Annotated in this window: 49 protein-coding genes, 3 tRNA genes and 1 pseudogene (1 of these 53 cut by a window edge); 16 read left to right on the top strand and 37 right to left on the bottom strand. The window is 73.5% G+C overall.

Annotated elements, in window-relative coordinates:
- Positions 1-11: 11 nt before the first annotated feature.
- From AB0F71_RS09105 to AB0F71_RS09115, 3 genes are all read left to right on the top strand, one after another.
- A tRNA-Val gene (locus AB0F71_RS09105) sits at positions 12-83 on the top strand.
- A 44-nt stretch (positions 84-127) separates the two neighbouring features.
- Positions 128-199, top strand: a tRNA-Val gene (locus AB0F71_RS09110).
- A 44-nt stretch (positions 200-243) separates the two neighbouring features.
- Positions 244-315, top strand: a tRNA-Val gene (locus AB0F71_RS09115).
- Between the two features lie 287 nt (positions 316-602).
- Here AB0F71_RS09115 and AB0F71_RS09120 read toward each other — a convergent pair.
- A complete protein-coding gene (locus AB0F71_RS09120) occupies positions 603-803 on the bottom strand; it encodes a hypothetical protein (protein ID WP_360230161.1) in 201 nt (66 codons plus the stop codon).
- A 406-nt stretch (positions 804-1,209) separates the two neighbouring features.
- Here AB0F71_RS09120 and AB0F71_RS09125 point away from each other — a divergent pair.
- A pseudogene (locus AB0F71_RS09125) lies at positions 1,210-2,487 on the top strand (serine/threonine-protein kinase); the annotation flags it as partial.
- A 1,155-nt stretch (positions 2,488-3,642) separates the two neighbouring features.
- On the opposite strand, the gene AB0F71_RS09130 reads toward AB0F71_RS09125, so the two are convergent.
- Complete coding sequence (locus tag AB0F71_RS09130) at positions 3,643-4,449, bottom strand: RNA methyltransferase (protein ID WP_360230163.1); 807 nt, start codon at positions 4,447-4,449, stop codon at positions 3,643-3,645.
- Between the two features lie 89 nt (positions 4,450-4,538).
- Here AB0F71_RS09130 and AB0F71_RS09135 point away from each other — a divergent pair, with 89 nt between their 5' ends.
- Complete coding sequence (locus tag AB0F71_RS09135) at positions 4,539-7,280, top strand: SpoIIE family protein phosphatase (RefSeq protein ID WP_360230165.1); 2,742 nt, start codon at positions 4,539-4,541, stop codon at positions 7,278-7,280.
- 54 nt (positions 7,281-7,334) lie between these two features.
- Here AB0F71_RS09135 and cobA read toward each other — a convergent pair whose 3' ends face one another.
- From cobA to AB0F71_RS09215, 16 genes are all read right to left on the bottom strand, one after another.
- Positions 7,335-8,582, bottom strand: coding sequence for a uroporphyrinogen-III C-methyltransferase (cobA, locus tag AB0F71_RS09140; protein WP_360230167.1), 1,248 nt, complete (start codon positions 8,580-8,582; stop codon positions 7,335-7,337).
- 136 nt (positions 8,583-8,718) lie between these two features.
- Positions 8,719-12,738, bottom strand: a complete 4,020-nt coding sequence (gene cobT / locus AB0F71_RS09145) for a nicotinate-nucleotide--dimethylbenzimidazole phosphoribosyltransferase (protein WP_360230169.1) — start codon at positions 12,736-12,738, stop codon at positions 8,719-8,721.
- A gap of 483 nt (positions 12,739-13,221) precedes the next feature.
- Positions 13,222-14,478 carry a precorrin-6y C5,15-methyltransferase (decarboxylating) subunit CbiE gene (gene cbiE, locus AB0F71_RS09150; protein WP_360230171.1) on the bottom strand — a complete coding sequence of 419 codons (1,257 nt, stop codon included), beginning with the start codon at positions 14,476-14,478 and terminating at the stop codon, positions 13,222-13,224.
- A gap of 153 nt (positions 14,479-14,631) precedes the next feature.
- Positions 14,632-15,267, bottom strand: a complete 636-nt coding sequence (locus tag AB0F71_RS09155) for a GNAT family N-acetyltransferase (protein WP_360230173.1) — start codon at positions 15,265-15,267, stop codon at positions 14,632-14,634.
- A gap of 208 nt (positions 15,268-15,475) precedes the next feature.
- Positions 15,476-16,300 carry a MetQ/NlpA family ABC transporter substrate-binding protein gene (locus tag AB0F71_RS09160; protein ID WP_360230175.1) on the bottom strand — a complete coding sequence of 275 codons (825 nt, stop codon included), beginning with the start codon at positions 16,298-16,300 and terminating at the stop codon, positions 15,476-15,478.
- A gap of 58 nt (positions 16,301-16,358) precedes the next feature.
- The gene (locus tag AB0F71_RS09165; protein ID WP_360230375.1) at positions 16,359-17,087 is read right to left on the bottom strand and encodes a methionine ABC transporter permease; all 729 of its coding nucleotides are present in this window, start codon (positions 17,085-17,087) and stop codon (positions 16,359-16,361) included.
- 5 nt (positions 17,088-17,092) lie between these two features.
- On the bottom strand, positions 17,093-18,133 hold the full coding sequence (locus AB0F71_RS09170; RefSeq protein ID WP_360230177.1) for an ATP-binding cassette domain-containing protein: 1,041 nt from the start codon (positions 18,131-18,133) through the stop codon (positions 17,093-17,095).
- 580 nt (positions 18,134-18,713) lie between these two features.
- Entirely contained in the window at positions 18,714-19,232 is a 519-nt protein-coding gene (locus AB0F71_RS09175; protein WP_360230179.1) for a GNAT family N-acetyltransferase, read from the bottom strand.
- A 250-nt stretch (positions 19,233-19,482) separates the two neighbouring features.
- Positions 19,483-19,740: a hypothetical protein gene (locus AB0F71_RS09180; RefSeq protein WP_360230181.1), complete on the bottom strand. Its 258-nt coding sequence runs from the start codon at positions 19,738-19,740 to the stop codon at positions 19,483-19,485.
- A 106-nt stretch (positions 19,741-19,846) separates the two neighbouring features.
- Entirely contained in the window at positions 19,847-21,271 is a 1,425-nt protein-coding gene (gene argH / locus AB0F71_RS09185; RefSeq protein WP_360230183.1) for an argininosuccinate lyase, read from the bottom strand.
- A gap of 116 nt (positions 21,272-21,387) precedes the next feature.
- Positions 21,388-21,936 carry an arginine repressor gene (locus tag AB0F71_RS09190; protein WP_360230185.1) on the bottom strand — a complete coding sequence of 183 codons (549 nt, stop codon included), beginning with the start codon at positions 21,934-21,936 and terminating at the stop codon, positions 21,388-21,390.
- Positions 21,937-21,959: 23 nt separating this feature from the next.
- Positions 21,960-23,165 carry an acetylornithine transaminase gene (locus tag AB0F71_RS09195; protein ID WP_360230187.1) on the bottom strand — a complete coding sequence of 402 codons (1,206 nt, stop codon included), beginning with the start codon at positions 23,163-23,165 and terminating at the stop codon, positions 21,960-21,962.
- Positions 23,162-24,037 (bottom strand): acetylglutamate kinase, encoded by an 876-nt coding sequence (gene argB / locus AB0F71_RS09200; RefSeq protein WP_360230377.1) that lies wholly within the window; start codon positions 24,035-24,037, stop codon positions 23,162-23,164. Before argB ends, AB0F71_RS09195 begins: the two co-directional genes overlap by 4 nt.
- A gap of 134 nt (positions 24,038-24,171) precedes the next feature.
- Positions 24,172-25,320 (bottom strand): bifunctional glutamate N-acetyltransferase/amino-acid acetyltransferase ArgJ, encoded by a 1,149-nt coding sequence (argJ, locus tag AB0F71_RS09205; protein ID WP_360230379.1) that lies wholly within the window; start codon positions 25,318-25,320, stop codon positions 24,172-24,174.
- Between the two features lie 59 nt (positions 25,321-25,379).
- On the bottom strand, positions 25,380-26,408 hold the full coding sequence (gene argC, locus AB0F71_RS09210; RefSeq protein WP_360230189.1) for an N-acetyl-gamma-glutamyl-phosphate reductase: 1,029 nt from the start codon (positions 26,406-26,408) through the stop codon (positions 25,380-25,382).
- Positions 26,409-26,564: 156 nt separating this feature from the next.
- Entirely contained in the window at positions 26,565-27,776 is a 1,212-nt protein-coding gene (locus tag AB0F71_RS09215) for a methyltransferase (protein ID WP_360230191.1), read from the bottom strand.
- 83 nt (positions 27,777-27,859) lie between these two features.
- Between AB0F71_RS09215 and AB0F71_RS09220 the strand changes: the two genes are divergently transcribed.
- Positions 27,860-28,264, top strand: a complete 405-nt coding sequence (locus AB0F71_RS09220) for a VOC family protein (RefSeq protein WP_360230193.1) — start codon at positions 27,860-27,862, stop codon at positions 28,262-28,264.
- A 66-nt stretch (positions 28,265-28,330) separates the two neighbouring features.
- The gene (locus AB0F71_RS09225; RefSeq protein ID WP_360230195.1) at positions 28,331-28,708 is read left to right on the top strand and encodes a S4 domain-containing protein; all 378 of its coding nucleotides are present in this window, start codon (positions 28,331-28,333) and stop codon (positions 28,706-28,708) included.
- Between the two features lie 21 nt (positions 28,709-28,729).
- Here the strand turns inward: AB0F71_RS09225 and AB0F71_RS09230 are convergent, their stop codons facing one another.
- Both AB0F71_RS09230 and AB0F71_RS09235 read right to left on the bottom strand, forming a co-directional pair.
- Positions 28,730-29,239 carry an FBP domain-containing protein gene (locus tag AB0F71_RS09230; RefSeq protein ID WP_360230197.1) on the bottom strand — a complete coding sequence of 170 codons (510 nt, stop codon included), beginning with the start codon at positions 29,237-29,239 and terminating at the stop codon, positions 28,730-28,732.
- A gap of 298 nt (positions 29,240-29,537) precedes the next feature.
- Complete coding sequence (locus AB0F71_RS09235) at positions 29,538-30,428, bottom strand: SAM-dependent methyltransferase (RefSeq protein WP_360230199.1); 891 nt, start codon at positions 30,426-30,428, stop codon at positions 29,538-29,540.
- 219 nt (positions 30,429-30,647) lie between these two features.
- Here AB0F71_RS09235 and AB0F71_RS09240 point away from each other — a divergent pair, with 219 nt between their 5' ends.
- A complete protein-coding gene (locus AB0F71_RS09240; protein ID WP_360230201.1) occupies positions 30,648-31,568 on the top strand; it encodes a polysaccharide deacetylase family protein in 921 nt (306 codons plus the stop codon).
- 33 nt (positions 31,569-31,601) lie between these two features.
- Here the strand turns inward: AB0F71_RS09240 and AB0F71_RS09245 are convergent, their stop codons facing one another.
- A complete protein-coding gene (locus tag AB0F71_RS09245; RefSeq protein WP_360230203.1) occupies positions 31,602-32,420 on the bottom strand; it encodes an SDR family NAD(P)-dependent oxidoreductase in 819 nt (272 codons plus the stop codon).
- Between the two features lie 284 nt (positions 32,421-32,704).
- Here AB0F71_RS09245 and AB0F71_RS09250 point away from each other — a divergent pair, with 284 nt between their 5' ends.
- Positions 32,705-33,574, top strand: coding sequence for a 3-hydroxybutyryl-CoA dehydrogenase (locus tag AB0F71_RS09250; RefSeq protein ID WP_360230205.1), 870 nt, complete (start codon positions 32,705-32,707; stop codon positions 33,572-33,574).
- A gap of 96 nt (positions 33,575-33,670) precedes the next feature.
- Here the strand turns inward: AB0F71_RS09250 and AB0F71_RS09255 are convergent, their stop codons facing one another.
- The 11 genes from AB0F71_RS09255 to infC all read right to left on the bottom strand — a co-directional run bounded on the left by AB0F71_RS09255 (position 33,671) and on the right by infC (position 44,720).
- A complete protein-coding gene (locus tag AB0F71_RS09255; protein WP_360230207.1) occupies positions 33,671-34,513 on the bottom strand; it encodes a chitosanase in 843 nt (280 codons plus the stop codon).
- A gap of 119 nt (positions 34,514-34,632) precedes the next feature.
- Complete coding sequence (locus AB0F71_RS09260) at positions 34,633-35,598, bottom strand: ABC transporter permease subunit (protein WP_360230209.1); 966 nt, start codon at positions 35,596-35,598, stop codon at positions 34,633-34,635.
- Entirely contained in the window at positions 35,595-36,521 is a 927-nt protein-coding gene (locus AB0F71_RS09265; RefSeq protein WP_360230211.1) for an ABC transporter ATP-binding protein, read from the bottom strand. The genes AB0F71_RS09260 and AB0F71_RS09265 overlap by 4 nt, the downstream gene beginning before the upstream one ends.
- Entirely contained in the window at positions 36,518-36,955 is a 438-nt protein-coding gene (locus tag AB0F71_RS09270; RefSeq protein ID WP_360230213.1) for a GntR family transcriptional regulator, read from the bottom strand. The genes AB0F71_RS09265 and AB0F71_RS09270 overlap by 4 nt, the downstream gene beginning before the upstream one ends.
- A gap of 110 nt (positions 36,956-37,065) precedes the next feature.
- Positions 37,066-39,567 carry a phenylalanine--tRNA ligase subunit beta gene (gene pheT, locus AB0F71_RS09275; protein ID WP_360230215.1) on the bottom strand — a complete coding sequence of 834 codons (2,502 nt, stop codon included), beginning with the start codon at positions 39,565-39,567 and terminating at the stop codon, positions 37,066-37,068.
- Complete coding sequence (gene pheS / locus AB0F71_RS09280) at positions 39,567-40,688, bottom strand: phenylalanine--tRNA ligase subunit alpha (RefSeq protein WP_360230217.1); 1,122 nt, start codon at positions 40,686-40,688, stop codon at positions 39,567-39,569. Before pheS ends, pheT begins: the two co-directional genes overlap by 1 nt.
- A 244-nt stretch (positions 40,689-40,932) precedes the next feature.
- Complete coding sequence (locus AB0F71_RS09285) at positions 40,933-42,036, bottom strand: ATP-binding protein (RefSeq protein ID WP_360230219.1); 1,104 nt, start codon at positions 42,034-42,036, stop codon at positions 40,933-40,935.
- Positions 42,037-42,152: 116 nt separating this feature from the next.
- Entirely contained in the window at positions 42,153-43,019 is an 867-nt protein-coding gene (locus tag AB0F71_RS09290; protein WP_360230221.1) for an RNA methyltransferase, read from the bottom strand.
- Between the two features lie 115 nt (positions 43,020-43,134).
- A complete protein-coding gene (rplT, locus tag AB0F71_RS09295) occupies positions 43,135-43,530 on the bottom strand; it encodes a 50S ribosomal protein L20 (protein WP_030055649.1) in 396 nt (131 codons plus the stop codon).
- A 107-nt stretch (positions 43,531-43,637) separates the two neighbouring features.
- Positions 43,638-43,832: a 50S ribosomal protein L35 gene (gene rpmI, locus AB0F71_RS09300; protein ID WP_030055648.1), complete on the bottom strand. Its 195-nt coding sequence runs from the start codon at positions 43,830-43,832 to the stop codon at positions 43,638-43,640.
- Between the two features lie 141 nt (positions 43,833-43,973).
- Positions 43,974-44,720, bottom strand: coding sequence for a translation initiation factor IF-3 (infC, locus tag AB0F71_RS09305; RefSeq protein ID WP_360230381.1), 747 nt, complete (start codon positions 44,718-44,720; stop codon positions 43,974-43,976).
- 520 nt (positions 44,721-45,240) lie between these two features.
- Here infC and AB0F71_RS09310 point away from each other — a divergent pair.
- Positions 45,241-45,618, top strand: coding sequence for a DUF1844 domain-containing protein (locus tag AB0F71_RS09310; protein ID WP_360230223.1), 378 nt, complete (start codon positions 45,241-45,243; stop codon positions 45,616-45,618).
- 60 nt (positions 45,619-45,678) lie between these two features.
- Here AB0F71_RS09310 and AB0F71_RS09315 read toward each other — a convergent pair whose 3' ends face one another.
- Positions 45,679-46,452, bottom strand: coding sequence for an SseB family protein (locus AB0F71_RS09315; protein ID WP_360230224.1), 774 nt, complete (start codon positions 46,450-46,452; stop codon positions 45,679-45,681).
- Positions 46,453-46,566: 114 nt separating this feature from the next.
- On the opposite strand from AB0F71_RS09315, the gene AB0F71_RS09320 reads away from it, so the two are divergent.
- The 3 genes from AB0F71_RS09320 (at position 46,567) to AB0F71_RS09330 (ending at position 49,403) form a co-directional block, all read left to right on the top strand.
- A complete protein-coding gene (locus tag AB0F71_RS09320; protein ID WP_360230226.1) occupies positions 46,567-47,778 on the top strand; it encodes an alanine racemase in 1,212 nt (403 codons plus the stop codon).
- A 58-nt stretch (positions 47,779-47,836) separates the two neighbouring features.
- Entirely contained in the window at positions 47,837-48,238 is a 402-nt protein-coding gene (locus tag AB0F71_RS09325; RefSeq protein WP_360230228.1) for a hypothetical protein, read from the top strand.
- 241 nt (positions 48,239-48,479) lie between these two features.
- Positions 48,480-49,403, top strand: a complete 924-nt coding sequence (locus tag AB0F71_RS09330; protein ID WP_360230230.1) for a lytic polysaccharide monooxygenase — start codon at positions 48,480-48,482, stop codon at positions 49,401-49,403.
- A gap of 149 nt (positions 49,404-49,552) precedes the next feature.
- Here the strand turns inward: AB0F71_RS09330 and AB0F71_RS09335 are convergent, their stop codons facing one another.
- From AB0F71_RS09335 to AB0F71_RS09350, 4 genes are all read right to left on the bottom strand, one after another.
- Entirely contained in the window at positions 49,553-50,749 is a 1,197-nt protein-coding gene (locus AB0F71_RS09335; RefSeq protein ID WP_360230232.1) for a DUF2510 domain-containing protein, read from the bottom strand.
- A 109-nt stretch (positions 50,750-50,858) separates the two neighbouring features.
- Positions 50,859-51,647: a 3-oxoacyl-ACP reductase gene (locus AB0F71_RS09340; protein WP_360230234.1), complete on the bottom strand. Its 789-nt coding sequence runs from the start codon at positions 51,645-51,647 to the stop codon at positions 50,859-50,861.
- Positions 51,644-51,826 carry an aldehyde dehydrogenase family protein gene (locus tag AB0F71_RS09345; RefSeq protein ID WP_360230236.1) on the bottom strand — a complete coding sequence of 61 codons (183 nt, stop codon included), beginning with the start codon at positions 51,824-51,826 and terminating at the stop codon, positions 51,644-51,646. Before AB0F71_RS09345 ends, AB0F71_RS09340 begins: the two co-directional genes overlap by 4 nt.
- Positions 51,827-51,829: 3 nt before the next feature.
- Complete coding sequence (locus tag AB0F71_RS09350; protein WP_360230238.1) at positions 51,830-53,230, bottom strand: glutamine synthetase family protein; 1,401 nt, start codon at positions 53,228-53,230, stop codon at positions 51,830-51,832.
- A gap of 158 nt (positions 53,231-53,388) precedes the next feature.
- Between AB0F71_RS09350 and AB0F71_RS09355 the strand changes: the two genes are divergently transcribed.
- The 3 genes from AB0F71_RS09355 to AB0F71_RS09365 form a co-directional block, all read left to right on the top strand.
- Positions 53,389-54,117, top strand: coding sequence for a gamma-glutamyl-gamma-aminobutyrate hydrolase family protein (locus tag AB0F71_RS09355; protein ID WP_360230240.1), 729 nt, complete (start codon positions 53,389-53,391; stop codon positions 54,115-54,117).
- 257 nt (positions 54,118-54,374) lie between these two features.
- Positions 54,375-55,484: a cation diffusion facilitator family transporter gene (locus AB0F71_RS09360; RefSeq protein WP_360230242.1), complete on the top strand. Its 1,110-nt coding sequence runs from the start codon at positions 54,375-54,377 to the stop codon at positions 55,482-55,484.
- 57 nt (positions 55,485-55,541) lie between these two features.
- Positions 55,542-56,427, top strand: partial view of a 5'-3' exonuclease gene (locus AB0F71_RS09365; RefSeq protein WP_360230383.1) — the 5' portion only. It continues 17 nt past the right edge of the window; the window shows 886 of its 903 coding nt (coding positions 1-886); it begins with the start codon at positions 55,542-55,544; its stop codon lies beyond the right edge, outside the window.

Here is a 56,427-nt window from a genome sequence, read left to right on the forward strand (position 1 = left end):
CGCCTCACCAGGCGCGATTAGCTCAGCGGGAGAGCACTACCTTGACACGGTAGGGGTCACTGGTTCAATCCCAGTATCGCGCACAGTAACGGGCCCTTCGAGGCTCGCTGCACAACCGCCTCACCAGGCGCGATTAGCTCAGCGGGAGAGCACTACCTTGACACGGTAGGGGTCACTGGTTCAATCCCAGTATCGCGCACAGTAACGGGCCCATCGGGGCCCGCTGCACAACCGCCACACCAGGCGCGATTAGCTCAGCGGGAGAGCACTACCTTGACACGGTAGGGGTCACTGGTTCAATCCCAGTATCGCGCACAGTAACGGCCGAGGCCGCGATCCGTCAGGGTCGCGGCCTCGGCCTATTGTGTTCGGGGAAGCGGGCGGAGAAGTGCGGCGTACGGCGGAGAAGCGCCGCGTACGGTCGCCCTCACCGACGTCCGTACGCGGCGTCTCCGCCTGCCGGGGTGCTCTGCGGACCGCTCTCGCCCGTCCGCGTGTCATCGCGGCCCGCGGCCTCCCCGGCGGCACTGCTCCCCGTCCCCAGGGGAACAGTGCCCGTTCTGGTGTTTTTCCTGATGGCCTTGCCGGCGGCGCCGTCTCCCTCAGCGGCCGATCAGATCGGCCAGGGCCTCGGCCTGGTTCGCCATCTGCTCCCACCCGCCGAACAGCATCACCAGCAGCACGGCGCACGGCAGGGCCATGGCCAGCGCGACGGCGGGGTGCCGGGTGGGTCGCTCGGCGGACTGGGGCTGGATGAAGGGCGGTCGACGCCGGCGGGTGGTTCCCGTCTGCTGCGATGCCATGGCCCTGCTCCTGATCCGGTCGAGTTGGCGCGGTGGACGGCTTACCTCGGGGGACGAGTTTCCCGTCCACCGCTGGACACAACGCTATTGGCCGGGGGGCCTTCCGGGCGTCATGCCGTCGTACTGTTCCTCGGGCATCCCGGAGGATGACGCTCAGACTCAAGGCGTACTACCGGAGGGGGAGGAAGGTCTCACACGGTCCCCGGGGGAACCCTGAGGGGCAACCCCGAGAAACGATTCGGCACCCCTGTGACCTGCTGCTCAGCTCAAGATCGGACAATCGCACGGTGGCTCGAGGTGTTGCGTATCAGCACACCGCAGCGGGCAGTCCGTAAGCTGTGCCGGACAGGAACTGACGATGCCCCAACCGACGGGGCCTCACCCACAGGCTGACGGGGAACGAGACATGGCGATGATGCGGCTGAGGCGTGAGGACCCCCGCATCGTCGGGCCGTACCGCCTGCACCGGCGACTGGGAGCCGGCGGCATGGGCGTGGTCTACCTCGGCTCCGACCGCCGCGGCCAGCGCGTCGCGCTCAAGCTCATCCGCGCCGAACTCGCCGAGGACCAGGAGTTCCGCACCCGCTTCGCCCGCGAGATCGCCGCCGCCTCCAGGATCCGGGGCGGCTGCACCGCCCGGGTGGTCGGCTCCGACATCGAGGCCGACCGCCCCTGGCTGGCCACCGCCTACGTCCCCGGCCCCTCCCTCTACAAGCGGGTCGGGGACGAAGGGCCGCTGAGCTGGCCCGAAGCCGCCCGGATCGGCGCCGCCCTGGCCGACGGGCTGGTCAAGGTGCACGAGGCCGGGGTCGTCCACCGCGACCTCAAGCCCTCCAACATCCTGCTCTCCCCGCGCGGCCCGCGGATCATCGACTTCGGCATCGCCTGGTCACGCGGCGCCAGCACCCTCACCCATGTCGGCACCGCCGTCGGCTCCCCCGGCTTCCTCGCCCCCGAACAGGTCCGCGGCGTCGCCGTCACCCCGGCCACCGACGTGTTCGCCTTCGGCGCCACCCTCGCGTACGCGCTCACCGGGGACACCCCGTTCGGCTCCGGGGCGTCCTCCGAGGTGATGCTCTACCGGGTCGTCCACGAGGAACCCGACCTGTCGGCCGTCCCCCCGCAGCTCGCCCCGCTCATCCGGGCCTGCCTCGCCAAGGAACCCGCCGAGCGGCCCGGCGCGGCCGCCCTGCACGAGCGGCTCAGCGAACTGGCGGCCCGCGGCACGGCCGCCGCCGCCGGCGGACGCGGGGTCAGACGGGGAACGGCGGCCGCCGCACCCGCCGGTGCGGCGGCGGCGCCGCAGGCCCCTCAGACTCCCCAACAGGAGAACGGGCGGCAGGGCGTACCGGGCCCCGGGCGCTCACCCGAACCCGCGGCACCGGCCGCGCGGGCCCGGGCCGGTGCCGGCCGACCGGGCGGGCAGGCGCCCGCAGGCTCCGCGCGGCGCCCGCACGGCGGCCCGCTCCCCCGGCCCGAGGCCACGCCCGTCACCCGCCGGCTGCGGGACCGCTCGCAGACCCCGCCGCCCGCCCGACCCCGCCCCCGGGACCGGCAGCACACCCCCGCACCCGGCGGACGGCCCGGCACGGCACGGCAGCGGTTGCTGCGGCAGCGGCTGGTCGTCTTCGTCACCGTGACGATCGGCGTCGCGCTGGCCATCGCGGCGGCGCAGGGTTGCGAGAACCGGAGCAACCAGGGGGCGCGACCGGTGGTCGGGCAGAGCGCGACGGCCGGTGGCAGCGGTGGCGCCGGTGGCGGCGAGCTGGCCGTGCCCGGGACTTCCGTGGACGTCGCGCCGCAGGCCTCGCCGACCCCGCTCCCGGCCGCCGCGCGCGGCACCGCGGACAGTGCGTTGGCGCCCGCGCAGGGGCCCGGGCCCGTGGTGGACTGGCCAAACCGCAGCTACCCCGACGGGGCGGGCGGGCCCGCCGTCACCTTGAAGGACGGGCGCTCGGTCGGCGGCGGGCCGCAGGTCGCGCTGAGCGCCGTCCTGCCCGCCCGGTACAAGGGTCAGCCGGCCGCGGTCGTGGTGCTACGGCGGGTGGAGGGCTCGGCACCGGTCGACCTCGTCCAGCTCTACACCTTCGCCGGGGACTCCCCCGTGGCCACCACCTCCCGCACCTCCACCGCCGACCCGCAGGCCACCGCCACCTGGCGCCTGGACGGCAGCGCCGTCGTCCGCGAGGAGCGCGTGGCCGCCACCGGCGCGATCATCTCCACCCGCTACACCGCGCGGGCCGACGGCACCCTCGACGAGTCCTGGCCCGGCGCCGGCGCCTCCGGCGGCACCGGCCTCACCACCCCTCCCCCGGCCGCCGCCCCGGCCCCACCCACCGCCCCGACGGGCTGAGCGGGCTTGCAGGCACCAGAAGTCGGCCCGGCCGACTTCTGGTGCCTCGCCCTGTGCCAGGGGCATGAGGTGAACGGCGCGACGCAGGCGGCGGGCGCATAGGAGGTCGGCCCGGCCGACTTCCGGCGCGGTGCCAGGCTTCGCAGAGCGGCTTCCGGCACAGCAGCGGCAACATCGGGCCTGGGAAAGTGGGCAGAAGGGGAGGCCGCACAGGAAGTCGGGCTCGCCGACTTCTGGTGACAGCCAGAGGTGGTGGCGGAGCCACCGGGCGGGCGCCGGGGCCGGGCTTTGGAGCGGGACCGAGCTTGGGCAGGTGGAAGGCCCTGGCGCCGCACAGGAAGTCGGGCTGGCCGACTTCTGGTGCCCGGTGAGGGTTGGTGGGCAGCCCGGGGCGGTGGTGGAGTCATCGGGCGGGCGCTGGGGCCGGCTATGGATCGCACAGGAAGTCGGGCGGGCCGACTTTTGGTGGTGGGGGCTCCGTGCGGGTCAGGGGGTGGTGACGGCGTAGAAGGCCACGGCGGCGGCGGCGCCGACGTTGAGGGAGTCGATGCCGTGGGCCATCGGGATGCGGACCGGGTGGTGGGCGGCGGCGATGGCCCGGGGGGTGAGGCCGTCGCCTTCGGCTCCGAGGAGGAGGGCGGTCCTGGGGAGGGTGTGGGGGGCGAGGGTGGCGAGGTCGACGGCGGTGTCGGCGGGGGTGAGGGCCAGCAGGGTGAAGCCGGCCTCGCGGACGGTGTCGAGGGCAGCCGGCCAGGGGTCGAGGCGGGCGTACGGAACCGCGAAGACGGCGCCCATGGAGACCTTGACCGCGCGGCGGTACAGCGGGTCGGCGCAGTCGGGTGAGAGCAGGACGGCGTCCATGCCGAGGGCGGCGGCGCTGCGGAAGATGGCGCCGAGGTTGGTGTGGTCGACCAGGCCTTCGAGGACGGCGACCCGGCGGGCCCCGGTGAGCAGGTCGGCGGCGTCCGGGAGGGGCTTGCGCTCCATCGAGGCCAGGGCGCCGCGGTGGACGTGGTAGCCGGTGACGGCTTCGGCCAGGCCGGGTTCGACGACGTGGACCGGGGCGTCGGCCTCGGCGATGACGTCGGCCATCACGTCGAGCCACTTGGCGGTCAGCAGCATCGACCGCATCCGGTAGCCGGCCGCGAGGGCGCGGCGGATGACCTTCTCCCCCTCGGCGATGAACAGGCCCTCGGCGGGTTCGCGGCGACGGCGCAGTTCGACGTCGGTCAGGCCGGTGTAGTCGGCGAGGCGCGGGTCGGCCGGGTCGGTGATGGTGCTGGGTTCGGACACCCTGTGATCTTGCCAAGCCGGGGCGGGGAAGGCCAAACGGGGGAGGTGACGGGGTGGTCGCGGGCTACTCGGAGTGCAAATATGACGGTATGGCCCGAAATCCGGGCCGATCCTGGGCTCCGTCGGCCTCTGGTGCCACCGGCGACGCCGGCTCCCCCGGTGGGCGCCCACACGGTCGGCTAGAGCTGCCGCACGCGAAGCGGTCGAGACCGGCCCGGCACTGGTCGGTGGCCGGGCAGGTGTTCGCGCTGCAGATCCTGATCGTGCTGCTGCTGGTGGCGGGGGCCGCGGTGGCACTGGTGGTGCAGTCGCACAACGACGCCGACCACGAGGCGAGCAACCGGTCGGTGGCGGTCGCCCAGGCCTTCGCCAACTCACCGGGCATGGTGGACGCGCTGCGTTCCCCCGATCCGACCGCGATCCTCCAGCCGAAGGCGCAGTCCGCGCGGATCTCCTCGGGCGTGGACTTCATCGTGGTGCTGAACAACCAGGGCATCCGCTACACCCACCCCAATCCGGCCCGGATCGGCCAGAAGTTCATCGGCACGTACCAGCCGGCGCTGCACGGCCAGGTGGTGACCCAGCACCTCACCGGCACGCTGGGGCCGCTGGTGCAGGCGGTCGTCCCGGTGTACGCGCCGGACGGTTCGGTGGTCGGGCTGGTCTCGGCGGGGGTCACCCTGAGCCACGTGTCCACCGCGAGCGAGCGCCAGCTGCCGCTGGTGCTGGGCGCCGCGGCGGGCGCGATAGGGCTGGCCACCCTGGGGACGGCGTTGATCAGCCGGCGGCTGCGACGGCAGACGCACGGGCTGGGCCCGGTCGAGATGACCCGGATGTACGAGCACCACGCGGCGGTGCTGCACGCGGTGCGCGAGGGCGTGATGATCGTCGGCGGGGACGGGCGGCTGCTGCTCTGCAACGACGAGGCACGCCGGCTGCTGGACCTGCCGCCGGACGCCGAGGGCCGTCCGGTGACCGAGCTGGGCCTGGAGCCCGCGCCGCTGGAGCTGCTGACCGCCGACCGGCCGGTGAGCGACGAGGTGGTGCTGGCCGGGGAGCGGCTGCTCGCGGTGAACGTACGGCTGACCGACCGGGACGGCGGCCCGCCCGGCTGCGTCGCCACGCTGCGCGACTCCACCGAGCTGATGGCGCTGACCGGCCGGGCCGAGGGCGCGCAGCGGCGGCTTCGGCTGCTGTACGACGCCGGGGTGACGGTGGGCAGTTCGCTGGACGTGACCCGGACCGCGGAGGAGCTGGCGCAGGTCGCGGTGCCGCGGTTCGCGGACTTCGTCACGGTGGACCTGGCCGAGCAGGTCCTGGCGGGCGAGGAGCCGCCGCGGGTCGGCTCGCTGGGCCGGATGCGCCGTACCGCGCTCGCCGGGATCAGGGACGACGCCCCGTTCCACCCGGTGGGGACGGTCCTGGAGGTGGTGCCGGCCACCCCGCTGGCCGCGGCGCTGGACAGCGGCACGCCCGGGCTGGAGCCGCGGCTGGCCGAGGCGCGGGGCTGGCGGGAGCAGGACCCGGAGCGCTCGGCGCGGGCGCTGGCGTACGGGGTGCACTCGCTGGTGCGGGTGCCGCTGCGGGCACGCGGGGTGCTGCTGGGGGTGGCCCGGTTCTGGCGGGCGGACCGCGCCGAGCCGTTCGAGCCGGAGGACCTGACGCTGGCCGAGGAGCTGGTGGCGCACGCGGCGGTGTGCATCGACAACGCCCGCCGGTACACCCGGGAGCACGCGATGGCGGTGACCCTGCAGCACAGCCTGCTGCCGCGGAGCCTGCCGGCGCAGAACGCGCTGGACGTGGCGCACCGCTACCTGCCGGCCCAGGCCGGGGTGGGCGGGGACTGGTTCGACGTGATCCCGCTGCCGGGCGCCCGGGTGGCGCTGGTGGTCGGCGACGTGGTCGGGCACGGGCTGCACGCGGCGGCGACGATGGGGCGGCTGCGCACGGCGATCCACAACTTCTCCACGCTGGACCTGCCGCCGGACGAGCTGCTGGGCCACCTGGACGAACTGGTGAACCGGATCGACCAGGAGGAGGCGGGCGGTTCCGGTAGCGCCGGCCTGACCGGGGCGACCTGCCTGTACGCGATCTACGACCCGGTGTCGCGGCGCTGCACGGTGGCCGCCGCCGGGCACCCGCCGCCGGCCGTGGTGGACCCCCAGGGCCGGGTGACGTATCCGGAGCTGCCGACCGGGCCGCCGCTGGGGCTGGCGGTACTGCCGTTCGAGACCGTCGAGCTGGAGCTGGCCGAGGGCAGTCGGCTGGTGCTGTACACGGACGGGCTGGTGGAGGACCGCGAGCGGGACATCGGCGAGGGCCTGGAGCTGCTGCGGACGACGCTGAGCGGGCCGCCGCGGACGCCCGAGCAGACCTGTGCGGACGTGCTCGGGGCGATGCTGCCGGCGAACCCGCAGGACGACATCGCGCTGCTGGTGGCGGAGACCAAGGTGCTGTCGCCGGACCGGGTCGCCCAGTGGGACGTGCCCGCCGACCCGGCGGCGGTGCGGGTGGTCCGGGCGCAGGTGGCCCGGCGGCTGGCGGACTGGGGGCTGGACGAGGCGGCGTTCGTCACCGAGCTGATCCTGAGCGAGCTGGTGACCAACGCGATCCGGTACGGCTCCGGGCCGATCCGGGTGCGGCTGCTCCTCGACCGCTCGCTGATCTGCGAGGTGTCGGACGGCAGCAGCACCTCGCCGCACCTGCGGTACGCGGCGACCGAGGACGAGGGCGGGCGCGGGCTGTTCCTGGTCGCGCAGTTCGCGGACCGGTGGGGGACGCGCTACACGGCGACCGGGAAGGTCATCTGGACGGAGCAGCCGTTGGAGTAGGAAGTCGGACCGGCCGACTTCCCACTCCGTGGGACTTCCCGTTCCGTGGGCTCGCTACCGCTGGAAGGCGGCGGCCAGGACGTTGACCACGTCGCCGACCACGATGACCGCCGGGGGCTTGACGCCCTCGGCCTCGACCACGACGGCGACCGTGGCCAGGGTGGCGTCCACCCGGCGCTGGGCGGCGGTGGTGCCCTCCTGGACGATCGCGACCGGGGTGTCGGCCGGGCGGCCGTGCTCGACCAGCTTGGCGGCGATCGCGCCGATCTTGTCCACGGCCATCAGCAGCACCAGGGTGCCGGTCATCCCGGCGACGGCCGTCCAGTTGGTGACCGACCGGGGATCGTCCGGGCCGACGTGGCCGGAGACCACGGTGAACTCCTGGGTCAGGCCGCGGTGGGTGACCGGGATGCCGGCCGACTCCGGGACGCTGATCGAGCTGGAGATGCCGGGCACCACGGTGACCGGGATGCCCGCCTCGGCGCAGGCCAGCAGCTCCTCGCCGCCGCGGCCGAAGACGTACGGGTCGCCGCCCTTGAGGCGGACCACGAACTTCCCGGCCTTGGCGTGGTCGATCAGCGCCTGGTTGATCGCCTCCTGGGCCATCTGGCGCCCGTAGGGGATCTTGGCGGCGTCGATCACCTCGACGTGCTCGGGCAGCTCGGCGAGCAGTTCGCGCGGGGCGAGGCGGTCGGCGACCACCACGTCGGCGTCGGCGAGCAGTCGGCGGCCGCGCACGGTGATCAGGTCAGGGTCGCCCGGGCCGCCGCCGACCAGGGCGACCCCGGCGCCGCGGGTGCGGTACGAGCGGGCGGCCAGCGAGCCGTCCCGCAGGCCGCCGACGACGGCGTCGCGCAGGGCGGCGGAGTGGCGCGGGTCGCCGGTGAGCACCGCGACGGTGGCGCCGCCGTCACGGCCGCTGGCCGGGGTCCAGGCGGAGGCGGCGGAGGCGTCGTCGCTGCGGGAGCAGAACACCCGCTCGCGCTCGGCCTCGGCGCTGACCGCCGTGTTGACCGCCGGGTCGTCGGTGGCCACCAGGACGTACCAGGCACCGGCCAGGTCGCCGTCCGCGTACGGGCGGGCGTGCCAGGTCAGCTCACCCGCGTCGGCCATGGCCTGGACGGCCGGGGTGGTGGCCGGGGATATCAGGTGCAGGTCGGCGCCGGAGGCGATCAGCGCGGGCAGCCGCCGCTGCGCGACCTGTCCGCCGCCGACCACGACGACGCGACGGCCGGCCAGCAGCAGGCCCACCGGGTAGGGGGTCCGGCCCTCGGTGCTGGGGTGCGGGGTGGGCGCGCTCATCGGCGGTGCTCCTGATCGGGATGAGGGTGTGGGGCGGTACGGAGGGACGAGGGTGTGGGGCGGTACGGAGATACGCCGCTCCGCGGGCCGGCGCGCCCTCGGGCCGGTCCGCGGAGCGGTGAGGTGAAGCGGCGCGTCAGGCCTTCTCGGTGACTCCGGCGGAGTCGAAGGTGGCTACATCGTGCATCGCGCGGGCCGCACTCTGCACCAGCGGCAGCGCCAGCAGGGCACCGGTGCCCTCGCCGAGCCGCAGGTCCAGGTCGATCAGCGGACGCAGACCGAGCTTCGCCAGCGCGGCCTGGTGGCCGGGCTCGGCGGAGCGGTGGCCGGCGATGCAGGCGGCCAGCACCTCGGGGGCGATGGCCTTGGCGACCAGCGCGGCCGAACCGGCGATCACGCCGTCCAGCACCACCGGGGTGCGCAGCGAGGCGGCGCCCAGCAGGAAGCCGGCGATGGCCGCGTGCTCCAGGCCGCCGACGGCGGCGAGGACGCCGATCGGGTCGTTCGGGTCGGGCTGGTGGAGGGCCAGCGCGGCGCGGATGACCTCGATCTTGCGGGCGTGGGTCTCGTCGTCGATGCCGGTGCCGCGGCCGGTGACCTCGGCCGGGTCGAGGCCGGTGAACACCGAGATCAGGGCGGCCGAGGCGGTGGTGTTGGCGATGCCCATGTCACCGGTGACCAGCGCCTTGTTGCCCGCCGCGACCAGGTCGCGGGCGGTCTCGATGCCGACCTCGATGGCCTGGAGGGCCTCCTCGCGGGTCATCGCCGGGCCCTGGGTCATGTCGTCGGTGCCGGGCTTGACCTTGCGCGGCAGCAGGCCGGTGGCCCGGCCCTGCTGGACGGCCTGCGGCAGCTCGGCGGCGACGCCGACGTCCACCACGCAGACCTCGGTGCCGATCTGCTTGGCGAAGGAGTTGATCACCGCTCCCCCGGCCAGGAAGTTGCCGACCATCTGGGCGGTCACCTCCTGCGGCCACGGGCTGACGCCCTGGGCGTGCACGCCGTGGTCGCCCGCGAAGATCGCCACGCAGGCGGGCTCCGGGATCGGCGGCGGGCACTTGCGGGAGAGGCCGCACAGCTGGGCGGAGATGATCTCCAGCATGCCGAGCGAGCCGGCCGGCTTGGTCATCCGCTTCTGGCGGTCCCAGGCCTCGCCGAGTGCCTTGGCGTCCAGCGGGCGGATTCCGCGCAGGGTGTCGGCGAGCAGGTTCTGCGGCTCCTCGCCGGGCAGCGCGCGGTTGCCGTACTGCTCCTCGTGGACCACCCAGGCGAGCGGGCGCTTCTTGGCCCAGCCCTGCTGCTCCAGCTCCGGCTCGTCCGGGAACTCGTCGACGAAGCCGACGCACAGGTAGGCGACGACCTCCAGGTGCTCGGGCAGGCCGAGCTCGCGGACCAGCTCCTCGTCGTCGAAGAAGCTCACCCAGCCGACGCCCAGGCCCTCGGCGCGGGCGGCCAGCCAGAGGTTCTCCACGGCCAGCGCGGCCGAGTACGGGGCCATCTGCGGCTGGGTGTGCCGGCCCAGGGTGTGCCGGCCGCCGCGGGTGCGGTCGGCGGTGACCACGATGTTCACCGGGGTGTCGAGGATCGCCTCGATCTTGATCTCCCGGAACTGCTTGGCCCGGCCCTTCGGCAGCGAGTCCGCGTACGCCTCGCGCTGGCGCTCGGCCAGGGCGTGCATCTTCCTGCGGGTCTTCGCCGAGCGGATGACCACGAAGTCCCAGGGCTGGGAGTAGCCGACGCTGGGCGCGGTGTGGGCCGCCTCCAGGACGCGGATCAGCACCTCGTGCGGGATCGGGTCGGGGCGGAAGCCGTTGCGGATGTCGCGGCGCTCGCGGATCACCTGGTGGACGGCGTCGCGGCCGGCCTCGTCGTAGCCGGGGGCGGCGGGGCCGCGGGGCTCGGCGGGTTCGGCGGGCTGCTCGGCCTCGACGGCCGCCTCGGGCTGCTGGTCGGCGGGCTGTTCGGCCTGCGGCTGCTCGGTGGCGGCCGGGGCCTCGGGCTGCGGCTGCTCGGCGGCGGGGGCCTCCTCCTGGACGGCCTCCGCTCCGGCGGCGACGGCGACGGGCTCGGCCTGCGGCTGGTCGGCCCCGGGCTGCTCGGGCTGCTCGACCTGCTCCGGCTGCGGCTGCGGCTGCGGCTGCTCCGCGGCCGGGGCCTCGGCGGGCTGCTCGACGACCTCGGCGGTCTCGACGACCTCGGCGACCGGCTGTTCGGCGGCCTCGGCAGCCTCGGCGACCGGCTCGGTGGCGGGCTGCTGCTCGGCCCCGGGGGCGACGGCCTCGACGGGCTGCGCGGCCTCCGCCTCGGCGGGCTGCTCTGCGGCAACCTGCTCAGCGGCCGGCTGCTGCTCGGCCTGCTCCGGCTGCCCGGGGACCGGCTCGGCCGGGGTCTCCGCGGCCGGCTCGGCCGGGACGGCCTCCGGCTGCGGCTGCGGCTGCTGCGGCTGTTCCGCCTGCTCCGGGTGCTGCGGCTGCTCGGCGACCGGCTCGGCACCGGCGGCCTCGACAGCGACGGCCTCGGACTCGGCGACGGCGGCCTCGGCCTGGACCGGCTCGGCGGCGGGCTCCTGCTCGGCGGCCTCGGCGACGACCTGCCCGGAGGGCATCTCGCCGGTGCCGGCCGCAGTCTCGGCCACCGGTTCCGCGACAACCGCCTGCGCGGCCTCGGCGGGCTGTCCGGCCTCCTGGACCGCCTCGACGGCCTCGGCCTGGACGGCGACGGCCTCAGCCTGGACCGGCTCGGCGGCCGCTATGGGGACGGGCTGCTCCTGGGCCGCCTCGACGGCCACCGGGGCCTGCTGGGCCGCCTCGACCTTGGGCAGGCCGTGCGGGGTCGGCGCGGCGAGGAAGGCGGAGATCCGGCGCGGCTGACCGGCCGGAGCGGCCGCCTCGGACGGCTCGACGGGCGCGGCGGCCTCGCCGGTACCCTCGACGCCTTCGACGGCCACGACCTCGACGGCGGCACCCTCGACCGCGGCGGTCGCCACGGCGGGGTTCTCCACGGCGGGGTTCTCCACGGCGGCGGTCTCCACGACGGGGGCGTCGACGACCACGGCCTCGACCGCGGGGCTCTCCACCACGACCGCCTCGGCGGCCGGCTGACCGACCGTCTCGGCCGCGACCGGCTCGACCTGCTCGACCGCCGCGACCGGCTCGACCACGACGGCCGGGCCCTGCTGGGCGGCCTCGGCGGCCGGCTGGGCCGGCACGCCCTCGGCCAGCGGCGCGGCCGGGACGGCGTCCGGGGTCCCGACGACCTCGATCACCTCGATGGCGCCGATCGCCTCGACCGCCATCAGGCCCTCGACCGGCGGCGAGCCCAGCGGCACCTGCTGGTAGCCCTGGGCCTGGGCGACCTGGTGAACCTCCGGCCCGCCCTCGACCGTGGAGGGAACCGGCGGCACCGGCGCGGCGGGCGCCACCGGGGCTGCCTGCGGCACGACACCCGGAGCAGGCGCGACGGGCTCGCCCATCGGCGGCCGGCCGACGACCGGGATGCCGTGCGCGGGCGTGCCGCCCTGCGACGGGCCGCGGTCGGCCAGCGAACGGACCGGCACCTGGCCGGTCATCAGCGAGGGGTCCGGGATCGGCGGGCCGGCGTGCAGCGGGCGGCGCGGCGGCTGAGCCTGCGTCATCGGCTGCTGCGGGTACGGCTGCGCCTGGGCGGCCTGCGACGGCTGCTGCTGGAACTGCTCGCCGCCGAGCACCGGCGGGTCGACCGGCGGCCAGGAGGGCTCGACCGGGGTGCCGTCCGGCTGCGCGAACGGGGCCTGCTCGGCTCCCCAGGAGCCCTGCGGGCCGGGCATCAGCAGGACGTCGTCCTCGTCGTCCAGCCCGTCCGGCTGGTCGACGAAGTGGAAGGACGGGCGCTGGACGCCCTGGTCGACGGCCCAGCCGTCGCCCGGGGCGGCCGGGGCCGGCACGCCGGGGGTGGTGAAGTTCGGCTGGCCCTGCGGCGGGATCACGCCCGCGCCGGGGGGCATCGCGCCCGGCAGGCCGCCGAGCGGCGCCGCCGGGTTGGGGATCACGCCGCCGTCGGTCGCGACGCCCTGCAGAGGTGCAACGCCCGCGACGCCCTCCGGTGCGCCGAGCGGGTCGGGCCCGGCGTGCAGGTGCTCCGGCAGTCCCTCGCCCGGGACGTGGCCGCCATCGGTCATTGTCAAAGCTCCTTCCAGGCCGCTGCCGCGCCCCTTGGCGACGCGATCCACCGACCGCAGCGCCCATCCGCACGGGCCGGGCCTGCACCGACCCGCCCCTCAACCACACGTGGCCGCCGCGCCGTGGCGCTGCGGCCCAAGTCCTTCCGGCGCGCTGCGGCACCCCGGCCCGGGCACCGCCGGTGAAGGCGGTGCACCATCTGAATCAACGACAACCCGGAGCAACCGGCACGACCGCACCGGACCCTACGGCATTCTCCAGGTCCGGCACGCGGCCCGTCGAATTGCCCACACTCCGAGCGGAACCGGATTGCACCGCGTCAAAAAGGTGACAAACCGACCGAATCGGGTGGGTCGTAGGCGGCTGGAGCCGTCTGTGAGCCACACTACCGGCCCGGCGCGGTGACCTCTCGAATCGGTGTCCGGATGCGACCTGGATCACCGCGCGGTGCGTCCGGCGGCCCCGGCCCGCACCCGAGGCCTTCACACGATCTGCTCACCCCAGAGCAGCAGTGCGCCGCCCTCGCCCGCCCCGAGCGCCAGTGCGCCGCCCTCCTCACCGGCCCGCAGCGGGGTCGACTGCAGCAGCGCGCCGTCCGCCCGGTAGCCGGCCCCGACGATGGCCCGGTGGACCTCCTCGGCCTCGGCGAAGGTCCGGGCCACCGCCACGAACCGCTCCGGCCTGCGGGCCAGCACCGCCCGCACCACGTCCAGGTCGGCGGACTCCACCACCGCCGCGTCGGGCTCCGGCAGTCCGCCCAGCACCTCGGGCCCCTGCCCGTACACCGTCTCCACCTCGACCCCGTACCGGCGGGCGTTGACGGCGAGCCGGGCGCAGGCCGAGCGGGAGGCCTCGACCGCGACCACGGCGGCGCCGAACCGGGCCGCCTCCACCGCGAGGGCGCCGCTGCCCGCGCCGACCGACCAGACCAGGTCGCCGGGACGTGCACCCAGACGGGCCAGCACCAGGGCGCGCACGTGCGCGGGAAGTGCCTCCGACGCGCCCGGCTCGCCCTCCGTGCGCCCGGCGCCCGCGTAGGCGTCGCCGGGGAGCGCCCAGCCGCGTTCCGCGCCGGGGTAGCCCAGGGGGCGCCCGGCCAGCCAGCCGGCCGCCTCGCCGACCGCGCCGGCCTGGGCGGCGCCGCCGATCACCAGCACCACGTTGGGGTCCCGCCAGACGTGGTCGGCGATCCGGTCGGAGGTGAGGACGGTGACGTCCTCCTCCGGGGTGCCGAGGGCCTCGCAGACCACGAAGGTCCGGTGCACCCCGCGCAGCATCAGGGCGAGTTCGCCCGGACCGGCGCCCGGGGCGGTGAGCACGGCGACCTTGGGGTGGGCGCGGCAGATGTTGGCGGCGCGGCGCAGCCGACCGCCGTGGGCGCTGACCACCTGGGCGTCCTCCCAGGGCATCCCGGCCCGGGCGAAGGCGGTGGCGACTGAGGAGACGGCGGGCAGGACCTCGAGTTCGAGGCCGAACTCGGGGCGGCGCAGGGTGCGCACCACGCCGAAGAAGCCCGGGTCGCCCTCGGCGACCACGACGGCGGCGCCGCGGTGCTCGGCGATCGTCCGGGCGGCCTGCTGGATGTTGCCGAGGGCGATCCGCTCGGCCTCCTCCGGCACCGGGAGGGCGTCCAGTTGGTAGGAGGCTCCGGCGACCAGGGTCGCCGCGGCGAGGGCCGCGCCGGCGGCCTCGGTCAGCGGCGTGCCGTCCCACCCGATGACCGTGATCCGGTCAGCCATCTGCGGCCGTTCTCCCTCGACTCGTTGCGCGACTCGGCGCGCCGGCTGTGCGGCGCCGGTGGAGAGGCTACCGGGTACGGTCCCCCTGAGGTCGACAACTCGCACACCTGTCCGCGCCACGGGGGGTGACCAGCGGGGGAGGGCGCCGGCGGATCAGTCGCGCAGCACGTAGCGGTGGTCGCCGTGCCAGCCGTCGCGGTGCAGTTCGGGCGACTCCAGGTCCTCCGGGAGGAGGCTCCACAGGATCAGGTCGCTGCGGCTCTCCGCGACGACCTCCCCGGACTCGCCGCGGACTATCCAGGCGCTGCGCAGCACGCCCTCGCTGATGCCGCCGATCTTCTGGGCGACCTGCTGGGCGGCGGTGTTCCCGGCGGCGGTGCGCAGTTCCAGGCGCAGGAAGCCGCGGTCCTCGAACAGCCACTGGGCGACGCCGAGGACGGCCTCCGGGGCGTAGCCCTCGCCGCGGGCCCAGGCGGCGGTGACGTAGGAGATCTCGGTGCTGCGCAGCCGCCAGTCGGTGTTGCGCAGTTCGACCTGGCCGACCAGGCGCTGGGTGAGGTGCTCGGTGACGGCGAAGACGATGCCGCGGCCGTGGGCGCGGTGGGCGGGGGCGAGGGTGCGGGCGAGCTCGGTCGCGTACTCCTCGGTGAAGGGGTGCGGGAGATCGGTCCAGGCGAGCACGAGGTCGTCGGCCATCATGGTGGCCAGCCCCGGGGCGTCGTCCTCCGCAAGGGGCCGCAGCAGCAGCCGCTCGGTGCTGATGGCGGTCTCGGGGAAGCTCGCTGCCATGCCGTCTCTCCTCGCCGGGTCGTGAACACAACACCGTACGCCTCCGTCGCGCCCCGGTTGGCATGCGGTGCGCCGCGCGCACGACGGTACGTCAGAACCCGGTCTGCCGTGGTGTCCCTGGTGCATACTGCCCGACCGGGCCCCTGCCGAGGTGCGGCGGGGGCCCGGTCGGGCGTCACAATGTATGACCGTACGACGATCAGGTCGTTCAGAAGGCCGGGATGACCGAACCCTGGAACGTGTCGTTGATGTACTTCTTCACCTCGTCGGAGTGCAGCAGCTCGGCCAGCTTCTTCACCCGCGGGTCGTTCTCCTTGCCCTTCTTGACGGCGATGATGTTGGCGTACGGGTTGCCGTCGGCCTTCTCCAGCACCAGCGCGTCGGTGGCCGGCTTGAGGCCCGAGTCGAGCGCGTAGTTGCCGTTGATCACGGCGGCGTCGAGGTCGGCGATGGAGCGGGGCAGCTGGGCCGCCTCCAGCTCCTTCCACTTGAAGTTCTTCGGGTTGGCCGTCACGTCCGCCGGGGTGGCGGCGGTGCCGGCGCCGTCCTTGAGGGTGATCAGCTTGTTGTCGGCGAGCAGCTTGAGCGCGCGGCCCTCGTTGGTGGCGTCGTTCGGCAGGCCGATGGTGGCGCCGGACGGCAGGTCGCCGATCGCCTTGACCTTCTTGGAGTAGACGCCGAGCGGCTCCAGGTGGACCGGCTCGACCGGGACGATGTCCGTGCCGTTCTTCTTGTTGAAGTCGTCCAGGTACGGGACGTGCTGGAAGTAGTTGACGTCGGCCGAACCGTCCTGCACCGCCGTGTTGGGGGTCACGTAGTCGGTGACCTCCTTGATGTCGAGCTTGAGGCCCGCCTTGGCCGCGAGGTTGTCCTGGACGAACTTGAGGATCTGCGCGTGCGGGGTCGGGCTGGCCACGACCTTCAGCGGCGCGTTCGGGTCCGAGGAGGAGGAGCCCGAGCTGCCGCAGGCGGCCAGCGACAGGGCGAGGCCGGCGGTGGCGAGGACGCTGGTGAACTTCAGAACGTTGCGCACGAAAAGTGCCTTTCTGCGTGATGCGGGGAGCCGCGTCCGGAGGTCGGACGAGGGAGGTCTAGGAGGCGACGAGGTCCTCGTCGGGGGTGGTGGCCCGCGGGCGGAGCAGGCGGGTGCGTCCGCCGCCGCGGCCCCGGTCGCCGAGCCGGCGCACGGCGAGGTCGCCGGCCAGCTGGATCACCGTGACGATGATCGCGATCTCGGCCACGATGATCCACATGAAGGTGGTCTCGAAGCGCAGGTAGCCGTAGCGGTAGGCGAGGTCGCCGAGGCCGCCGCCGCCGACCGTGCCGGCCATCGCGGAGTAGCCGATCAGCGCGATCACCGTGGTGGTGACGGAGGCCACGATGCCGGGCAGCGCCTCGGGGACGAGCGTCTTGCGCACCAGCGTCCAGGTGCTGCCGCCCATCGCCTGCACCGCCTCGATCAGGCCGCGGTCGACCTCTCGGACGTTGGTCTCCACCAGCCGGGCGAAGAAGGGGATCGCACCGACCGTCAGCGGCACGGTCGCCGCCTGCCAGCCGAGGGAGTTGCCGGTCAGCCACCGGGTGAAGGAGATCAGCGCGATCATCAGGATGATGAACGGCAGCGAGCGGGCCAGGTTCACGACGGCGCCGAGCACCTTGTTCACCGGCTGGTTCTGCAGCGCCCCGCCCTTGGAGGTGAGCACCAGCAGCACCCCGAGCGGCAGGCCGAGCACGACCGTGCAGAGGGTCGCGACACCGACCATCTGGAAGGTCTCCTGGGTGGCGGGCCACATCAGGTCCTGCATCTGGTCCCAGCTCAGGCCGCTCATGCCACCGCTCCGTTCGCCGTGCCGTTGCCGTCCGAATCGAGCAGGGCCACCTGCAGGCCCTGCTCGCGCAGGTAGCCGATCGGCACCACGTTGTCCTGGTGGCCGCCGGGCAGCTCGACCCGCATCCGGCCGACCATCCGGCCCGCGATCGTCTCCACGGCGGCGCCGAGGATGTTGATGTCGATCTGGTAGGTGCGGGCCAGCTGGGAGACGAACGGCTGCGCCGGGGCGTCGCCCTGGAAGGTGATCTCCAGCACGGTCGTACCGGGGTGGCCGGTGCCGAACTCGCTGAGCGGGAACAGCTCGCGGGCCAGCTCGGAGCCGGACTGCGCCAGCAGGTCGGTCAGCTCGCCGGACTCCACCACCCGGCCGCCGCGCATCAGCGCGGCGGAGTCGCAGACGGACTTGATGACGTCCATCTCGTGGGTGATCAGCAGGACCGTCAGGCCCAGCTGCTGGTTGAGGTCGCGCAGCAGCTTGAGGATCGAGCGGGTGGTCTCCGGGTCGAGGGCCGAGGTGGCCTCGTCGGAGAGCAGCACCTTGGGGTCGCCGGCCAGGGCGCGGGCGATGCCCACCCGCTGCTTCTGGCCGCCGGAGAGCTGGTTGGGGTAGCTGCGGGCCTTGTCGCCGAGGCCGACCAGGTCGAGCAGTTCGGCGGCCTTGCGGCGGCGCTGGGTGCGGTCCAGGCCGATGATCTCCAGCGGGAGCTCGACGTTCTGCTGAACCGTGCGGGAGGAGAGCAGGTTGAAGTGCTGGAAGACCATGCCGATCCGGCGGCGCGCCTCGCGCAGGTCCTTGCCGGCCCGGTTCTCCCCGCCGGACAGCGCCGTCAGGTCGACCCCGTCCACGGTGACCGTGCCGGAGGTCGGGCGCTCCAGCATGTTCACGCAGCGGATGAGGGTGGACTTGCCGGCACCGCTGGTGCCGACGACTCCGTAGACCTCGCCCGGGCGGACGTGCAGGTCGACACCGGCGAGGGCGGTCACCTCGCGGCCTCGGGAACGGTAGACCTTCGTCAGGTCCGTGGTGGTGATCACAGGTGCTTCCGTGGGTCGGGGGCGGGCGGCGGTGTCCACCGGCCGACCGGGTCGCGGTCGGCGGTGTCCTGCGACGCCCCGCCAGGGGGATCCGGACCGGCCACCCCTTGATCGTGGCCGCAGAACGACCGGGCCGCGCGACGGCGTGGCCCTAACGAGTCATCGACGGCCGCGGGTGGGCGGGCACGCCGGAGGGGAGGGTTCCGGAGAGGAGGGCGCGCTCGCACGGGCGGGAGCGACGCCGGATTCTCGCTTCGGGGCGCGAGGAGGAGGCACCCTCGGCGGGGTGCCCGGGGGCGGTGGCCCTCAGCAGTGACACATTCGACGGCACATGGCACGCTCACCTGCCGGCAGCGTGCCGGTGGGGGTCCAGTTCGTCGTCGCAGTCATGTGAGCCAGTAAAACAGATCAGTCGTACAGCGCCCAATTGTTCGACAGGACTGTCCGCATTGCGGACACGCACCGTGCGGAGCTGGGGAGATACGACCCGACGCCGCCACCGGGGCGTCCGGATGGTGGCGGCGTCGAGGGTGCTGGTGGCGGGCGGGGCTCGAGCGGGTGAGGCTCGAGCGGGCGGGGCTCAGGCGGTCGCGGCCAGCGAGGTCCCGGTCAGCGGGGTCGCGGCGGACTTCTCCAGGTGCACGAAGCTCAGCCGGCTGGTCACCTGCTCGACGGCGGTCTGCCGGTAGCCCTGGCGGGCATAGAGCCGCAGGTTGCCGAGGCTCCGGTGGCCGGTGAACAGCCGGTAGGCCGTCACCGGGCGGGCGTCCTCGGCCATCCGGCGCTCCAGCGCGTCCAGCAGCCGGCCGCCCAGGCCGTGCCGTTGCATCCGGGGGTGGACCACCAGACGCCCTATCCGGCCGATGCCCTCGGCGTCGACGTGGCCGCGGACGACGCCCACCACCTCGTCGCCCAGCCGGGCGACCAGGACGTGCTGCTCGGTCAGTTCGGCGCGCAGACTCTCCAGGCTCTGGGTCAGGGGCTCGATCGCCCAGTCGCCGTACAGCTCCGCCTCGGGCTGGTAGCCCAGGTACTGGAGCTTGAGGATCTGCTCCGCGTCCTCGGCCGCAGCGGCCGAGATGATCACGCTCATGCCCATGTGGAGGGGCCTCCCCAGTCGTCGTGCCCGGCGCGCAGAGGGTGGCGCGCTCACGCTCAGTATCCGAGCGTATGCGCCACCGTCAAGAGTGACGTTCGCCAGCGTGCTACCCGGGTGTCAGGTTCTCTCAACCTTCGGCGGGGCAGACGTGGCAAGGGTCACGCCGCGGGCGGGGGTGGAGCGGGCGGCCGGTGACGGGCGGTGAGCGGACGGGGCGGGCCTGCGGCGCCCGGGTGAGGCGGGCCTCCGGTCAGGGGTAGCGCTCGGCGTGCAGCAGCAGCCGCAGGCAGGCCAGGCAGCGGGAGCGGGTGGGACCGATCGAGCCGCGCGGCATGCCGAGGCGCTCGGAGAGCTCCCGGTAGGTGGGGGGCGGATCCTCGGCGAGGGCGGCGATCAGCTCCGGACAGCGGCCGGGCAGGGCGGCGACGGTCTCGCGGACCGCGCGGCGGCGCTGTTCGGCGAGGTAGACGTCCTCGGCGGAGGGGGCGGCCGGAAGGGGGGTGCACACACCGTGCATGACGGGCCCGGGCGGGGCCGGTTACGCCCGGACCGGGGCGCGTACGCGGGAGGGGCGCGCCGGTCGGCCGCCGCGCCCCTCGCCCACTGCTCCAGGGTCAGCCCTGGACCCACTCCTGCTGCCGCGCCAGGTCCGCCTTCACCTCGGCGAGCTGGACCGCGACGGCCGAGGGGGCGGTGCCGCCGCGCCCGTCGCGGGCGGCGATGGCGCCGTGCACGCTGAGCACCGTACGGACCTCGGGGGTCAGGTGCTCGGAGATCGAGGCGAACTGCTCGTCGGTCAGGTCGGACAGTTCGATGCCCTGGGCCTCGCAGACCTTGACGCAGGCTCCGGCCACCTCGTGCGCGACCCGGAACGGCACGCCCTGCTTGACCAGCCACTCGGCGATGTCGGTGGCGAGCGAGAAGCCGGCCGGGGCCAGCTCCTCCAGCCGCTCCCGGTGCACGGTGAGGGTGGCCATCATCCCGGTGAACGCGGGCAGCAGCACCTCCAGGGTGTCGCAGGAGTCGAAGACCGGCTCCTTGTCCTCCTGGAGGTCCCGGTTGTAGGCGAGCGGCAGCGCCTTGAGGGTGGCGAGCAGGCCGGTGAGGTTGCCGATCAGGCGGCCGGACTTGCCGCGGGCGAGCTCGGCGATGTCCGGGTTCTTCTTCTGCGGCATGATCGAGGAGCCGGTGGAGAAGGCGTCGTGCAGGGTGATGAAGCCGAACTCCTTGGTGTTCCAGATGATCACCTCCTCCGCGATCCGGGAGAGGTTGATCCCGATCATCGCGGTGACGAAGGCGAACTCGGCGACGAAGTCGCGCGAGGCGGTGCCGTCGATGGAGTTGCCGACCGAGCCGCCCTCGAAGCCGAGGTCGGCTGCGACGGCCTGCGGGTCGAGGCCGAGCGAGGAGCCGGCCAGCGCACCGGAGCCGTACGGGGAGACGGCGGTGCGGGCGTCCCACTGGCGCAGCCGCTCGGCGTCCCGGCCGAGGGCCTGCACGTGCGCGAGGACGTGGTGGGCGAAGAGCACCGGCTGGGCGTGCTGGAGGTGGGTGCGGCCGGGCATCGCGGTGTCCGGGTGCGCCTCGGCCAGGCCGACCAGGGCGCCCTGGAGGTCGAGCAGCAGGCCGCCGATGATCCTGGCGTGGTCGCGCAGGTACATCCGGAACAGGGTGGCGATCTGGTCGTTGCGCGAGCGCCCGGCCCGCAGCTTGCCGCCGAGGTCGGCGCCGAGGCGCTCCAGCAGGCCCCGCTCCAGGGCGGTGTGCACGTCCTCGTCGGCGACGGTGCCGACGAAGGTCCCGGCCTCGACGTCGGCGAGCAGCCGGTCGAGCCCGGCCAGCATGCCGGCCAGCTCCTCGTCGGAGAGCAGGCCCGCCTGGTGCAGCACCCGGGCGTGGGCCTTGGAGCCGGCGATGTCGTAGGGGGCGAGCCGCCAGTCGAAGTGGACCGAGGCGGAGAGCCTGGCCAGCGCCTCGGACGGGCCGTCGGCGAAGCGCGCGCCCCAGAGGCGGACGTCGGAGGACTGCTGGGCGGTCATCGCGGTGGCTCCTTCACACATGTGCGGTGGGTGGCATAAGTATGCATCACTCCGTATGAAACACAAAACCCCGGTCGAAGGGGGATCCTTCGACCGGGGTTCCGGGTGCCGCGGCCCTACTGCGCCTTGGCCTGGGCGAGTTGCATGAGGTGGTCGGCCAGTGCCTGGCCGCCCGCCGGGTCCCGGCTGATCAGCAGCACGGTGTCGTCGCCCGCGATGGTGCCGATGATCTCGAAGACCTCGGCCTGGTCGATCGCCGAGGCGAGGAACTGCGCGGCACCCGGCGGGGTGCGCAGCACGACCAGGTTGCCGGAGGCCGTCGCGGAGACCATCAGCTCGCCGGCCAGCCGGGCCATCCGGCCCTCGCTGGCCGACTCCCCCATCGGTGCGCGCGGGGTGCGGTCGCCGCCCTCGGCGGGGACGGCGTAGATCAGCGCGCCGTCCCGGTTGCGGATCTTGACCGCGCCCAGCTCGTCCAGGTCCCGGGAGAGGGTGGCCTGGGTGACCACGAGTCCGTCGTCGGCGAGCAGCTTGGCGAGCTGGCTCTGCGAACGCACGGGCTGGCGGGTGAGCAGGTCCACGATCCGCCGGTGGCGCGCGGTGCGGGTCTGCGGGACCTGCGACGTCGGGCCGGCGGCGGCGGAACCGGAGCGGGAATCGGTCATGTGATTATTCTCCCGGACGATGGTCAACTCGCATCGGCCGGGGCGCTCTCGCGCACCGTCCGGAGGATCTCCGGCAGGGCCGCGAGGAAGGCGTCCGCGTCCTGCTCGCTCAGCACCAGCGGCGGAGCCAGCCGTACGGCGTCCGGGACGGCCGCGTTGACCAGGAAGCCCGCCTGCTGGGCGACCGCCTGGACCTGGGCCGAGAGCGGCCTGGTCAGCACGATGCCGAGCAGCAGTCCGGCCCCGCGCACGTGCGAGACCAGCGGGTCGCCGAGCGCCTCGACGCCGTGCCGCAGCCGGTCGCCGATCTTGCGGACGTGCTCCAGCAGGCCCTCGGACTCGATGGTGTCCAGCACCGCGAGCCCGGCCGCGGCGGCCACCGGGTTGCCGCCGAAGGTGGTGCCGTGCTGGCCCGGGGTGAGCAGGTCGGCGGCCGGGCCGAAGGCCAGCACCGCGCCCATCGGCAGGCCGCCGCCGAGCGCCTTGGCCAGGGTGACCACGTCCGGCTCGACGCCCTCGAAGGCCTGGTGGGCGTACCAGTGGCCGGTCCGGCCGATGCCGGTCTGGATCTCGTCCAGGACCAGCAGGGTGCCGGTGGCCCGGGTGATCTCGCGGGCCGCCCTCAGGTAGCCCTCGGGCAGCGGGATCGCGCCGTTCTCGCCCTGGATCGGCTCCAGGAAGACGGCGGCGGTCCCGGTGGTGACGGCCGCGCGCAGCGCCTCGACGTCGCCGAACGGGACGTGGGTGACGTCACCGGGCAGCGGGCGGAACGGTGCCTGCTTGGCGGGCTGGCCGGTGAGCGCGAGGGCGCCCATGGTCCGGCCGTGGAAGCCGCCCTGGAGGGCGACCAGGTGGGTGCGGCCGGTCCGCCGGCTGATCTTGAAGGCGGCCTCGTTGGCCTCGGCGCCGGAGTTGCAGAAGAACACCCGGCCGCCCTGCCGGCCGTCCAGCGCCAGCAGCCGCTCGGCGAGGGCGATGGTCGGCTCGGCCATGAACAGGTTGGAGACGTGGCCGAGGGTGGCGATCTGCCGGCTGACCGCCTCGACCACGGCCGGGTGGGCGGTGCCGAGGGCGTTGACGGCGATGCCGCCGAGCAGGTCGGTGTACTCCTTGCCGTCGGCGTCCCAGAGCTTGACGCCCTCGCCGCGCACCAGCGGGATCCGGGGGGTGCCGTAGTTGTCGGTGAAGGCGTGCTGCCACCGGTCGGCGAGCTGCTCGTTGTGCGTCATGCCAGTCCCCCGGTCACGGTCGGCTCGTCGTCCGGCACGACCATCGTGCCGATGCCCTCGTCGGTGAAGATCTCCAGCAGCAGGCTGTGCTGCACCCGGCCGTCCAGGACGCGGGCGGTACCGACGCCGGAGCGGACAGCGCGCAGGCAGCCCTCCATCTTGGGGAGCATGCCGCTGGCCAGGCCCGGCAGCAGCTCCTCCAGTTCGCTCGCGTTGAGCTGGCTGATCACGTCGTCGGAGTTCGGCCAGTCCTTGTACAGGCCCTCGACGTCGGTCAGCACCACCAGCATCTCGGCGCCGAGCGCGACCGCCAGGGCGGAGGCGGCGGTGTCGGCGTTGATGTTGTAGACGTGGCCGTCGGCGCCGCGGGCGATCGAGGAGATGACCGGGATCCGGCCGTCGGCGATCAGCGCCTTCACCGCGCCGGCCTCGATGTTGACGATGTCGCCGACCAGGCCGATGTCGACCTGCTCGCCGTCCACCACGGCGTAGCGCTTGACCGCCGTCATGGTGTGGGCGTCCTCGCCGGTCATGCCGACGGCGAACGGGCCGTGCTCGTTGAGCAGGCCGACCAGCTCGCGCTGCACCTGGCCGGCCAGCACCATCCGGACCACGTCCATGGTCTCGGGGGTGGTGACGCGCAGGCCGTTGGTGAAGCTGGACTCCAGGCCCAGCTTGTCCAGTTGGGCGCTGATCTGCGGGCCGCCGCCGTGCACCACGACCGGGTGCAGTCCGGCGTAGCGGAGGAAGACGACGTCCTGGGCGAAGGCCGCCTTGAGGCTCTCGTCGACCATGGCGTTGCCGCCGAACTTGATCACGATGGTCTTGCCGTGGAAGCGCTCCAGCCAGGGCAGCGCCTCGATCAGCGTCATGGCCTTGGGCAACGCGGTGTTGTTGCGGGCCTGTTCGCCCTTGGGTGCGATCTGCACGGGTTTCCCTCGTCGATGGGGGTCCCCCGGCCGCAGGCTGGGGGAGGATGTCGCGGATCAGCTGCGGGTGCCGCGGCTCAGCTGGAGTAGGCGCTGTTCTCGTGGACGTAGTCGGCGGTGAGGTCGTTGGTCCACAGCGAGGCGCTCGCCGTACCGGCGTTGAGGTTCGCGGTGATGACCACGTCGCGGCCCTTCATGTCCACCAGCTCGCGGTCCTCGCCGACGCCGCCGTCCTGGCAGACCCAGACGCCGTTGATGGCCACGTCCAGCCGGTCCGGCTCGAAGGTGGCGGAGGTGGTGCCGATCGCGGACAGCACCCGGCCCCAGTTGGGGTCCTCACCGTGGATGGCGCACTTGAGCAGGTTGTTGCGGCTGATCGTCCGGGCGACCTCGACGGCCTCGTCCTCGGTGGCCGCGCCGGTGACGTCGATCCGGATGTCCTTGCTGGCGCCCTCGGCGTCGCCGATCAGCTGGCGGGCCAGGTCGGCGCTGACGGTGCGGACGGCCTCGGCGAACTCGGCCGCGTCCGGGGCGGTGCCGGAGGCGCCGGAGGCCAGCAGCAGCACGGTGTCGTTGGTCGACATGCAGCCGTCGGAGTCGATCCGGTCGAAGGTGGTGCGGGTGGCGCCGCGCAGGGCGGCGTCCAGGGCGGCGCTGTCCAGGTCGGCGTCGGTGGTGAGCACGACCAGCATGGTGGCCAGGCTCGGGGCGAGCATGCCCGCGCCCTTGGCCATGCCGCCGACCGTCCAGCCCGCCGGGCTGGTGAACTGCGCGGTCTTGTGCACGGTGTCGGTGGTCTTGATGGCGATCGCGGCGGACTCGCCGCCGGTCTCGCTGAGCTCCTGGGCGGCCAGGGTGACGCCGGGCAGCAGCACGTCCATCGGCAGCCGGACGCCGATCAGGCCGGTGGAGGCGACGGCGACCTCGCCGGCGCTGAGGTCCAGCTCGGCGGCGACCTTCTCGGCGGTGGCGTGGGTGTCCTGGAAGCCGGCCGGGCCGGTGCAGGCGTTGGCGCCACCGGAGTTGAGGACGACGGCGGAGACCCGGCCGCCCTTGAGGACCTGCTGGGACCAGAGCACGGGCGCAGCCTTGACCCGGTTGGCGGTGAAGACGCCGGCCGCGGCGAACGAGGGGCCGTCGTTGACCACCAGGGCGAGGTCCGGGGTGCCGGAGGCCTTGATGCCCGCGGTCACGCCGGCGGCCCGGAAGCCCTTGGCGGCGGTCACGCCGGAGTTGGGGGCGGTCACGCCGGAGTTGGCGGTGGTCACGCCGGGGTCAGGGGTGGTCACGGTGCGACTCCGTTCAGCGGAAGGCCCAGCTCCTCGGGCAGGCCGAGGGCGATGTTCATGCTCTGCACCGCGCCGCCGGCGGTGCCCTTGACCAGGTTGTCGATCGCGCTGATCGCGATGATCCGCCCGGCGGTGGCGTCCAGGGCGACCTGGACCAGGGCGGTGTTGGCGCCGTAGACGCTGCTGGTCTGCGGCCACTGCCCCTCGGGCAGCAGGTGGACGAAGGGCTCGTCGGCGAAGGCCTCGGCGTACGCGGCGCGCAGCTCCTCGGCGCTCACGCCCGGCTTGGCCTTGGCGGAGCAGGTGGCGAGGATGCCGCGCGGCATCGGGACGAGGGTGGGGGTGAAGGAGACGGTCAGCGGCTCGCCGGCCAGCGGGGTGAGGTTCTGCACCATCTCCGGGGTGTGCCGGTGCACGCCGCCGACCCCGTACGGGCTGACGCTGCCCATCACCTCGCTGCCCAGCAGGTGGGTCTTGGCGGCCTTGCCCGCGCCGGAGGTGCCGGAGGCGGCGACCACCACGGCCTCCGGCTCGGCGAGGCGGGCCGCGTAGGCGGGGAACAGCGCCAGGGAGACGGCCGTCGGGTAGCAGCCGGGCACGGCGATCCGGTTGCTGCCCTTCAACGCGTCGCGGTGGCCGGGGAGTTCGGGCAGGCCGTAGGGCCAGGTGCCGGCGTGGGCGGAGCCGTAGAACTGCTCCCAGTCGGCGGCGGCCTTGAGCCGGAAGTCGGCGCCGCAGTCGACCACCAGGACGTTCTGGCCGAGGGCTTCGGCGACGGCGGCGGACTGGCCGTGCGGCAGCGCCAGGAACACCACGTCGTGGTCGGCCAGCACCTCGGGGGTGGTGGGTTCGAGCACGCGGTCGGCCAGCGGGATCAGGTGCGGCTGCAGCGCGCCCAGCCTGGTGCCCGCGTTCGAGCCGCCGGTCAGCGCCCCGATCTCCACCTCCGGGTGGCCGAGCAGCAGGCGCAGCACCTCACCGCCCGCGTATCCGCTCGCGCCGGCGACGGCGACTCGCAAAGCCATGGCGTTCCTCCTTGGTCGTGGCATGAATATACGCGGGAGGGAAAATCCATGCAAGGCTGAGCCCACGGGCCCTGGGCTGGGCACGCGGGCCCGGGGCTGGGCACGCCGGTGCGACCGGTCCGGGCGCCGTCGGGCCGCGCCGCCGAGGGCCGCCGGTCAGCGCTTCACGGCCCGCAGCACCACGAACTTCGGGTTCCCGGCCACGACTTCGCAGTTGCCGAACAGTTTGCGCAGCTTGACGTGGTAGCCGAGGTGGCGGTTGCCGACCACCCACAGCTCGCCGCCCGGCCGCAGCGCCCGCCGGGCGCCGGTGAACATCCGCCAGGCGGTGGCGTCAGTGGTGGCCTGGTGGGAGTGGAACGGCGGGTTGTTGAGCACCAGGTCCACCGAGCCGGGGGCGAACACCGCCGGGTCGAGCGCGTCGGCGGTGCGGAACTCGGCCGGGGCGTCCGGGCCCAGGTTGGTGTGGAAGGTCTCCTCGGCGGAGGCCACCGCCTGGTGGGACTCGTCCACGAACACCAGCTCCGCGCCCGGCCCGGCCAGCGCGGCCGCGGTGCCGACCACGCCGTTGCCGCAGCCGAGGTCCACCACCCGGTCGCCGGGGGCGGGGGTGGGCAGGTGGGCCAGGAGGAACCGGGTGCCGATGTCGAGCCGTTCGGCACAGAAGGTGCCCGCGTGGTTGACCACGGTGCGCCCGGCGGCGGGGCCGATGTCCGAGGGCAGCGCGTAGCGGTGCGGCCAGGGGCTGGGGCCGGGGTCGAGTGCCGGGTCGGGGGTGCAGAAGATCAGCCGGGCCTTGCGGACGGCCAGCGAGGTGCGGGTCGGGCCGAGCACCTTCTCGAACAGCTGCAGGGTGGAGGTGTGGATCTCGGTGACCATCCCGGTGCCGATCACCACCGTGCCGGGGTGGAGGGCCGGGGCGAGCCGGTGCAGCTGGTCCTCCAGCAGCGCCAGGCTCTTGGGAACCCGCACCAGCAGGACGTCGATGCGCTCCGGCGGGGTGTCCCGGGTGGTGCGCAGCCGGTCCTCGTCGACGGCGGCGCCGGCCCGGGCGAGGTTCTCCCGGGTGGCCTGCCGGCCGAGGTGGGAGTCGCTGATCTGGACCGGCTCGTACGGCGCCAGCGCGGTGGTCAGCGCGCCCCAGCGGTCGCCGAGGACGGCGATCCGGCGGCCGGCCAGCTCGGTGGCGGCGCCGCCGGCGCTGTCGGCCTCGCCGGCGAGGTGGCGCAGCAGGTACTCGTCGGCGGCGTCCCAGGCCCGCAGCCGCTCGCGGGGGTCCACGGGGAAGCGGGTCAGGTCGAGGGTGCCCCAGGGGGTCGTGAAGGCGGTGGCCGAGGGTGACGAAGCGGGCGTGGTCTGCGGATTCATCGTGTTCTCAGGCTATCCGAAGGTCCGCCGGGGAACGGTTTCGGGCAGATACTGGAAGTGCCCGACCGAGAGGGGTGAGGGCGATGGACTGGAAGCTCGAAGTCGTGGTGGTCCCGGTGTCGGACGTGGACCGCGCGAAGCTCTTCTACGAGGAGCAGGCCGGCTTCACCGTGGACCACGACACCCGGCTGCGCGACGGGGTCCGGGTGGTCCAGCTGACTCCCCCGGGCTCACGCTGCTCGATCGTGGTCGGCGACGGGGTGATCGAGTCGGCGCCCGGCTCGGTGAAGGGCCTCCAACTGGTGGTGCCGGACATCGAGAAGGCCCACGCGGAGCTCACCGCGCGGGGCGTGGTGGTCAGCCCCGTCCAGCACTTCGTGGCGGGAGCCCGGGTGGACGGGCACGGCGAGGCCTGGAACAACTTCGTGTTCTTCAACGACCCGGACGGCAACGGCTGGGCCGTCCAGGAAGTCCCGCTCGCTGCCTGAGCCGTGTCCCGTGGATCAGGCCGCGGGCCGGGCGGGGTCGGCCCGCGGCCTGGGTAGGCTCGCAGGATGGCTGAGGAACAGGGAAGCGTGCGGGTGGACGTCTGGATCTGGTCGGTCCGGCTGGCCAAGACGCGTGCGCTGGCGGCGGCGGCCTGCAAGGCCGGGCACGTCCGGGTGAACGGCGAGCGGGTCAAGCCCGCGCAGAGCCTCCGGCCCGGGGACGAGGTCCGGGTCCGCGAGGACGGGTACGAGCGGGTCGTCGTGGTGACGAAGCTGATCCGCAAGCGGGTCGGCGCCCCGGTCGCGGCGGAGTGCCTGGTCGACAACAGTCCGCCGCGGCCGCCGCGCGAGTTCGTGGCCCCGGTCTTCGAACGGGACCGCGGCGCGGGGCGCCCGACCAAGCGGGAGCGCCGCGACCTGGACCAGCTGCGCGGGGGGCGGTAGCGGGCCGCGCGAGGAGGGGCCCTACCCGGCGGCGGTGTCGGTGAGCACCTTGGCGAGGAAGGCGTCGAGGTTGCCCACCGTACGGGCGATCTGCTGCTCCAGCGGCAGGGATTCGTCCGGCCTGGTCACCGCGGCGGACTTCTTCAACCCGCGGACGTAGAGCGAGCAGGCGAGATCGGCGCAGATGTACGTGCCGACGGTGTTGCCCTCGCGCCCGGAGGCGCCGGCCCGGCGGGCGGCCAGCAGCGCGACCCCCGACCCGGCGTGCGCGGTGATGCACAGCGAGCAGACGTTGGTCTTGGTCAGGCTGCGCCGGACCATCGGCGAACGCATCGTCACCCCGACCAGCCCACCGGCGTGCGGCGCGACCAGGTACGCCCGGTCGGGCGCGCCCTGGTCCCGCCAGCCGAGGAAGTCCAAGTCCGCCCACGGCAGTTCGGCCAGGCCCCGGGGCAGGTTGAGCCGACGGGCCTCGCCCTTGGAGCAGTTGACGAAGGACGCGCGGATCTCGGGGTCGGTGAGGGGTTCCATGCCGCGGAACCTAACACCGCCCGCCGCGCGCTGTCGCGTCATTTCCTCCCGGTACGCACCGGATGCGCGGCCTGCAGGGCGAGCCGCCGCGGAGCGTCGTCGCCGATCCGGGTGAGCAGGTCGTCCAGGGCGAGGAAGGCCTCCCAGCGCGCGCGTCCGGTGGCGGCGGCGAGCGGGTGGGTGAGGGGCTGTCAGTGCTCGGACCTAGTGTGCTCGGTGTGGGGGCGGCCGGTCCCGGCGCAGGAGGGAGGCGCCGGGGCCGGCCGTCGTCACCGCTCCACGGCCGGGCCGAGCCGGGTCACGGCTTGAGGGCGACGCCGGCGTAGGCGGAGACGTCCTGCCAGCCCTCGGGCAGTTCGGCGGTGCGCAGGTGGCCCGCGGTGGGGCGCCAGAGCGGGAGCTGGACGAGGCCGGGGCCGACGAACTCGAAGTCCCCGAAGAAGGGTTCGACGTCGGCCCGGGGCCGCAGGACCAGCGGCGCGCTGGCGCTCCGGTAGATCCGGGTGCCCTCGGCGGCGCTCTCGCGGGAGGCGAAGTCGGGGCTGCCGTGGGAGAGGATCAGGGCGCTGCCGGGGGCGAGCACCTCGCGCAGGGTGCTGACGATCTGCTGGGCGCCCTCCTCGTCGCGGATGAAGTGCAGGACGGCGACGAGCATCAGCGCGACGGGCTGGGACAGGTCGATGGCGGCGCCCAGCGCGGGGTGGCGCAGGATCGACTCCGGGTCGCGCAGGTCGGCCTCGATGACGGAGGTGTGCCCGACCGGGTGCCCGGCCAGCAGGGCGCGGGCGTGGGTGGCGACGATCGGGTCGTTGTCGACGTAGACCACCCGGGCGTCCGGGGCGACCCGCTGGGCGACCTCACTGGTGGAGCCGACGGTCGGGATGCCGGTGCCGATGTCGATGAACTGGCGGATCCCCCGTCCCGCCGCGAACTCGACGGCCCGGCCCAGGAACTGGCGGTTGGTGCGGGCCAGCAGCGGCAGCGCCGGGTAGGCGGCGATGGCGGCCTGGGCGGCCTTGCGGTCGGCCTCGAAGTTGTCCTTGCCGCCCAGGTAGTAGTCGTACATCCGGGCGGTGTGCGGGATGCCGGTGTCGAGCTCGCTCGGCGGCTGCCAGTCGTCCGCTCTGGCCCACTCCCAGCCGGTGCGGGTGTCCTGGTCGACGGCCGCGGTGTCCTCGTGGTGCATCATGTTCCGCCCCCAATGCGCAATGCCGGAATGTGCCTACTGCCCCGTAACACGCGGTGCGCCGAGATCGTATCCAACGACACGCCGTGGAAACAGCGGGAGTTCAGGTTTACGCAACACCCGGACAACGGAGTGTGTGCACGTCAAAGGCGGTGCGGCGGACGACGTGGGACGGCGCTGCCGGATCGCCGGGAGGGTCCGTCCTCTCTATGCTGGCTGCCGATGACTGCCGACCGCCGCACCGTACTGCGCACCGCCGCCAAGCTGGCCGCCCTGTCCGCCGCCGGCGGACTCCTCACCTCCTGCGGCAGCGGCACGCCCCGCCGGGCCGAGACCGGGACGCTCGCCGCGCACCCCGGCAGTGTCGACCCGCAGCACACCACCGACCCGGCCTGGAACGGCGGCGAGGGGCCCGCCTCCCCCGCCCCGACCACCCCGGGCGAGCCGCAGCCCGGCGGCGGACCGACCCCGGCCGCCGCCCAGGCCTCGACACCGGCCTCCGCGCCGCCGACCCCGCCGGTGCTGACACCGCTGGCGGCCGGCACCCCGTACGAGGTGGTGCACGGGCCGCGCACCGGCAAGAACGTGGCGCTCACCTTCCACGGCAGCGGCGACCCGCTGCTCGCCACCGCCCTGCTGGAGGCCGCCGAGCAGCGCGGCGTCAAGCTGACCGTGATGGCGGTCGGCAGCTGGCTGGACCAGCAGCCGCAGATGGCCCGGCGGATCCTGGACGGCGGCCACGAACTGGGCAACCACACCCAGAACCACCTCAACATCTCCGCGATGTCGCCGGACCAGGCCCGCGCCGAGATCGCCCAGTGCGCCGACCGGCTGACGAAGCTGACCGGCTCGATGGGCCGCTGGTTCCGCCCCTCCGCCGCGCAGTACGCCACCTCGATGGTGCGCGACCAGGCCAAGGCCGTCGGCTACGAGCACGTGCTGTCCTTCGACGTCGACCCGCGGGACTACAACGATCCGACCGCCGCCGAGCTCCAGCGCCGGGTGCTGGGCTCGGTGCGCGGCGGCTCGGTGGTGGCCCTGCACATGGGGCACCAGTGCACCATCGACGCGCTGCCGGCGATCCTGGACGGGCTGGCCAAGGCGGGGCTCAAGCCGGTCACCGCCAGCCAGCTGTGTGCGTGAACGGCCCCGCCGAAAGCCCCCCGCCGAAGCCGGTCAGACCATCGGGTCGTCGTCCTTGTACGGGCGCAGCCGCAGCGTCCGGGCGTCCGCCGCGCGGATCGCGTCGGCCCGGTCGACCAGCTCCGCCAGGTCGTCCCGCCCGGCGTGGATGAACCGCCCGTGCAACGCGTCGAAGCGGCCCCGGGCGGCGTCCACGGTGACGGCGACCATGTACGGGATCGAGCCCCAGGCCTTCATGTCCCGGAACATCGGCATCCCCGCGGTCATGTCGGTGGCCACCGCGCCGGGGCTGATGTCCAGCACCACGACGCCGTGCTCGGCCAGCGTGTCCGCGATGTTGTCGGAGAGCTGGAGCAGCGCGCCCTTGGAGGTCGCGTACGCGGTGTAGTGGCCGTCCGGGCGCAGCGCGAAGCCGGAGTTGAGGTTGATCACCCGGCCGGCCCGGCGGGCGACCATGCCGGGCAGGACGCAGCGCAGCAGGTTGTAGGGGCCGCGCAGATTGGTCTCGACCACCTGCCACCACTGGTTGGGGTCGGTCTCCCAGAGCGGCACCTCGGCGCGGTCGACCAGGCCGGCGTTGTTGACCAGCAGGTCGATCGGGCCGAGGTCGCGTTCGACCAGCCGGACGGCCTCCCGGACCGAGCCGGGGCGGCAGACGTCGGCGGTGACGGCGACGCCCCTGGAGCCGCGCTTGACGCACTCCTTGAGGGTCTCGGTCAGCGTCCCGTGGGTGCGGCCGACCAGGCCGACGGCCATGCCCTCGGCGGCCAGGCCGACGGCGATCTCGCGGCCGATTCCCCGGCCGCCGCCGGTGACCAGGGCGACCTGTCCTGTGAGCGATCCCGTCGACACCGTGTGCTCCCTTCCCGTCCCCGGCCCCCGTCTGCGGCATTCTGTCCGGCGGCGGGCGGCGGCGGGCCCGGGCGCACCCGCAGGCGGTGCGGCCTCACCCGATCGGGGGGCCGTCCGCACTGGCACTGCGCCGGGGAGGGGGTGACCTACCGGCGAGTACGGAGTAGTAACGTCGTCGGGGCGGTGACCGGTGCACCCATTCCGGTACACCGACCCGCTGACCAGCGAGCTCGCTGGGCCACCAGTTCGCTGGGCGACCCCCAGCACCACCGAAGGGCAACTGAGTGAGTGACATCGCGCGCGTCGGAGTAGTCGGCTGCGGTCTCATGGGGTCGGGCATCGCCGAGGTCTTCGCCCGGGCCGGACTGGACGTCCTGGTGTCGGAGGCCAGCGGTGAGGCGCTGGAGTTCGGCCGCACCCGGCTGACCAACTCCCTGGACACGGCGGTCAAGCGCGGCAAGCTGAGCCCCGAGCAGCGGGACGAGGCGCTGTCCCGGCTGTCCTTCACCACCGACCTGTCCGACTTCGCCGACCGCGACCTGGTGGTCGAGGCGGTCGCCGAGCGCGAGGACATCAAGGTCAAGATCTTCCAGACCCTGGACCAGGTCATCGAGCGCCGGGACGCGATCCTGGCCTCCAACACCTCCTCGATCCCGATCGTGAAGCTGGCCGCCGCCACCTCCCGCCCGGAGCAGGTCATCGGCCTGCACTTCTTCAACCCGGCGCCGGTGCAGAAGCTGGTCGAGGTCATCCCGACCCTGACCACCTCGGCGACCACCACCGAGCGGGTGGAGGCCTTCGCCTCCCAGGTGCTCGCCAAGGAGCCGATCCGGGCCCGCGACCGGGCCGGCTTCGTGGTCAACGCGCTGCTCGTGCCGTACCTGCTGTCCGCGGTGCGGATGTTCGAGTCGGGCGTGGCCACCGCCTCCGACATCGACAAGGGCATGGAGGCCGGCTGCGCCCACCCGATGGGCCCGCTGCGGCTGTGCGACCTGATCGGCCTGGACACCATCGTCTCGATCGCCGAGTCGATGTACGACGAGTACAAGGAGCCGCTGTACGCCGCTCCCCCGCTGCTGTCCCGGATGGTCGACGCCGGCCTGCTGGGCCGCAAGTCCGGCCGCGGCTTCTACGACTACACCGCGAGCGCCTGAGCCCGGACGCGAGGGGCGCGCCCGCACCGGTCTCCGGTGCGGGCGCGCCCCTTTCCAGCTGTCCGACGGACCGCGCCGGCGGCGTCGGCCCGGGCGTCAGCTGTTGATGCTGTAGCTGTCGCCGTAGACCTTCCACTTGAGCGGCGGGTTGAGGTCGAAGTTCTTGGCGTTGAGGAAGACCGACTGCTCGGTGTCGACCCGGCTGGTGTCGGAGTGCGCGGCCTCCTTCTTCATGACCACCTTGCGGGCGTCCAGGAAGGCCTTGAGGTAGGTGGCCTCGTCGCCGCCCTGGGCGGGCGTCTTCGCCTTCTTCATCGCGGCCGCGCGGATGCCGCCGAAGCTGTCGGAGCTGTTGCCGGGGCCGTGCATCACGATGGCGTCGTAGTAGGCGAACTGACCGAGCGCGCGCAGGCCGTCGGCCTTGGCCTGGTTGACCGCGGGGTTGAAGTACACCCGGTCGCGCTCGTCGTTCTGGGCCTGCTGGAAGGTCTGGTCCTTGGCCGCGGCGGCCCAGTCCCGGACGAAGGCGTCGCCGAGGCCGGAGTGCGAGTCGCTGCCGTTGACCTTCTTCAACGCGGGCAGGTACTTGGCGAGGACGTTGCCGGGCTTGAGGTCGGTGTAGTGCTGGACCAGCTCGAGCATGTCGCCGGTGCCGGAACAGAAGCCGATGATGCCGGCGGTGTAGCCGCGGCCGTCACCGATGTCCTCGATGTACTTGTACTGGGCCTTCCAGTCCAGCGAGGAGTTCTCCGCGCTGGACACCAGCTGCATCGCGATGTCCTTCTTGTGCGGGTCGTCGAGGCCGACGCCCTTGAGCTGGGCGGAGCTCGCGGCCGCGGGGGCGGCCTGGGCGGCCGCGGCGGCCGCGACGGTGAGGGGCGCGGCCACCAGGGCGGCGGCGAGGGCTATGTGGAGGACGCGACGGGACTGAGGACGCATGGGACGCTCCGATTCCTCGTTCGGTTAGGAAAGCTTCCTAACGAGAAGGAAACGCCCAGAACCGCCGCCCCCGCAAGGGTTTTGACGAAAACACTTCAACCAATCCGGAGCCGTGCAGGTCAGACCGCCCGCCGGCGCACCCACCAGACCGCCGCCGCGCACAGCGCCACCGCGAGCAGGACCGTCCAGCCGAACTCGATCCACTGGAACGGCCAGAACCGGTCCGCCGGTTGGTACACCTGGTGCGCGGTGTAGCCGCCGTCGCGCAGCAGGGACTGCCACTGGGCGCCCGAGTCCCCGAGCTTGTAGAAGTCGTCCGCGGAGATCCGGTGCCCGGCCGGGTCGGAGAACCACGTGTTCAGCACCCAGCGATCGTCCAGCGCCAGGGAGTTCAGCGTGTGCATGGGCTCCTCCAGGGGAGCCAGGTAGTGGGAGCGCACGGCGTCGGCGAGGAACAGCAGCGCGACCGAGGCCGCCAGGCCGAGACCCACCGCGACCACCGTGCGACGCAGCACCGCGCCGGCCAGCGCCGCGGCCCCGAAAGCCACCAGCACCCGCCCCACCATCACCGGCGGCGCGTGCCCGAAGACCTCCGGACCGAACCCCCCGCTCATGAGCATCAGCGGCTCGCTCCACCAGCGCAGCAGCAGTCCGAACAGCGCCGACACGGCGGTCAGCACGGCGCCGACCACGAGCAGGCCGCCCACCGTCCAGCGGCTCCGCCCGGCCCCCTGGGTCCAGGCGAAGCGGACCGTGCCGTGCTCGAACTCCCTTGCCAGCAGCGGGCCGCCGAGGAAGGCTCCGAAGGCGCCGCCCAGGACGTAGAACACGGTGTCGAGCTCCAGCATGCCGTTGCCGTACTGCCGCCGGAACTGCTTGAACCTGGCCGTGCAGGCGTCGGTCGTCGGATCGCAGGAGGCCGCGCCGCTACGGTCCAGACCGTTGTGGACGTACCAGCCGTGCAACAGCAGGGCGAGGGAGATCACGCCCATCACCGTCAGCAGCGTCAGCAGCGCCGGCCGGTGGCGCAGCCCGGCGGCCCGCAGCACGGCGGAGCGGGGCGGGGCGAGGGTGGTCGAGCTCACGACAGTACCTTCTGGATCGTACGGACGGCCCCGCGCGGGCCGGGCAGGGCGGAGGCGGTCGGCTCACGCAGGTAGGAGAGCACCAACTCCTCCAGGCCGACGCGCTGTTGGCGCCAGCCGGCGGAGACCGGCGCGTCCACGCCGCCGGTGCGCACCAGCAGGTGGGACTGGACGCCGGCCCGGCGGTCGCGGACCACCGGCAGCCGCTCGGCGACGGCGTCGGCCTCCGCGGTGGGGCCGGTGAGCATCCGGTGGCCGCCGAGCAGGTCGTCCACCTCCCCGGACACCTGGACCCGGCCGCCGGCCAGCACCACCAGGTAGTCGCAGCTCTGCTCCAGCTCGTTGACGGCGTGCGAGGAGAACAGCACCGAGAGGCCGTCCTCGGCCACCGCGGTCAGCAGCACGGCCATGAAGTCGTGCCGGGCGAGCGGGTCGAGCGCGGCCAAGGGCTCGTCCAGGAGCAGGAGTTCGGGCCGCTTGGCAAGCGCGAGGGCGAGCGAGACCTGGGCCTGCTGGCCGCCGGAGAGCCGGCCGTACCTGCGGTCCATCGGGATGCCGAGGCCGTCCAGGTGGGCGCGCGCCCGGGCCTCGTCCCAGCGGCGGTTGAGGTGGCGGCCCATCGTGAGCAGGTCGCGCACGGGCAGACCGGGGTAGAGCGCGGCGTTCTGGGCGACGAAGCCGATCCGGTCCAGGGCCCGGGGCGAGCCGGGGAGTTGGTCGCCGAGGACGGTCATCGCGCCCTCGCTCGGCAGGGTCAGCCCGGCCGCCAGGCTGAGCAGGGTGGTCTTGCCGGCGCCGTTCGGGCCGACCAGGGCGACCACGTGCCCGGCCGGGACGGCCAGGTGGCAGTCCCGCAGCGCCCAGGAGCGGCGGTAGCGCTTGCCGATCCCGCCGCAGTCGATCACAGTGTCCGCGGCACTCACGCCACCACCCCGTCCCGGCCCTCGCGCAGGTCGCGCAGCGCGTCCTCGAACACCGCGACCATCCCCCCTTCGTCCAGCCCGGCGGTCCGCGCCGAGCGCATCCAGTCCAGCAACCCCTGGCGCAGCGCGGCCCGTTCGCGCAGCGGCACCACTCCGGCCGGCAGCCCGCGCACGAAGGTGCCCTGGCCGCGCCGGCCGACCGCCAGGCCGCGGTGCTCCAGCTCCCGGTAGGCCTTGAGCACCGTGTTCGGGTTGATCGCCAGCCCGGCGACCACCTCGCGCACCCGGGGCAGCCGGTCCCCCTCGGTCAACCAGCCCATCCGCAGCGCCTGTTCGACCTGCTGCACGAGCTGCAGGTAGGTCGGGACGCCGGAGGCCGGGTCCAGGCGGAACTCGATCGGGGAGGGCTGGTCAGCACCTTTATCTAGTTCCATAGGTAAAGAGATAAAGGAGGGGATGACAGACCGTCAACCCAAGGAAAGGCAAAGGGCCCCGTCCGGACCGAAACGGTCCGAACGGGGCCCTTCGACAGGCCCTGGCGGGATCAGGCGCCGCGCAGCACCGCACCGGTGCGGCTGACGGCCTCGGCGACGGCCGCCTCGCGGGCGGCGGTGGCCTCGTCGGCGGTCAGGGTGCGGTCGGCCGCACGGAAGCGCAGCGCGTAGGCCAGCGACTTCTTGCCCTCGCCGACCTGCTCGCCGGTGAACACGTCGAACAGCCGGATGGCCTCCAGCAGTTCGCCCGCGCCCGAGCGCAGCGCGGCCTCGACCTCGGCGGCCGGGACGGCGGTGTCGACGATCAGCGCGACGTCCTGGGTGGCCACCGGGAAGCCGGAGACCGCCGGGCCGTCGACCTTCACCGGGCCGTCGGCCGTCAGCAGGTCGATGTCGAGCTCCATCGCCGCCGTCCGGGCCGGCAGGCCGAGCGCCTTGACCACCCGCGGGTGCAGCTCACCGGCGTGGCCGACCAGCCGGTCGGTCCCGGCGACGACCAGTGCCGCGCAGCGACCGGGGTGCCAGGGCGCGTGCTGGTCCTGGACGACGTTCAGCTCGACGCCGGCCGCGCGGGCCACCGTACGGGCCGCCTCGATCGCGTCCGCCCAGGAGGCCTGCTCGCCCTTGCCCCACCAGCCGGACGGCAGCCGCTCGCCCGCGAGGGCGACGGCGACCCGGCGCGGCTGGTCCGGCAGCGCGGCGTCCAGCGCGGCCAGCTCCTCGTCGCTCGGCCGGCGGTCGACGGCCGGGCGCGGGGCCACGCTCAGCTCGTCCTTGGGCCGGAACACCGTGCCGGTCTCGAAGATCGCCAGGTCGGTGTTGCCCCGGCCGATGTTGCGCCGCAGCGCGCCGAGCAGGCCCGGCAGCAGCGTGGTGCGCAGCGCCGGCTCCTCGTCGTTGAGCGGGTTGACCAGCTTGACCGTACGGCGACGGCGGTCGTCCGGCTCCAGGCCGAGCGCCTCGAAGGCGGCCTCGCCGAGGAACGGGTAGTTGTTGACCTCGACGTAGCCGGCCCCGGCCAGCGCCACGCCGATCCGGCGGTGGACGCGCTGGGCCTCGGTCAGGCCCTTGCCCGGCGGGACGTTCGGCATCCGGGCGGGGACGTTGTCGTAGCCCTCCAGCCGGATGACCTCCTCCGCGAGGTCGTACGGGTCGGTGAGGTCGGGCCGCCAGGTCGGCGGGGTGACCTCCAGGACGTCGGCGCCCGCGACCGAGCAGCCGATCTCCTGGAGGCGCCGGGTGACGGTCTCGCGGCCGTACACCGTCCCGGCGACCCGGTCCGGCAGGTCGGCGGCGATGGTGATGGTGCGCACCGGGTGCGGGGCCGCGATGTCGGTGACCCCGGCCTCGGCGGTGCCACCGGCGATCAGCACCAGCAGGTCGACGGCGCGCTGCGCGGCGGCGCGGGCGGCCTCCGGGTCGACGCCGCGCTCGAAGCGCTTGGACGCCTCGGAGGGCAGCTTGTGCCGCTTGGCGGTGCGGGCGATGGAGACCGGGTCGAAGTGCGCGGCCTCGATGATCACCTCGGTGGTGCCCGGACCGGCGGCCGGGTCGAGGATCTCGGTGGAGGCGCCGCCCATGACCCCGGCCAGGCCGATCGGGCCGCTGGTGTCGCAGATCAGCAGGTCCTCGGCGGCGAGCTTGCGCTCGACCCCGTCGAGGGTGGTGAGGGTCTCGCCCTCCTCCGCCCGGCGGACCGTGATCGGGCCGCTCACCCGCTGCTTGTCGTAGGCGTGCAGCGGCTGGCCGACCTCCAGCATCACGTAGTTGGTGATGTCGACGGTCAGCGAGATCGGGCGGATGCCCGCCTTCTGGAGGCGGCGCTGCAGCCAGATCGGGGACTTGGCGGTCGGGTCGACGCCGACGACCGTACGGGCCACGAAGCGGTCGCAGCCGGCCGGGTCGCTGACCTTGACCAGGTAGCCGAAGGAGTTGGCCGGCGGCACGTCGAGCAGCGCCGGGTCGGCCAGCGGCAGCCCGTACGCGGCGGCGGCCTCCCGGGCCACGCCGCGCATCGACAGGCAGTAGCCGCGGTCCGGGGTGACGGCGATGTCCAGCACCTCGTCGACCAGCTGGAGCAGCTCGATGGCGTCCGTGCCGGGCTCGTACTCCGGCGGGAGCACGATGATGCCGTTGTGGTCGTCGCCCATGCCCAGCTCGCGGGCGGAGCAGATCATGCCGGCCGAGGTGTGGCCGTAGGTCTTGCGGGCCGCGATCGGGAACGGGCCGGGCAGCACGGCGCCCGGGAGCACCACGACGACCTTGTCGCCGACGGCGAAGTTGGTCGCGCCGCAGACGATCTCCTGCGGCGCTCCGGTGCCGTTGGCGTCGCCGACGTTGACGAAGCAGTGCCGGATCGGCTTCTTGAAGCCGGACAGCTCCTCGATGGAGAGCACCTCGCCGACCACCAGCGGGCCCTTGAGGTCGGCGCCGACCTGCTCGACGGTCTCGACCTCCAGGCCGGCCCGGACCAGGCGCTCGGCCACGTCACGGCCGGTCTCACCGGCCGGAAGGTCGACGTACTCGCGCAGCCAGGAAAGCGGGACGCGCATCAGATCTCCATCCCGAACGGGAGGGTGAAGCGCACGTCACCCTCGACCATGTCGCGCATGTCGGCGACGTTGTGACGATTCATCAGGATCCGCTCCAGGCCCAGGCCGAAGGCGAACCCGCTGTAGCGGTTCGGGTCCACGCCGCAGGCGACCAGCACCCGCGGGTTGACCACGCCGCAGCCGCCGAGCTCGATCCAGCCCTCGGAGGAGCAGGTGCGGCACGGGCGGTCCGGGTTGCCGACGCTCGCGCCGCGGCACACGAAGCACTGCAGGTCGATCTCGGCGCTCGGCTCGGTGAACGGGAAGTACGAGGGGCGCCAGCGCAGCTCCAGGCCGCCGCCGATCAGCTTCTCGACCAGCACCTCGATGGTGCCCTTGAGGTCGGCGAAGGTGATGCCCTCGTCGACGGCGAGGCCCTCGACCTGGCGGAACACCGGGGTGTGGGTGGCGTCCAGCTCGTCCGTCCGGTAGACCCGGCCGGGGCAGACCACGTAGACCGGGGGCTCGCGGTGGAGCAGGGTGCGGGCCTGGACCGGGGAGGTCTGGGTGCGCAGCACCACGCCGGAGTCGGCGGAGCCGTCCGGGGCCTGCACGAAGAAGGTGTCCTGCATCGAGCGGGCCGGGTGGTCCGGGCCCAGGTTGAGGGCGTCGAAGTTCAGCCACTCGGCCTCGACCTCGGGGCCCTCGGCGACCTGGTAGCCCATCGCGACGAAGGTGTCCTCGATGCGCTCGGCCAGCGTGGTCAGCGGGTGCCGGGCGCCGCGCGGTGCGCGGTCGTAGGGCAGCGTGACGTCCACCGCCTCCTCGACCAGCACGCGGGCGTCCCGCTCCGCCTCCAGCTCGGCCTGGCGCTTGGCCAGGGCCTGGTTGACGGCGCCGCGGGCCTGGCCGATCAGCTTGCCTGCGGCGGCCTTGGCGTGCGGCGGGAGGGCGCCGATCTCGCGGTTGGCGAGCGAGAGCGCGGAACGGTCGCCGGTGTGGGCGACCTTCGCCTGCTTCAGCTCGTCCAGGGAGCCGGCGGCGGCGAAGGCGGCGATCGCCTCGTCCCGCGCCTGCTCCACCACCTCGGGCTTGAGGGCCTCGACCTCGACCGGGTCGTACGACTTGTTGGGTGCCGACATCTCTATCTTCCCGTGCTCCTGCTCGTCCGTGCTCAGGTGTGTGGGCTCGCCTTCGCGTCACGCCCGGCGGGGCCGGGGCGCGGGCGGCCGTTCTCCGTGCTCACGGGGAGTGGCGTCCGCGGCACAGCCGCACAGGGCGTTGCGCAACGCCAAAGGTCGAGTGTAGTCGCAGCGCGTAGCGCGGCTGCCGTCAAGCCCGCCCGGCCACCGATCACAGCTTGCTGTGTCTGTCGTCCACGCTCTTTCAGAGCATGAAGTCGGGTACGCCGGCGGGCAGGATGAATCGGAACCTGGCCCCGCCACCGGGGGCGCGGTCGACCCGGATCGAGCCGCCGTGGGCCTCCACGATGCCCTTGACGATGTAGAGCCCCAGGCCGGTGCCACCGCGCTTGGAGCCCCGCCAGAAGCGGGTGAAGACGCGCGGCATCGACTCCTCGGGGATGCCGCTTCCTTCGTCGCTCACGGTGACCGCGGTGCCTTCCACGATGCGGGGAGGGGTGCCGGGGCGCTCCCAGACGGGCGCCTCGACGACCTCCTTGGCCGGTGCCACCTCGATGGTGACAGTTCCCTCGCCGTGCCGCACCGCGTTTTCCAGCAGGTTCGCCAGCACCTGGTCGACCTTGTCCGGGTCCGCCCACAGCACGGTCAGCGGCTCGCCGATCCGGATGTCGAAGCGCTCCTCCGGGATCCCGGTGGCGACCTTGCGCTCGACGTGCCGGCGCACCGCGGCCGCCAGGTCGACCACCTGCTTGCGCAGCTCCAGCCGCCCGGCGTCGATCCGGGAGATGTCCAGCAGCTCGGCGATCAGCCGGGTGACCCGGTCGGCGTCGGCGTCCACCGTCTCCAGCATCAGCCGCTTCTGCCCGTCGGTGAACCGCTCCCACTTGGCCAGCAGCGTCGCCGTGAAGCCCTTGACGCTGGTCAGCGGGGAGCGCAGCTCGTGCGCGACGGTGGCGATCAGCTCGGCGTGGCTGCGCTCGGTGCGGCGCCGGGCCTCCGTGCCGCGCAGGGCGATCACCAGGCGCTCCAGCGGCCCCTGCGGCACCGCCCGGACGTACCGGGCGGAGACCAGCACCTCGCGGCCGCCGGGCAGCAGCAGGTTGCGCTCGGGCTGGCGGGTGCGGATCGCCAGGCCGCCGTACGGGTCGGTCAGCTGCCACCAGCGGCGGCCGTCCAGGTCCTCCAGCGGCAGGACGTCCTCCAGCGCGCTGCCCAACGCTGCCTCCGGGAGCACGCCGGTGAGCCGGGCCGCGGCCCGGTTGAATCGGACCACCCGGCCCAGCGCGTCGGCGACCACCAGGCCGTCCGGAAGGTCGTCCGGGTCGAGCTCGGGTCCGCTGCCGACCATGGGTTGCCTCCCCGATTACCCACCGTGCCGTTCCCCCCACCGAGGCAGACCCTAGCGCCTCCCAGGCCCCCGCAGTAGGGCTTGCAACGTGAGAACGCCGCGCGCCCGGGCGTGTGTCAGCCGTTGGAGCGGCAGCCGCCGGGCGACCGCTGGGCCCGGGCCGAGGCGTACAGGCAGACGGCCGCGGCGGTGGCCAGGTTGAGGCTCTCGGCGTGCCCGTGGATCGGGACGCGCACGACCTCGTCGGCGAGCGCGCGGGTCTCCTCCGGGAGCCCCCACGCCTCGTTGCCGAACACCCACGCGCCGGGCGCGCCCAGGGTGCCCTCGTCCAGCTCCCTGTCCAGGTCGCGCTCCCCCGCGCCGTCCGCGGCGAGCACCCGCACCCCGGCCGCGCGCAGCTGCCCGACCGCCTCCTCGACCGGCACGCCGACCGCCACCGGCAGGTGGAACAGGCTGCCGACGGAGGCCCGGACGGCCTTGGGGTTGTACAGGTCCACCGAGGCGTCGGTGAGCACCACGGCGTCCGCGCCGGCCGCGTCGGCGGTGCGCAGCACCGTCCCGGCGTTCCCGGGGTCGCGCACATGGGCGAGGATCGCCACCAGCTTCGGCCGGGCCGCCAGGACCTCGGCGAACGGGGTGTCGATGAAGCGGCAGAGCGCCACGATCCCCTGCGGGGTCACCGTGTCGCAGATGTCGGCGATCACCTCGTCGGTGGCGGTCAGCACCGGCACCCCCTCGGCCAGGGCCGCCTCGACGATGTCCGCGTGCCGCTCGGCGGCCTCCAGCCCCACGTACACCTCGACCACGGCGCGCTCGTCCGTCCCCGGCAGCCGGCCGAACGCGACGGCCTCCCGGACGGCCTGCGGGCCCTCGGCCAGGAAGCGGCGCTCCTTGGTGCGCTGGTTCCGCTTGGCGAGCCGGCGGGCGGCGACGACCCGCGGCGAGCGCAGGGAGGTGAGCAGGGGGGTCTCGGTGCTCGACATGGTCTCGTTCTCTGGAGGCGCTGGCGGCTGACGGAGGCTTGTTGAGGGGGGAACGCAGAACCGGACCCGCAGGAGAGCCTGCGGGTCCGGTCAGAGCTCAACCGATCTCGGAAGATCAGGCGGCGTCGGCGGCGGCCTTCGGGGCGTTCACGTCGGCCGGCAGCGCCTTCTGGGCGACCTCGACCAGGGAGGCGAACGCACCCGGGTCGTTGACGGCCAGGTCGGCCAGCATCTTGCGGTCGATCTCGACGCTGGCGGCCTTCAGGCCCTGCACGAAGCGGTTGTAGGTGATGCCGTTGGCACGGGCCGCAGCGTTGATGCGCTGGATCCACAGCTGACGGAAGTCGCCCTTGCGCTTCTTGCGGTCGTTGAAGTTGTAGACCAGCGAGTGGGTGACCTGCTCCTTGGCCTTGCGGTACAGGCGCGAGCGCTGGCCACGGTAGCCGCTGGCGCGCTCCAGGATGACCCGGCGCTTCTTGTGGGCGTTGACTGCCCGCTTGACGCGTGCCACTTGATTACTCCTTGGGTTGGACCACGGACTACTTCACGTGGTCCGTCATTCGAATGGGTCGGGAAGGATCAGCTGCCCCGCACGGCTCGCACCGGGCGGGAGGGCGATCACTTGCCGAGAAGCTTCTTGATCTTCTTGGCGTCAGCGGGGGCCAGCTCGACGGTCCCGGCCAGCTTGCGGGTCAGCGTCGAGGGCTTGTGCTCCAGGAGGTGGCGGCGGCCGGCGCGCTCGCGCAGCACCTTGCCAGAGCCACTGATCTTGAAGCGCTTGCTGGCGCCACTGTGCGTCTTCTGCTTCGGCATTTCGCCGTATCTCCTCGTCAGTCCCGTCCACGCCCGCGCGACCTGCGCCGCGCGGGCGTGAACTGGATGGATCTGTGGTGACCGGGCGGGACGCCCTGTCACCCTGGGGGCCGACCCCCGGACCTCCGTGAGCCTTGCGGCTCAGGCGCCCTGGGAAGCGGCCGGCTGCTCGACCGGGGCCTCGGCCTCGGCGGCCGGCGCCTCGGCCGGGGCGTCCTGCGCCTCGGTCACGGCGTCGTCGGCCACCTGGTCCTCGGCGGCCAGGTCCTCGGCCACCGCGTCGTCGTCCGCGGCGGCGTCGGAGCCGGGGGTCCGGCCCAGTCGCTCGGCCTTGCGGGCGTCCGCGAGGGCGCGGGCCTCGGCCATCGCCTCGGTCTTCTTCTTGTGCGGGCCAAGAACCATGATCATGTTCCGGCCGTCCTGCTTCGGCGAGGACTCGACGAAGCCCAGGTCCTGGACGTCGTCGGCGAGCCGCTGCAGCAGACGGAAGCCCAGCTCGGGGCGGGACTGCTCACGACCACGGAACATGATCGTGATCTTGACCTTGTCGCCCTGCTTGAGGAACCGGACGACGTGACCCTTCTTGGTGTCATAGTCGTGCGGGTCGATCTTCGGCCGGAGCTTCATCTCCTTGATGACCGTGTGCGCCTGGTTCTTGCGCGCCTCACGGGCCTTCATGGCCGACTCGTACTTGAACTTGCCGTAGTCCATGAGCTTGCACACCGGCGGCCGGGCGGTCGCCGCGACCTCGACCAGGTCGAGGTCGTACTCCTGCGCAAGCTCCAGCGCCTTGGCAAGCGGCACGATGCCGACCTGCTCGCCGCTGGGACCGACGAGTCGCACCTCCGGAACGCGAATCCGGTCGTTGATGCGGGGCTCGGTGCTGATGGGGCCTCCTCGGTTGCACCTTCTGCGATGCGGCCGTCGGACGGCGGTCGCACGTAGTGGACTCGACCACTGGGCGGGGCTTCATTCGTGCTGCGCTGCCCGATGCCTCTCGGCACCGCGTGCACCGCGACACGAAAAAAGCCCCGCTCGGTACAAGCGGGGCTCCACACAACCGGGGGCTGCGTCCGGTGAGGGACGCTGCGGGCGACTCGGCGCCTCGGCGCCCGTCGCGGACCGGGACCCGTCGACCGCGAGGTCGACCAGGTGGGAGACTTTCGCGGTTGCCCTCTCGGGCCTCCTGAGTGGAGCCTCCACTTGCTGGCCAGGCGCCCATGCGGGATCCCGGCCGGTCAGTCTCGAAGCTTACAGCGTCGCGCTGTCGAACGCTATTCCGCCCCGGTTCCGCCGGACTCCGGCGCGGCGCACTGCCCACCCGGGGCCTCCCGGGCCCTCCCCGCGCGTTCCGGCCCCCCTTGTACGCTCCACCTGTACCCACACCGCACGACGGAACGAGCCCCCCTTGAGCAGCGAGCCCACCCAGACCCCCGGCACGGACGACGACGCGATCGGCTTCGACGACCTCACCCGCGACATCGCCGAGGTCCCGGCGGTCGAGGTGATCACCACCGTCGCGGTGCACCTGATGAGCGCGGCCGCGGTCAAGTGCGGTCTGGCCGAGGGCGGCGAGAAGGACAAGGACCTGGACGAGGCCCGCAAGCTGATCACCGCGCTCGCCGGGCTGGTCACCGCCGGCGCCCCGGAGATCAGCAACTTCCACGCGGCCCCGCTGCGCGACGGGCTGCGCTCGCTCCAGCTGGCCTTCCGCGAGGCCTCGCTGGTGCCGGACGCGCCGGGCACCGGGCCGGGCGAGAAGTTCACCGGGCCGGTCTACAGCTGAGACGGATCCGGCCGGGGCCGTCACCTACGAAATTTCGTATGTGACGGCCCTTCGTCGTGTCTACCGCTGGTACAGCGGCTCCCCCGGCAGCTCGGCACTCGCCGGCAGCACCGCGAGGTCCAGCCCCCGGTCCAGCCGCACCCGCAGGACCGGGTCCCCGGCCACCGCCCGGCCGACCCGCTTCGCGGCTTCCTGCAGCCCCGCCTGGTCCAGCGCCGGGTCGAACACCACCGCGAGCACCCCGTCCGAGTCCTCCGAAGGCGCCAGCAGCCCGCTGACCACCTGCGGCTCGGCCGCCAGCAGCGCCCGGACCGCCTCCCGCACGTCCGGGTCCCGGGCCGGGGGCAGGTACGGCCGGTTCTCGGCCAGCGCCCGCAGCCGGGCGCCGGACAGCAGGAACGGCACCGGCCCGGCCGGGTCGACCAGCAGGGTGTCGGCGCGCTCGGAGAAGGCGACCATCGCCGCCTGCGGGGCCGCGGTCGGCGCCGGGCGGGCGTCGGCCCGCCAGCGGGTGAGCGCCTCCAGCGAGGTGAAGGCGGGCAGCGCGCGGCGCCCGTCCGGGGCCTCCAGCACCGGGACGGCCATGTCGCTGGACTTGTCGTGCTTGTGCCCGTGCTCGTCCACCTCGACCTCGCCCAGGACGGCCACGATCGGGACCATCAGCCGGGTCGGGGTCAGCGCCGCCAGCACCTCGGGCTCGGCCGTACGGTCCTGCGACCAGCGGGCCAGGGCCGCGGTCAGGGCTGGGTCCGCCGTGCCGTCGTCGTCGGAGAAGCCGGGATTCGGGATGCTCTTGCCGACGAACGCCGGGTTGGAGAAGTCTTTGCGGTCCACCCGGCCGACCCTATGCCACCGGCCCGCACCGCCCGCATTTCCGTGCCCAGGCCCTCTACATTTCCGTGCACACAGCCTCTACCCACCGGTAGCGCGCTGTGGCACCCTGCGCCCATGCCCATCCTCGTTGCGCGTACCCCTGTCACGGACCGGCACCGCTACGACCGGGCCACCGCCCATCTGGACGGGCCGGTGGCCGTCGTGGACCTCGCCGCCTTCGACGCCAACGCCGCCGACCTGGTGCGCCGGGCGGGCGGCAAGCCGATCCGGCTCGCCAGCAAGTCCCTGCGCTGCCGGGCCCTGCTGGACCGGGCCTTGGCCGTGGACGGCTTCGCCGGGGTGATGACCTTCACCCTGGACGAGTCGCTCTGGCTGGCCCGCACCGGCGTGCGCGACGTCCTGCTCGCCTACCCCTCCACCGACCGCGCCGGCTACGCCGAACTGACCGGCGACCAGGACCTGGCCGAACGGGTCACCGTCGTCCTGGACGACCCGGCCCAGCTGGACCTCATCGACAAGGCCCGCACCGGCGACGCCGAGGTCCGGGTCTGCCTGGAACTGGACACCGCGCTGCACCTGTTCGGCGGCCGGGTCCGGGTCGGCGCCCGGCGCTCACCGCTGCGCACCCCGGAGGAGCTCGGCACCTTCGCCGAACTCGTCCAGCGCCGGCCCGGGTTCCGGGTGGTCGGCCTGATGGCGTACGAGGGGCACGTGGCCGGGGTGGGGGACCGGGTGCCCGGGCGGCCGGTGCGCTCGCAGGTGGTCCGGCTGATGCAGAGCCGGGCCCGGACCGAACTGGCCGAGCGGCGCGCGGCCGTGGTGCGGCGGCTGCGGCAGGTCACCGAGCTGGAGTTCGTCAACGGCGGCGGCACCGGCAGCGTGGAGTCCACCGCCGCCGAGCGGGCCGTCACCGAGGTCGCCGCCGGCTCGGGGCTCTACCAGCCGCAGCTGTTCGACAACTACCGCGCCTTCCGGGGCCGCCCGGCCGCCCTGTTCGGCCAGCCCGTGGTGCGCCGCCCCGGCGTCGGGGTGGTCACGGTGCTCGGGGGCGGCTACCCGGCCTCCGGCCCGATCGGACCGGACCGCGCCCCCGTGCCGTACCTGCCGTTGGGCCTGCAGTACGACCCGATGGAGGGCGCCGGCGAGGTGCAGACCCCGCTGATCGGCCCGGCCGCCGACGACCTGCTGATCGGCGACCGGGTCTGGTTCCGGCACGCCAAGGCGGGCGAGCTGTGCGAGCGCTTCGCCGAACTGCACCTGATCGAGGGGGACCGGATCGTCCGCACCGTCCCCACCTACCGGGGCGAGGGGAAGACGTTCCTCTGACGGTTCGTCCGGCCCTGCCCTACCGTGGTGCCGACACGAAGAACGACGAGGGAGCAGCATGGAAGCCGAGATCGTCCAGCAGATGGTGACGTCGGGCGCCTCTTCACTGGCCGGGCTGATGGCCACCGCGGCCTGGCAGCAGGTCAGTTCGCGGGTCTCCCGGATGTTCGGGCGCGGCGAGGAGGACGAGGCGACGAGCGCCGAGCTGGAAGTGATCCGGGCCGAGGTGGTGGAGGCCGGCGACGACGAGGACGCCCTGGCGGACCAGACGGCCGTACTGCGCACCCGGCTGCGCCGGCTGTTCCGCGAGCACCCGGAGGCGGCGGAGGAACTCCGGGAGATCCTGGCGGAGTTCACCCCCCGGCAGGAGCCCGGATCGACGTACATCTACAACACGGTCAGCGGCGGCAGCAACGGAAACGTGATCCAGGCCGGCAAGATCAACAAGGTGCAGAACTGACCTTTCCCCAGCCTTAAGCGGGCCCGATGGAACACCTAACCCCGGTGTCCCATCGGGCCTTTGCGCTGCTCGGGAGCCTACGGTCAGTCAACAACCGCATCACGCCTGGCTATTGCCTTATGGTCCAGACCAATCCTACGCTCTGGCCGAGGGCCGCGATCCGGGCCGGCGGCCCCCGGACGGGCAGGCGTGTCCGCTCCCCCACACCCGCCCGGAACGACGGCCAAGGAGTCCCCACCCCATGTCCATCAAGCGAAGTGCCCTGTCCGTCGGCGTGGTCGGCGCCGCGGTCCTCGCGGTGGCCGCGACCACCGCCGGCACCGCCGGTGCCCACGGCACCATGACCGGGCCGGTCAGCCGGATCGCCGCCTGCTACGCCGAGGGGCCCGAGCACCCGGTGTCCCAGGTCTGCAAGGACCTCGTTGCCGCGAGCGGCACCCAGCCGCTGTACGACTGGAACGAGGTCAACATCGCCAACGCCAACGGCAACCACCAGGCGCTGATCCCGGACGGCAAGCTCTGCTCGGCCAACCGCGACAAGTACGCTGCCCTGGACTGGCCCCGCACCGACTGGCCGGCCACCCCGGTCAGCGCGGGCAGCTTCACCTTCCAGTTCCGCACCACCGCGCCGCACCTCGGTACCCAGACCGTCTACATCACCAAGCCGGGCTACGACCCGACCAAGCCGCTCAAGTGGTCGGACCTCGACCCGACCCCGGTGGCCCAGGTGCAGGTCGACCGGACCGCCACCAACGGGTACTACACCTACCCGGGCACCCTGCCGCAGCGCACCGGCCGCCAGCTGCTCTACATGATCTGGCAGCGCAGCGACAGCCCGGAGGCGTTCTACAGCTGCTCGGACGTCGACTTCGGCAAGTCCGGCACCGCCGCCGGGGCTGCGGCCGTCTCCTCGTTCGCCGCCCCGGCCGCGCCCAGCGACGCCCAGATCGCGGCCGACGCCCCCAAGTCCACGGTCGCCCACCACGGGCACGGCGGGGACCCGAACGCCCCGGCCGGCCAGCCCCTCCCGACCACCTCGGCGGCCGTGGGCGGCACCTCCGCCACCGGTCCGCTGCTGCTCGCCGGTGCCGCCGCGCTCGGGGTCGGCTGGGCGGGCATGGTACTCCGGCGCCGTCGCGTCGAGGCTGTTCGACGCGACTCCTGACGCCGGACGACGCGGGGCCGGGCCGGCCCACCCCCGTCCGGTCCGGTTCCGTGGCTCCCCCCCGCGCCTGCAGCCCGAGGTGCACGGCGACGGCCCGCCGGGGAGGACTTCCTCCCGGGCGGGCCGTCGCGGTGTGAGGAGCGGGGGACTCAGGTGGTGGCCGTACCGGAGCCGTCGGGGCTGCCGTCCGGGCTGCTGCCGGAGCCGCTGCCGGAACCGCCGCCCGTGCCGGAACCGCCGCCCGGCAGGCCGGGCAGACCGGGGACACCCGGGATCTTGCCCTTGAAGTCGGTGATGCCCTTCACGATGGTGTCCATCACGCCGACGTCCGGTGCCTTGTCGGCGATGTCGAAGCCGAAGTGCACCGAGACCAGCGCCTTGCCGTCCGCGGTCGGGAAGACCACCGTCTGGACGTAGCCGCTGTTGCCCTTGGCCGCGTCCACCTTCCAGCGGACCAGGTAGCCGTCCTTCCCGTTGACCTTCACGGCCTCGGACTTGAGCTCCTGGTGGCCGGTGACGTCGCCGTAGGACTCCTTGACGGCCTTGTCGATGTCGGCCTTCGCCGCCGCCTGGGCGTCGGTGCCGCCGCCACTGATCCGGCCGGTGTTCACCCCGCCGAGGGTGCAGTTGTCGGTGCCGTCCGGGCACGTGTAGGCACCGACGGTGAGCGCGGCGTAGCCGTCGTTGGTGGTGCCCGCCTGCCAGCCGGAGGGGGTGGGCAGGGTGAGTCCGTTCACCAGGTCGATCGCCTTGTTGGCGCCCGGCTTGGACTTCCCGCTGCCGTTGCCGCCGCCGGGGTTGCCCTTCCCGCCGTTGCCCCCGCTCCCGCCACTCCCACCACTCCCGCCACTCCCGCCGCTCCCGCCGCCGAAGCCGGGGAAGCCGGGGAAGCCGAACGACCCGTCACCGTTCGGGGCCGGCTGGTTGCGGGCGGCGCTGCGCTGCGGCCGGCCGTTGTCGTGGCCGTCCATCGCCAGGTAGGTGATCCCCGAGCCGGCGCCCAGGCCGAGCACGGCGGCCACGACGGTGGCCACCACCAGCTTGGACGGCTTGCGGCGCGGCTTGCGCGGCACCTCGCCGGGCACCCCGTAGCCGGCACCGAAGGGCGGCGGCTCCGGGTAGCGGACCGCCGGGCCGCTGTCCAGGACCTCGCCCTCCAGCACCCTGGGCTGTTCGGCCGTCTCCGGCCCCGGGCCCGCGGCGGCCGGGGACTCCGGCTGCGGGGCGTCCGAGGGTGCGGGCCGGGTGTCGGCCGTCCAGCCCTTGCCGTCCCACCAGCGCTGCGGTCTCGGGTCGCCGGTGTTCTTCGGGTCCGGGTACCACCCGGCGGGAATCTGCTCGCTCACAGCAAAGAATCTAAAGGTAGCCGGATAAACGCGAAATCAGCGCAACCGGGAATTCCGGAGGTTTTCGATGAGATTACGGTGAGAAGCCCCTGCGGGCCGGGGCGCGGGCCTACAGCGGGGTGACGTACGCGCCGGAGATGCCGCCGTCCACCAGGAACTCGCTCGCGGTGATGAACGAGGAGTCGTCGCTGGCCAGGAAGGCCACCGCGGCCGCGATCTCCTCGGCCCGGGCGAACCGGCCGAGCGGGATGTGCACCAGTCGCCGGGCCGCCCGCTCCGGGTCCGCGGCGAACAGCTCGCGCAGCAGCGGGGTGTCCACCGGCCCGGGCGACAGCGCGTTCACCCGGATGCCCTCCCGGGCGAACTGCACGCCCAGCTCGCGGGACATCGCCAGCACCCCGCCCTTGGAGGCGGTGTACGAGATCTGCGAGGTGGCCGCGCCCATCCGGGCCACGAAGCTGGCGGTGTTGATGATCGAGCCGCGACCGTGCCGGCGCATGTACGGCAGCGCGGCCTTGCAGCACAGGTAGACCGAGGTCAGGTTGACCTCCTGGACCTTGCGCCAGGCGTCCAGCCCGGTGGTCAGGATCGAGTCGTCCTCCGGCGGGGAGATGCCCGCGTTGTTGAACGCGACGTCCACGCTGCCGTAGGTCTCGTACGCCTCGTCGAACAGCGCCTCGACCATGTACGGGTCGGTGACGTCGGTGTGCACGAACAGCCCGCCCACCGCCTTGGCGGCGGCCCGTCCGGTCTCCTCGTCCAGGTCCGCGCAGACCACCTTGGCGCCCTCCGAGGCGAGCCGGCGGGCCGCGGCCAGGCCGATCCCGCTGCCCGCGCCGGTGACCACGGCGGTGCGGCCGACCAGGCGGCGGCAGACGATGTCGTCCTGCTCGGTCATGGACCGTCACTCCTCGGTGTGGATGAAGACGTTCTCGGTCTCGGTGAAGTGGCGCAGCGCGTCCGGGCCTTCACCGCGCGCTGGACCGCCGCGTCCAGCTGCTCGGCGGTGGTGTCCGCAACGGTGGCGAGCAGCTCGCCGGTGGCGGGGTTGCGGACGTCACTCGTCGAATCGGTCACGGCTCACATCCGTTCGAAGGAGCGGTAGCGCTCCCAGTCGGTGACGGTCCCGTCGTAGGCGGCCTGCTCGACCCGGGCCATGTTCAGGTAGTGCTCGACCACGTCGCCGCCGAAGGCCGTCCGGGCCAGTTCGCTGCCCGCCCACAAGTCGGCGGCCTCGCGCAGCGATCCGGGCACCCGGGCGTACTCCTCCACCCCGTAGGCGTTGCCCAGGCAGGGCGCGGGCAGGTCGAGCTTGCGCTGCAGACCGTCCAGTCCGGCCGCGATCATCCCGGCCACCGCGAGGTACGGGTTGACGTCGCCGCCGGGCACCCGGTTCTCCATCCGCAGGGCCGGGCCGTGGCCGACCACCCGGTAGGCGCAGGTGCGGTTGTCCCGGCCCCAGGCGACGGCGGTCGGGGCGAAGGAGCCCGGGCGGTAGCGCTTGTAGGAGTTGATGTTCGGCGCGTACAGCAGGCTGAACTCGCGCAGCGCGGCCAGCTGTCCGGCCAGGAAGTGCCGCATGGTGTCGGTCATCCGGCCGTCCCGGTCGGCGAAGGCGGGGGCGCCGACGGCGTCGCGCAGCGACAGGTGGATGTGGCAGCTGTTGCCCTCGCGCTCGTCGTACTTGGCCATGAAGGTGAGCGCGCAGCCCTGTTGGGCGGCGATCTCCTTGGCGCCGGTCTTGTAGACGCTGTGCTGGTCGCAGGTGGTGAGGGCGTCGGAGTAGCGGAACGCGATCTCGTGCTGGCCGAGGTTGCACTCGCCCTTGGCGGACTCGACGGTCAGCCCGGCGCCCGCCATCTCGTTGCGGATCCGGGCGAGCAGCGGCTCGACCCGGGCGGTGCCCAGCATCGAGTAGTCCACGTTGTAGAGGTTCGCCGGGGTGAGGCCGCGGTAACCGCCCAGCCAGGCCTGCTCGTAGGTGTCGCGGAAGACCAGGAACTCCAGCTCGGTGCCGATGTCGGCGGTCAGCCCGTACTCGGCGAGCCGGGCGAGCTGGCGGCGCAGCAGTTGGCGCGGGGCGGCGTCCACCGGGTGGCCGCCGTGCCGGGCCAGGTCGGCGGTGACCTGGGCGGTGCCGGGCTGCCAGGGCGTCAGCCGCAGGGTGCCGAGGTCGGGGCGCATCGCGAAGTCGCCGTAGCCGGTGGCCCAGGAGGAGAAGGCGTAGCCGTCCACCGTGTTCAGGTCGACGTCCACGGCGAGCAGGTAGTCGCAGGCCTCGGCGCCGTGCTCCGCGACCTCGTCGAGGAAGAAGCGGGCGGCGAACCGTTTTCCCTGCAGCCGGCCCTGCATGTCGGTGAAGGCGAGCGCGACGGTGTGCACCTCGCCCGCGTCCACCAGGACGCGCAGCTCGTCCAGGGTCAGTGGCGGCCGGGGCCGCGAACCCCCGGGGGCGTTCTCGGGCATGGCGTTCTCGGGCATGCCGAAACCCTCCTCCTCCACGATCACTCTTCGAGATCAAGCGGTCACAGCGAACCGTACGGCCTGCGGCTCACGGGGCGGAAGAGGGCGGACGGGTGTGGCGCGCCGACGTGCGTGATTGACGAAGTACCGGACGGTACGGGGGGAGAATGCGCGCCATGGATCGCAGGCCTTTCATCGGTGTCAGCACCTACCTGGTGGACGCGAGTTGGAGCGACTGGCGCGGCCGTCGCGTCGCCCTGGTGCCGGAGCGGTACACCGCCTACGTGCAGGACTCCGGCGGGATCGCCGTCCTGCTCCCGCCCGACGCCCCCGAGCGCGCCCCCGAGGCGCTGGCCCGGCTCGACGCCCTCGTCATCGCCGGCGGACCGGACATCGACCCGGCGTACTACGGGGAACCCGCCCACCCGTTGACGGACGTCGACTCGCCGGAACGCGACGTCTGGGAGGTCGCCCTGCTGCGCGGCGCCCTGGCGGCGGGCATGCCGGTGCTGGGGATCTGCCGGGGCATGCAGGTGCTGAACGTGGTCTGCGGCGGGACGCTGGTGCAGCACCTGCCGGACGTCCTCGACGTGGACGTCCACGCGGGCACGCCGGGGTGCTACGGCGCCCACCTGGTACGGCCGGTGCCGGGCACGCTGGTCGGCGGGCTGCTGCCGGAGACCGAGCTGGAGGTGCCGACCTTCCACCACCAGGCCGTCGACCGCCTCGGCACCGGCCTGCGGGTCAGCGCCCTCGCCCCGGACGGCACGGTGGAGGCCGTCGAGGGCCCCGGCTTCACCGTCGGCGTCCAGTGGCACCCCGAACAGGGCACCGACCTCCGCCTCATGCAGGCCCTCGTCCGCGCCGCCACGGCCGCCTCGCTGGACGCGATCACCCTCGCCTGAAAGGGCGATGAACGCCCTTGCGCCAAGCGGTAGTAGGGCGCGGGCCGGCCCCGTCTCGTAGGCGTCCCCGACCAGGGCCGGTGCCACCGGCGACCCGGGCTCGGGGCGGGCGGCGCAGCGGCGATCGGATGCCGTCCGAGCGGCAACGACAACGGTCACCAGTACAACCTTTGGATCTTTGTCGATTCTGCGGTTCACTTCGAGTGCGGGGCGATCGCGCCCCGTCACCTCCACCCGTGCGTCCAGAGAGGACTTCGATGGCCGGGCACGAGCATTCCCACGATGATCATGCACATGACCACCAGAACCCGCAGGACCACGGCAACGGAAACACGGGTCACGGCAGCCACGCGCACGGCCACGGGGGTCACGGCGGCCACTCGCACGGCGGCCACGGGGGCCACTCGCACGGCGTCGCCGCCGACGCCGATCGCCGCTGGCTGGTCAGCGCCCTGACCCTGATCCTCGTCTTCATGGCCGGCGAGGTCGTGGTCGGCTTCGCCGCCCAGTCCCTGGCCCTGATCTCCGACGCGGCGCACATGCTCACCGACGCCGCCTCGATCGTGCTCGCCCTGGTCGCCATGCGGCTCTCCGCCCGCCCGGCCCGCGGCGGCTACACCTACGGGCTCAAGCGCGCCGAGATCCTCTCCGCCCAGGCCAACGGCGTCACCCTGCTGATCCTCTCCGCCTGGCTCGGCTACGAGGCGATCACCCGGCTGATCAGCCCGCCCGAGGTCACCGGTTCGCTGGTGCTGGTCACCGCGCTGATCGGGATCGTGGTCAACCTGGCCGCCACCTGGTGCATGTCCAAGGCCAACCGCAGTTCGCTGAACGTCGAGGGCGCCTTCCAGCACGTGCTCACCGACCTGTACGCCTTCATCGCCACCGCCGTGGCCGGTGCGGTCGTGCTGACCACCGGCTTCGCCCGGGCCGACGCGATCGCCTCGCTGATCGTGGTGGCGCTGATGCTCAAGGCGGGCATCGGGCTGGTCCGGGACTCCGGGCGGATCTTCCTGGAGGCCGCCCCGGCCGGGATCGACCCGGACGCGGTGGCCGACCGGCTGGTCACCGAGCCGCTGGTCGAGGAGATCCACGACCTGCACATCTGGGAGATCACCTCCAACCAGCCGGCCCTGTCGGCGCACATCCTGGTGACCCCCGGCGGCGACTGCCACGCCGTGCGGCGCGAACTGCAGCGCCGACTGGCGAAGGAGTACGGCATCACCCACAGCACCCTCCAGGTCGACCACGTCGGCGAGGACGAGGCGGGCGCGCTGCTGCAGATCGCCGGCCCGGGCAACTCGGCCGCCGAGCACTGCGCCGACGCCCACGGCCCGGTGCACCGCGCCGGCCCGCACGAGCACTGAGACCACCGTCCGTCGGCGCGGTGCGGCATGATCTGACTCGTGACCGCACCGCGACTGATGCTGCTCGACTCCGCCAGCCTGTACTTCCGGGCCTACTACGGCGTACCGGACTCCCTGCGCTCACCGCAGGGGGAACCGGTCAACGCCGTCCGCGGCCTGCTGGACTTCATCGCCCGGCTGGTCCACGACCACCGGCCGGACGAACTCGTCGCCTGCATGGACGCCGACTGGCGCCCCCAGTGGCGGGTGGACCTCGTCCCCTCGTACAAGACCCACCGGGTCGCCGAGGCCGCCGTGGACGGCGAGGAGGAGGTCCCGGACACCCTCGCCCCGCAGGTGCCGGTGATCGAGCAGGTGCTGGACGCCCTCGGCATCGCCCGGGTCGGCTCCCCCGGCTACGAGGCGGACGACGTGATCGGCACCCTCACCGCCCGCGCCGCGGGCCCGGTGCAGATCGTCACCGGGGACCGCGACCTCTTCCAACTCGTCGACGACGAGCGGCAGATCACCGTGCTGTACCCGGTCAAGGGCATGGGCAACCTCCAGGTCACCGACGACGCGGTGCTGCTGGAGAAGTACGGCGTGCGCGGCGACCGGTACGCCGACATGGCCGCCCTGCGCGGCGACCCGTCCGACGGCCTGCCCGGCGTCAAGGGCATCGGTGAGAAGACCGCCGCCCAGCTGATCAACGAGTACGGCGACCTGGCCGCGATCCGCGCCGCCGCCCTGGACGTCGGCTCCCGCCTCACCCCGGCCCGCCGCCGCAACATCGTCGAGGGCGCCGCCTACCTGGACGTCGCCCCCACCGTCGTCCGCGTCGCCACCGACGCCCCCCTCCCGGACTTCGACCCCACCCTCCCCCGCGAGCCCGCCGACCCGATGACCCTGGAACACCTCTCCGCCCGCTGGGGCCTCGGCACCTCCCTCACCCGCCTCCTGGAGT

The organism is Kitasatospora sp. NPDC028055 (genome assembly GCF_040637885.1).
GTDB lineage: Bacteria > Actinomycetota > Actinomycetes > Streptomycetales > Streptomycetaceae > Kitasatospora.

Coding starts and splice junctions, on each gene's coding strand:
- rpmI (WP_030055648.1), bottom strand. CDS start 43,832: ATGCCGAAGCAGAAGACGCACAGTGGCGCCAGCAAGCGCTTCAAGATC.
- AB0F71_RS09155 (WP_360230173.1), bottom strand. CDS start 15,267: ATGGCAGCGAGCTTCCCCGAGACCGCCATCAGCACCGAGCGGCTGCTG.
- AB0F71_RS09255 (WP_360230207.1), bottom strand. CDS start 34,513: ATGCGTCCTCAGTCCCGTCGCGTCCTCCACATAGCCCTCGCCGCCGCC.
- AB0F71_RS09175 (WP_360230179.1), bottom strand. CDS start 19,232: ATGGGCATGAGCGTGATCATCTCGGCCGCTGCGGCCGAGGACGCGGAG.
- argB (WP_360230377.1), bottom strand. CDS start 24,037: ATGACGCTGATCGAGGCGCTGCCCTGGCTGGAGCGCTTCCACGGCAAG.
- argH (WP_360230183.1), bottom strand. CDS start 21,271: ATGACCGCCCAGCAGTCCTCCGACGTCCGCCTCTGGGGCGCGCGCTTC.
- AB0F71_RS09330 (WP_360230230.1), top strand. CDS start 48,480: ATGTCCATCAAGCGAAGTGCCCTGTCCGTCGGCGTGGTCGGCGCCGCG.
- AB0F71_RS09285 (WP_360230219.1), bottom strand. CDS start 42,036: ATGGTCGGCAGCGGACCCGAGCTCGACCCGGACGACCTTCCGGACGGC.
- AB0F71_RS09360 (WP_360230242.1), top strand. CDS start 54,375: ATGGCCGGGCACGAGCATTCCCACGATGATCATGCACATGACCACCAG.
- AB0F71_RS09120 (WP_360230161.1), bottom strand. CDS start 803: ATGGCATCGCAGCAGACGGGAACCACCCGCCGGCGTCGACCGCCCTTC.
- AB0F71_RS09340 (WP_360230234.1), bottom strand. CDS start 51,647: ATGACCGAGCAGGACGACATCGTCTGCCGCCGCCTGGTCGGCCGCACC.
- AB0F71_RS09240 (WP_360230201.1), top strand. CDS start 30,648: ATGACTGCCGACCGCCGCACCGTACTGCGCACCGCCGCCAAGCTGGCC.
- cobA (WP_360230167.1), bottom strand. CDS start 8,582: ATGAGCGCGCCCACCCCGCACCCCAGCACCGAGGGCCGGACCCCCTAC.
- AB0F71_RS09290 (WP_360230221.1), bottom strand. CDS start 43,019: ATGTCGAGCACCGAGACCCCCCTGCTCACCTCCCTGCGCTCGCCGCGG.
- pheS (WP_360230217.1), bottom strand. CDS start 40,688: ATGTCGGCACCCAACAAGTCGTACGACCCGGTCGAGGTCGAGGCCCTC.
- AB0F71_RS09195 (WP_360230187.1), bottom strand. CDS start 23,165: ATGACGCACAACGAGCAGCTCGCCGACCGGTGGCAGCACGCCTTCACC.
- AB0F71_RS09235 (WP_360230199.1), bottom strand. CDS start 30,428: ATGATGCACCACGAGGACACCGCGGCCGTCGACCAGGACACCCGCACC.
- pheT (WP_360230215.1), bottom strand. CDS start 39,567: ATGCGCGTCCCGCTTTCCTGGCTGCGCGAGTACGTCGACCTTCCGGCC.
- AB0F71_RS09320 (WP_360230226.1), top strand. CDS start 46,567: ATGCCCATCCTCGTTGCGCGTACCCCTGTCACGGACCGGCACCGCTAC.
- AB0F71_RS09190 (WP_360230185.1), bottom strand. CDS start 21,936: ATGACCGATTCCCGCTCCGGTTCCGCCGCCGCCGGCCCGACGTCGCAG.
- AB0F71_RS09220 (WP_360230193.1), top strand. CDS start 27,860: ATGGACTGGAAGCTCGAAGTCGTGGTGGTCCCGGTGTCGGACGTGGAC.
- cobT (WP_360230169.1), bottom strand. CDS start 12,738: ATGACCGATGGCGGCCACGTCCCGGGCGAGGGACTGCCGGAGCACCTG.
- AB0F71_RS09325 (WP_360230228.1), top strand. CDS start 47,837: ATGGAAGCCGAGATCGTCCAGCAGATGGTGACGTCGGGCGCCTCTTCA.
- AB0F71_RS09135 (WP_360230165.1), top strand. CDS start 4,539: ATGGCCCGAAATCCGGGCCGATCCTGGGCTCCGTCGGCCTCTGGTGCC.
- AB0F71_RS09225 (WP_360230195.1), top strand. CDS start 28,331: ATGGCTGAGGAACAGGGAAGCGTGCGGGTGGACGTCTGGATCTGGTCG.
- AB0F71_RS09230 (WP_360230197.1), bottom strand. CDS start 29,239: ATGGAACCCCTCACCGACCCCGAGATCCGCGCGTCCTTCGTCAACTGC.
- AB0F71_RS09215 (WP_360230191.1), bottom strand. CDS start 27,776: ATGAATCCGCAGACCACGCCCGCTTCGTCACCCTCGGCCACCGCCTTC.
- cbiE (WP_360230171.1), bottom strand. CDS start 14,478: ATGGCTGACCGGATCACGGTCATCGGGTGGGACGGCACGCCGCTGACC.
- AB0F71_RS09270 (WP_360230213.1), bottom strand. CDS start 36,955: ATGGAACTAGATAAAGGTGCTGACCAGCCCTCCCCGATCGAGTTCCGC.
- argC (WP_360230189.1), bottom strand. CDS start 26,408: ATGGCTTTGCGAGTCGCCGTCGCCGGCGCGAGCGGATACGCGGGCGGT.
- AB0F71_RS09355 (WP_360230240.1), top strand. CDS start 53,389: ATGGATCGCAGGCCTTTCATCGGTGTCAGCACCTACCTGGTGGACGCG.
- AB0F71_RS09350 (WP_360230238.1), bottom strand. CDS start 53,230: ATGCCCGAGAACGCCATGCCCGAGAACGCCCCCGGGGGTTCGCGGCCC.